Raw genomic sequence first — 56509 nt, forward strand, 5'->3', positions numbered from 1 at the left:
CGGCCAGCTTGAGCAGCTGCTTGAGTTCGACGTAGTCACCGTCGAGGTCGAATTCGAGAATCTGCATGGAGCGGGGTTCCTGGGAAGAGGGCAGGCCAGCGGCCGGACCGGAAAGAGGGCGCGTATTGTGCGCCAGCACGGGGCAGGACGGCACGCGCACGGAAAGCTGTATGCGTTGTTCAGGATCAATGCGGTATCATTCCGCTCTGAGCGAGTGAAATCTCCTCCGACCGAGCAGCGCCAGGGCACGCGATAAGAAGGGCGCCCAAAGCGCGGACCATCCCTTTTTTATCGCACTGCCAGGAAGACGGCAGTGCCTTCGGAGTTCCCCATGTCCCAAGATTCCCAAGCGCCGCTGCAGTTTGCGCAGCTCGGCCTGTCCGAGCCCGTGATGCAGGCGGTCACCGCCATTGGCTACGAAACTCCGTCGCCGATCCAGGCCGCCACCATCCCGGCGATGCTGGAAGGCCGCGACGTGCTGGGCCAGGCGCAGACCGGTACCGGCAAGACCGCTGCGTTTGCGCTGCCGGTACTGTCCAACATCGACCTGCAGCAGATCAAGCCCCAGGCCCTGATCCTGGCGCCGACCCGCGAACTGGCCATCCAGGTCGCCGAGGCGTTCCAGTCCTATTCGTCGAAGATCCCGGGCTTCCGCGTGCTGCCGGTGTACGGTGGCCAGCCCTACGGCCAGCAGCTGTCGGCGCTGCGCCGTGGCGTGCACATCGTGGTCGGTACTCCCGGCCGCGTGATCGATCACCTGGACCGCAGCACCCTGGACCTGTCCGAGCTGAAGACGCTGGTGCTGGACGAAGCCGATGAAATGCTGCGCATGGGCTTCATCGACGACGTCGAAGCCGTGCTGAAGAAGCTGCCGGAGCAGCGCCAGGTAGCCCTGTTCTCGGCCACCATGCCGCCGCAGATCCGCCGCATCGCGCAGACCTACCTGCAGGACCCGGTGGAAGTGACCATCGCGGCCAAGACCACCACCTCGGCCAACATCCGCCAGCGCTATTGGTGGGTGAGCGGCATGCACAAGCTGGACGCGCTGACCCGCATCCTGGAAGTCGAGCCGTTCGACGCGATGATCATCTTCGCGCGCACCAAGGCCGGCACCGAAGAACTGGCCAGCAAGCTGCAGGCCCGTGGCCTGGCCGCTGCCGCCATCAACGGTGACATGCAGCAGGCCCAGCGTGAGCGCACCATCGCCATGCTGAAGGAAGGCAAGCTGGACATCCTGGTTGCCACCGACGTGGCCGCCCGGGGCCTGGACGTGGAGCGCATCAGCCACGTGCTGAACTACGACATCCCGTACGACACCGAAAGCTACGTGCACCGCATCGGCCGTACCGGCCGTGCCGGCCGCAGCGGCGAGGCGATCCTGTTCGCCACCCCGCGCGAGAAGGGCATGCTGCGCCAGATCGAGCGCGCCACCCGCCAGCCGATCGAAGAGATGCAGCTGCCGAGCGTGGAAGCGGTCAACGACACCCGCATCAACAAGTTCACCTCGCGCATCAGCGAAACCCTTGGCGCTGGCGGCCTGGATTTCTACCGCCAGCTGCTGGAGCGTTTCGAGAGCGAGCAGAACGTGCCGGCCATTGAAGTGGCTGCCGCGCTGGCGAAGATGCTGCAGGGTGACACCCCGTTCCTGCTGCAGCCGCCGGTGCGTGCCCCGCGTGAAGAGCGCGCACCGCGCGAACGCTTCGACCGTGGTGACCGCCCGGAACGTGGCGATCGCTTCGACCGCAACGAGCGTGGTCCGCGCTTCGAGCGTGGCCCGCGCCGCGATGACGCCGAAGGTGGTTTCGAGCAGCGTCCGCGCCGCGAGGTTCCGCCGCGTGGTGCTCCGGAGCAGGGCATGGAGACCTACCGCATTTCGGTTGGCCACCAGCACGGCGTGAAGCCGGCCAACATCGTCGGCGCCATCGCCAACGAAGCCGGCCTGGAAAGCCGCTTCATCGGCCGCATCGACATCCACGATGACTTCTCGCTGCTGGACCTGCCGGCACAGATGCCGCCGGACGTGCTGTCGCACCTGCAGAAGGTCTGGGTGTCGGGCCAGCAGCTGCAGATGCGTGCGCTGGCCCCGGGTGAAGACACCAACCCGGCCCCGCGTCCGTTCAAGCCGCGCTTCGACAAGCGTGGTCCGGGCGGCCCGGGTGGCCCGCGTCGTGGTGGTCCGGGCGGTCCGGGTGGCCACGGTGGCGACCGCGGCGGTGACCGCGACAGCCGCCCGCCGCGTCGCGATGGCTTCAAGCCGCGCGGCCCGCGCAGCTACTGATCCGCACCCGCAGCCGTCCAGAAAAAGGGGACGGAGGGGATTAAGTCGTATATGGCAGGCCATGCGCTTATGCCGGAAACGACTTAATCCCCTCCGTCCCCTTTTTCGCATGGCCCACACATTGCCGGTCATAGGCTGGGCCGGTTCCAGGGAGGTTGTCACCGCAGCACATTCGGGGGGATCCGGGATGGGTAGAAGTGGCACGGACCAGCAGAGCCGGCGGGTGCCGATGACCCGTGGGCTGGGATTGCGCTTTGCGTTGTTGACGGGCATGGCGATCGGGTTGGTTGCGCTGTCCGCATTGATCCAGGAACTGCAGGCGGCCTCCACCGCCTGGATTGCCGGCCAGGGCTACTGGTCACGGGGGCAGCAGGATGCGACCGCTGCGCTCAGCCGCTATCTTGCGCGCGGCGATGCGCAGGACCTGGACGATGCACGCAGGGCGCTGCAGGTGCCATTGGGTGATCTGCAGGCGCGGCTGGCGCTGGAACAGGGCGAGCCGGACGAAGCCAAAGCCAGGCAGGGATTCCTGCAGGGCGGCAATGCGCGCGCCGATATCCCGCGGCTGGTGTTCTCGTTCCGCTATGCACGCGACATCGGTGCCTTCCGCGAGGCGACCGCGCTGTGGCGGAAGACCGACGGTGACCTGATGGCCGTGCAGCGCCTGATCGATGAGTTGCAGCTGCGGCATGACGGTGGCCCGGTGCCGATCGCCGTACGTGACCAATACCTGCAACAGCTGCGCGACCTCGACCGGCGGATGCAGGTACAGAGCCAGGCGTTCTCGCAGGCGCTGTTGCGGATGGCGACGCTGGTGAGGCTGGCCACGTTGATGGTTGCGGGCCTGTCGGTGCTGGCGATCAGCCTGATGGCGGTCGCGCTGGCGCGGCGCGTGGGCAAGGATCTGACAGAACACGAGAGCCGTTTCCGCGCTGCGTTCTACCAGGCCAACGTTGGCATGCTCAAGCTCGATGCCGAAGGCAAGGTGGTCGAGGCCAACCAGGCGATGGCCGATATCCTCGATCACCGTCGTGACATGCTGCTGCAGCTGTCGCTGGGGGACCTGCTGATGGATGGCGAGCTGGTCATCGATGGGGTGGGGCGCATCGATTGGGACCGCCAGCTGCGACCGAGCGAACTGCGCTTCCGCCGTCGCGATGGCAGCCTGGTCTGGGGCCGCTGGAGCGGCACCGGCGTGCGCAGTACCGGCGGTGGCCTGTCGGTGTTCGCAATCATCGAGGACGTCAGCCAGAACCATGCATTGGCGCGCGAGATCGAGCACCATGCCAGCCATGATCCGCTGACCGGCCTGATCAACCGCCGGGAGATCGAGCGGCTGCTGGAACGCGCGCTGTTGCAGGTGCGCAGCGAGGGCGGCACGCACGCGCTGTGCTACATCAACCTGGACCATTTCAAGCTGGTCAACGACAGCTTCGGCCACGCCGCCGGCGACCAGATGCTGCGCAGCTTCGCCGACTACCTGGTGGCGGCAGTGCGCGATGGCGACTGGGTGGGCCGGCTGGGTGCGGACGAGTTCGCGGTGTTCCTTGCCCATGCCGGGCAGGACGAGGCCAAGCGCGTGCTGCAGCGGGTGATCCGCCACTTGGGCCAGGCCACGTTCCCGGTCAGCGAGGGCAGCCCGCAGTTGAGCTGCAGCATCGGCGTGGTCGAGGTCAGCGCCGAGGCACCGGATGTGAACTGGCTGATGAGCGCCGCCGACAGCGCCTGCTATGCGGCCAAGCAGGCCGGGCGCAACCGCGTGCACTGCTTCAACGAAAACCGCATGGCGCTGGAGGAACGGCGCCGGGAAGCCGAACGCCTGCAGGGCGTCAGCCTGGCCATGGCCGAGAACCGCATGGTGCTGTATGCGCAGCGCATTGCCCGCGTTGGCGATCCCGCGTACCTGCACTATGAGGTGCTGGTGCGCATGCGCGGCAGCGATGGCAGCCTGCACCTGCCGGGCCAGTTCATGCCGGCGGTGGAGCGTTATGGCATGGCCGTGGCGCTGGACCGGCATGTGCTGGGCCTGCTGTTCCGGCATCTGCAGGTGTGCCCGGCGCACGTCCGGCAGCTGGGCCTGTGCAACGTCAACGTCTCGGCGCAGTCGATCGCCGAGCCAGGCTTCCTCGCCTTCGTCTGCGACCTGCTGGAGCGCAACCGCGCAGTGGCCTCCAAGCTGTGCTTCGAAATCACCGAGACCGCTGCGATCAGCAACCTCAGCCAGGCGCGTGCCTTCATCGATGCGGTGAAGGCGCGTGGCTGCCGGATGGCGTTGGACGATTTCGGCTCCGGACTGTCCTCGTTTGGCTACCTGCGCCAGCTGCCGGCCGACATCCTGAAGATCGACGGTGCCTTCGTGCGCGACATGGATACCGATCCGGTCAGCCACGCCACCGTGCGCGCGATCAGTGAACTGGGGCGCGAACTGCAGATGGAGGTGGTGGCCGAATGGGTGGAGACCGCCGAAGTCGCCGCCGCGCTGACCCGGCTCGGCGTGCAGGGCCTGCAGGGCTATGCGGTCGAGCGGCCGCAGCCGCTGGAACGGATGACCCTGAGTGACCTGAGGCCGGTCCGCCTGGTGGCGGTGAAGGGGCCTCCGGCGGCTGGCTGAACGACTGTCGGCGACTTTGGTCTACACGTGCGCTGCAGCCGCGGCTGCGATAATGCCCGGCAGGGGCGACGCGCAGCGGGCGCGGGCGTAAGCAGGAACAGGACGTGGCGTGGGCGGCAGGCAGTGGCAGTACGGAACAGGAGCGGTGCTGGTCGTGCTGCTGGTGTGGTTGGCAACGCCGTGGCCGCTGTGGGCCGCTGTGGCCGAAGCCGGGCGCGATTACCTGCTGGTCGGTGCAGCCACCGATGAACCCACCCCGCATCGCGGCTGCACGCCGGAGATGCTGCAGGGGCCACGGCAGCAGGTGCAGGTGGCCGCGCCCGCCGGCGGCTGGTCGGGCCAGCCGCAGGCACTGGACGTGTTCAATGTGTTCGCTGGCGAAGTGCGCGTGCAGCATGGGGATCGCGAAATCTGCGGCAACATGCATGATGCCCGTACCCGTGATTCACGGTTCCGCGCAGGCATCGGCCTGGTCGCGGTACCGCCGGCGGGCAGCCATGAACCATTCCTGGTGTCATGGCAGACGCCGCTGAAGGCGCGCTGGGTACCGACCCTGCGGTTGGGGGCGCCCAGCCCCGTACAGCAGAACGATACCGCTCGCCTGCTGGTGCGTGCGGCCTGCATCGCCGTGGCGATCGCATTGGCGTTGTCGGCGCTGATGGCCTTCCTCACTACCCGCGACCGCAGCTTTCTGGTCTACACCGCCGGTACCACCGTGCTGGTGCTGTGGCAGGCCATCCTTGGTGGCCTCAGCGGCTACCCGGAGCCGTGGCTGCCGGTGGGCGAGCGCGGTGCCTGGTGGCTGCTGGCATTGACCGCCGCGTCCCAGGCATTGGTGCTGCCGGCGCTGTGGCGTCTGAACGGCGGCGACCGCCTGCTGCCGCGTTCGCGCCCGGTGCAGCTGCTGGCGCTATGGGGATTGCTGGTGCTGGCCGCATGGCTGCCCTGGCTGCAGTGGGACAGCCTGGGCTGGGTGGCGCAGGGCCTGCAGGTGTCCTACCTGCTGGGCTGTGGCCTGGCATTGATGGTCGGGGTGTGGGCGCGGCTGCGCGGTGACCGCTGGGCGCAGGCCGGGTTGGCGGCGCTGGCGCCGATGCTGGTGTTGATCCTGGCTGACGCCTGCCGCGCTGCGTGGCTGCTGGAGTACCGCGTGGAGGCGCTGCAGCTGTCGGTGACCTGGCTGCTGATGATGGCCGCCTATGCGCTGAACCAGCGGCTGGGCCGCCTGCGCCAGCAGCGCGATGAGCTGCGCCAGCTGGCCGAAACCGATGGCCTGACCGGGCTGCCCAACCGCCGTGCCGGGCTGCAGCAGCTGGCACGGCAGCTGGAACGGGTCGAACGCGAAGGTGGTCCGCTGGTGATCGGCTTCCTCGACATCGACCTGTTCAAGGACATCAATGACCGCCATGGCCACGCCGTGGGCGACCAGGTGCTGGTGGCGGTGGCACGTGCACTGCGTGCGGCGGTGCGCAGCCAGGACCAGGTAGTGCGGATGGGCGGCGAGGAGTTCCTGCTGCTGATGCCGGGCATGCCGCGCGAGACGGCGTCGGCACGCCTGGATCGCCTGCGCCAGCACATCACCGAAGCGGGCCGGGCGCTGCAGGTGCCGGGCCTGGAGGTGACCGCCAGCATCGGCCTGGCGCAGTGGCGGCCGGGCGAGGACGACCTGGCTGCGCTGTTGCGCCGGGCTGACCACGCCATGTACGTGGCCAAGCGTGCGGGCCGCGACCGGGTGTTCGACGGTGAAGAACTCGATCCGCCGGCCCCGGCATGAAGCGCAGCGGGCGGCGATGCCGGATAATGGACCGATGACCACCCGACTCAACAAACATATCGCCGACACCGGCTTCTGCTCCCGCCGCGAGGCCGATCGCCTGATCGCTGCCCGCCGGGTCACCGTCAACGGCCATCCGGCCGGCACCGGCGCGGTGGTGGGCGAGGAAGACCAGGTGCTGGTCGACGGCCAGCCGCTGCGCGCGCGCGTGGCCCGCAAGCCTGGTGCCCGTCGCCACGTCTACATCGCGCTGAACAAGCCGGTCGGCGTCACCTGCACGACCGAGACGTCGGTCAAGGGCAACATCGTCGATTTCGTCGGCCACGAACAGCGCATTTTCCCGATCGGCCGCCTGGACAAGGAATCGGAGGGGCTGATCCTGATGACCAGCAACGGCGACATCGTCAACCAGATCCTGCGTGCCGAGAACGGCCACCAGAAGGAATACCTGGTGGCGGTGAACAAGCCGGTCACCGATGAATTCCTGCGCGGCATGGCCCGTGGCGTTCGCATCCACGACCAGATGACGCTGCCGTGCAAGACCTCGCGCATCGCCAAGTTCGGTTTCCGCATCACGCTGCAGCAGGGCCTGAACCGGCAGATCCGCCTGATGGCGGCTGAGTTCGGCTATCGGGTGACCCAGCTGCGCCGCGTGCGCATCGACAACATCAAGATTGGCGCGCTGAAGCCAGGCCAGTGGCGCAACCTGACCGAGCAGGAACTGCAGGGCCTGCTGCCGAAGCAGCTGGACTGGTAAACCGATAGGTGCAGAGCCGAGCATGGACCCGGTTCTGCATCAGCTAGACTCCGAAGTGACCTGCCGGAACCTGACGCTGCATGATCAAGCCCGACAAGCCTGCCAACGAAGCTCTTCGGCTCGAGGCGCTGTACCGCTACCGGATCCTTGATTCGCAGCGCGAGAAGTCATTCGACGACCTGGTGGCGATCGCCAGGGCGGTCTGCGGTACCTCGATGGCGGCGGTGACCCTGATCGACGTCGAACGGCAGTGGTTCAAATCGATCCAGGGCATCGACGCGGCGGAGAACCTGCGCAGCGAATCGATGTGTGGCCACGCCATCCTGCAGCCGCAGGAAATCATGGTGGTGGAGGATGCATTGCAGGACATCCGCTTCCACGACAACCCGGTGGTGACCGGCGACCCGCACATCCGCTTCTATGCCGGTGCACCCTTGATCAGTTCCGATGGCCTGCCACTGGGCACGCTGTGCGTATTCGATGCGCAACCGCAGCGCCTGCCCAGCGACAAGGCCGAAGCGCTGGCCGCGCTGTCGCGGCAGGTGATGCTGGTGATGGAACTGCGCCGCTTCGCGCTCGACATCCAGAAACACATGCTGGAGCGTGATGACTACGAGCGCCTGCTGTCGGAGTACCAGGACGTGCTGCTGGCGCAGAATGCCGACCTGGCCGAGCAGAGCCGCACCGATGCATTGACCGGCCTGCCGAACCGTCGCGCGATGGCGGCAGCGCTGGAAGAGGCGATGGCGGAGATCGATGGGCAACCTGGACTGGCCTGTGTCGCGCTGCTGGACATCGACCATTTCAAGCACATCAACGACTTCCAGGGCCACGCCACCGGCGACCGGGTGCTGGCCGAGCTGGGCGTGCTGCTGCGCTCGCACTTTGCCGGCCGTGGCATGGCCGCGCGCTATGGCGGCGAAGAGTTCGTGGCGGTGATGCCGGGCACCGACCTGCACACGGCCGAACTGCAGTGCGAGTTCCTGCGCCTGGCTGTGGCAGCCCTTCCGCTGGGATTTCCGGTCACGATCAGTATTGGTGTGGCCCAGCACCAGCCCGGTGAAAGCGTGGATGACACGCTGGCGCGCGCCGACAAGGCGCTGTACCGCGCCAAGGGCAATGGCCGCAACCGGGTGGAACGGGCGGGCTGAGCCCTGCATGCAGTAGATCCACGCCATGCGTGGATGCTTTTGCCGATTGGGTAACGCCGTGTCGCGGCCTGTGCGATTGCGCCCGGCGAATATGCCGTTCCTGTTCCCACGGACACAACCATGCTGCAGACCCTGGCCATCGCCCACTATCGCTCACTGCATGGGCTGGTACTGCCGCTGCAGCAGTTGAACGTAGTCACCGGGGACAACGGCAGTGGCAAGTCCAGCCTGTACCGCGCGCTGCGCCTGCTCGCGGAGACCGCACAGGGCGGCGTCGCGGCGGTGCTGGCCCGCGAAGGCGGCCTCGCTTCGGCGCTGTGGGCGGGCCCCGAAAAAATGGACCGCCGGGTCACTGCCGGCGAAATCCCATTGCAGGGCGGCCCGCGACAGGAATCGGTGGGACTGAAGCTGGGCTTCACCACCGACGAATTCGGCTACGCCATCGATCTGGGCTACCCGCCGCCCAGCCGATCGGCCTTCGCACTGGACCCGCAGATCAAGGCCGAAGCGATCTGGGCGGGCCCGTTCCTGCGCAGCGCCAACCTGCTGGTCGACCGGCGCGGGGCGATGGTGCGGCAACGCCAAGCGCGTGGCTGGGATCTGGTCGACGACCGCTTGTCACTGTTCGACAGCCTGTTTACCCAGGTCGGCGATCCGCAGCGCATGCCGGAAACCATCGCCCTGCGCGAGTACATCCGCCGTTGGCGCTTCTACGATCATTTCCGCAGCGACGCCGATGCACCGGCGCGGCAGCCGGCGATGGCCACGCGTACGCCGGTGCTGCACCACGACGGGCGGGATCTGGCCGCGGCCTGGGTCACCATCCTCGAGATCGGCGACGCGGTCGCGTTGGCACGCAGCGTCGACGATGCCTTCCCGGGCGCCACGGTTGGCTTCGAGGAACTGGATGGCCGGTTGGCGCTGCGTTTCCACCAGCCGGGGCTGCTGCGGCCATTGTCGATGGCCGAACTCTCCGACGGCACGCTGCGCTTCCTGCTGCTGGCCGCTGCGCTGCACACGCCGCGTCCGCCGCCGCTGCTGGTGCTCAACGAGCCGGAGACCAGCCTGCATCCAGACCTGCTGCCGGCACTGGCGCGGCTGATCATCGCGGCCAGTGCACGCAGCCAGGTATGGGTGGTGTCACATGCCAGCCGACTGATCGCGGCGCTGGAACAGGCACCGGGTTGCCATTCGCTGCACCTGCACAAGAAACAGGGCCGCACATTGCTCAGCGGGCAGGGCCTGCTGGATGCCCCGGCATGGCATTGGCCGCAGCGTTGATACGGCGATCCACGCCCGGTAGATCCACGCCATGCGTGGATGCACTCAATCGGCGATGTTGCGCGCCTCGGCCGTACCGAGGATCTCCGGGTGCTGCATCGGCTTGCGACGGTTCAGCAGTGGATGCAGGAATACGGCACCGACGATGATCGCCACGCCCAGGTAGAACCATGGGGTGACTTCGTGCTGCTCGCGCAGCAGCACCACCGCCAGCACCACCGCATAGACCGGCTCCAGGTTGGTCACCAGCTGCACCGTGTAGGCGCTCAGATGGCGCAGTGCGACCAGGGCCAGGGCGAACGGCAGCAGCGTGCAGAACCCGGCCAGCACCAGCAGCAGGATGCCGTCGTGCAGGTCCGGAACCACCCACAGCGGGCTGGCCAGCGCTGGCAGCAGGTACGGCATCAGCGGTGCCAGCAGGGTCAGGGTGAGGGTGCCCGCACCCAGTTCCAGTGCGGTGACCGTGAGCGGATCCGCATGGCTGACCATGCGCTTGTTGAGCGAGCCGAATACCGCCACCAGCAGCGCCGAGATCGCACCGATCAACACACCCAGGCGCATGCCATCGGGCACGCCACCGACCACCAGTGCGACACCCGGCAGCACGGCCAGGCCGAAGGCGAGTTCACGCAGCTGGAACGGCCGCTTGGCCACCCAGGGTTCGATGATCGAGGTGAACACTGGCGCCAGCGCGATGCAGGTGGCGGCTACCGAGGCATTGGCCAGCTTCACCGCACCGTAGAACGTCAGCCAGTGCAGCGCGACCAACGCGCCGATGCCGGCGTAGCCCGCCACCAGCCGCAGGGGCAGCGTGCGCAATCCACGCCAGACCCGCGGCAGCAGGGCCAGCATCGCCGTCACCAGCAGCATGCGCCACCACACCAGCGGCAGCGCCGGCAGGGTGATCAGCTTGCCGAGGATGGCGGTGACGCCCCACAGCAGGACACAGAAATGGATCTGCCACAGCGCTTTGCGGGTGTCGGGTGTGCTCATCGGCCTATTGTGAGGCAAGGCGATGACCGCAGCGCTATCCGCGTGAGGAATTGCTGGCCCCATCTACCCGCCGCTGCAGGGCCATCGCCGCGGCCGGGTTGCGCGCCTTGCCGGCGCCGATGCACAGCAGGTAGACCTCGCGCGGCTCTGACGGTGCCGGCCCGGACAGGCAGGGCAGGTCGTCCACCGGTTCGCCGCGTGACCAGTGGAGCGCGCGTTCGGCCCAGCGCTGCTGCACGGGTGCCGGCAAGCCCTCGTTCAAGCGGGCCTGGCTGCGCTTGATCCTGGCGTAGACGAAGCCGGCACTGACATCACCGTGCAGGGGCGCCTCGTCGCTGTCCTCGATCACCAGCGCCACGTCGTGGCGGCGCGCGGCAGCGACCAGCGCCGGGCCATGTGCCTCGGCGTTGCGCACCTCCAGCGCGTGCTGCAGCGGAACGCCCTCCAGCTGATGCGGCAATTGCCCCATCAGAGCCCCGAGTGCTTCAGCATCGGCGGGGTGGCGCGGATCGAACTGCCACAGCAACGGGCCGAGACGGTCACCGAGCGCGAGTGCCGCCTCAAGGAACGGTGCGGCGGCCTCCACCGTGCTGGACAGGTCGCGGCGCTGCACCAGGTAGCGCGGCGCCTTCATCGAGAAGCGGAAACCGTCGGGTGTCTGTGCGGCCCATTGTGCGCACTGGGCCGCCGTTGGCGTGCGATAGAACGTGCCGTTGATCTCGATGCAGCGCAGGGCGCGGCTGGCGTGGGCCAGTTCCTCGCGCTGCGGCAGGCCCGCTGGATAGAACACACCGCCGCGCCATTCGGGAAACACCCAGCCGCCGATGCCGCAGCGGATCGCCGCCTGGCTGGCAGTTGCGGTCATTGGCCGTGGTCCGCGCGCCACGGATCGTAGCTGCCGAACCACCACAGGTAGCCTTCCGGATCGGCGCAGGCATAGCCACGGCCGCCGTAGTCCTGGTCGGCGATGTCGATGACGATACGCGCATCGGCGGCCTTGGCGCGTGCATAGTGCGCATCGACATCGGTGACGATCACGCAGGCGCTCTGGGTCTGGCGTCCGCCGACCTCGTCCGGCATCACCGCCAGCTTGGACCATTCGCCACTACTGCTGCTCGAACCAAGCATGATCATGCCGTTGCCATATGTCAGCTGCGCATGGAACACGGTATCGCCGTCGGCATACACCGCCTGGACGTGAAAACCGAAGGCGCGCTGCAGCCAGTCGATGGCGGCCTGCGCGTCGCGGTAGCGCAGGCACGGAATGATGGTGGAGCCGCTGCTGGGTTGACCGTTCCCGCCCATGACACCCCTCCTATGGCACAGGGCAGGGTGCGCCGCGGACCGTTACCATCCCGCGAAACCCCGGTGACGGCCTGCACACGGCCGCTACCCCTGTTCGGAGATCGTGCTGGATGAAACCCTGGATCGGAGGTGCCGTGCTGCTGGCGTGCACGACCATGGCGAGCGCGGCGACCCCGCCGCCGCTGCAGGACCTGGATGCGACCGTCGAGCGCGTGCGCGCGCAGTTCGACGTGCCCGGCATCGCCGTGGCCGTGGTCAAGGACGGCCAGGTGGTGCTGGAGCGTGGCTGGGGCGTGCGCGAGCAGGGCAAGCCGGAGCCGGTGCAGGCCGATACGCTGTTCGCGATCGCCTCCAACACCAAGGCGTTCACGGCCACCTCGCTGAACCTGCTGGCCGAGGACGGCAAGCTGAAGATGGACGACAAGGTGATCGACCACCTGCCGTCGTTCCGCATGTCCGATCCGTTCGTGACCGGGCAGATGACGATCCGCGACCTGCTGTCGCATCGCAGCGGCCTGAGCCTGGGCGCCGGTGACCTGCTGTTCTGGCCGACCACTTCCTACAGCAACGCCGAAGTGGTGCAGCGGCTGGGCAAGGTGCCGCTGAAGGGCGGCTTCCGCGAGAGCTACGCCTACGACAACATCCTGTACGCGGTTGCCCAGCAGGTGATCGAACGCGTCTCCGGCATGAGCTACCAGCAGTTCCTGCAGACCCGCATCTTCGACACGGTGGGCATGGCCGGCACGCGCTACAACGCCGACCACCTCAAGCCCGGTGACAAGGCAGCGGTCGGCCACGCCAAGTACGACTTCAAGGACCTGCGTACCGTCGCGCCGCTGACCTGGTCGAACAATGCCGGCGCCGGTGGCATCTATTCCAGCGCCCACGACATGGCACGCTGGATGCAGGTGCAGCTGGCCGAAGGCAAGCTGGCCGACGGCACTTCGCTGTTCACCGAGAAAAGCCAGCAGCAGATGTGGCGGATGATCACCCCGCAGTCGATCCCGGCGCCGAGCGTGCCGGAGCTGGCGCCGGCGCGGGCCAACTTTGCCGGCTACGGCGAAGGCTGGAGCCTGAGCGACTACCGTGGGCGGAAACTGGTCTGGCACACCGGTGGCTGGCCGGGCATGGTTTCGCGGCTGACCCTGGTGCCGGGCGAGAAGCTGGGCGTGGTGGTGCTGACCAACCAGGAAGTGGGCGCGGCGTTCAACGCGATCACCCTGAGCGTGCTGGATGCCTATCTGGGTGGCGAGAAGCACGACTGGGTGGACGCCTATGCCAAGGCCGTGGCCAAGGGCCAGGGCAAGGCCGACGAAGCCTGGGCCAAGCACCAGAGCGCGCGCGACAAGGGCAGCAAGCCATCGCTGGCACTGCCCGGCTACACCGGCACGTTCCGCGACCGCTGGTATGGCGACATGCAGGTCAGTGCCGAGGGCAGGGGCCTGCGCCTGCGCTTCATGAAGACTGCGCAGCTGAGCGGCCGCCTGGAGCACTGGCAGCACGATACCTTCATCGTGCGCTGGGATGACCGCTCGCTCAACGCCGATGCGTTCGTGAACTTCAGCCTGGACCCGGACGGCAAGGTGCGCGAGGTGCGCATGCAGCCGATCTCCGACCTGACCGATTTCAGCTTCGATTTCCAGGACCTGCTGTTCACCCCGGTCAAGGAGTGAGGGTAGTGCCGGCCGGCGGCCGGCACGACCGGAGCCGCGGCGATCATCGGCTGGCGTACACATCCGGCGTGGGATACTTCGCCGCTTGCAAGAGGCGAGGGAGTGCGATGTTCCGTTGGTTTGAATCCCTGATCCCGGTGTTCCCGCCCGTGGATGGGCGCATGCCACCGCGCAAGGTGCTGCCGTTCTACCTGCACTACCTGCGCCCGGTGTGGCCGGTGCTGCTGGCGACCCTGATCGCTGGCCTGCTGCTGGCGCTGGTGGAAGTGGCGATGTTCGATTACCTGGGCCGCATCGTCGACATGGTCGCCGAGCAGCCGGGGGCCGATTTCTTCAAGCGCCACGCCAATGACCTGGGCTGGATGCTGTTCATCACGGTCATCGCGCGGCCGATCCTGGTCGGCCTGCACAACCTGCTGGTCAACCAGGCCATCGTGCCCGGACTGAGCAACCGCTCGCGCTGGCTGATGCACAACTACGTGGTGCGGCAGAGCCTGAGCTTCTTCCAGAACGACTTCGCCGGCAGCGTCGCCAACCGGGTGATGCAGACCGGTACCTCGCTGCGCGAATCGGCCGTACAGATGGTCGATTCGCTCTGGTACATCGTGGTCTATACCGGCACCGCGCTGTACCTGTTCGCGCAGGCCGACTGGCGGCTGATGGTGCCGCTGATCCTGTGGCTGCTGGCCTATGCGGTGATCATGGTCTACTTCGTGCCGCGCGCTAAGGAACGGGCCTGGATCGCTTCCGAGGCACGTTCCAAGGCGATGGGCCGCATCGTCGATGGCTACACCAACATTCCCACGCTGAAGCTGTTCGCCCATGGCGGACGCGAGCAGGCCTACGTTGCCGAATCGATCCAGGAACTGGCGGTCAAGCACCGCGCGCAGACCCGGGTCACCACCGGCATGGACCTGACCATCGCCATCGTCAACGGCTTCCTGATCGCCGGTACCTGCGGGCTGGCGCTGTGGCTGTGGAATGGTGGCCACATCACCGTCGGCGCGATCACCCTGGCCACCGGCCTGGTGATCCGCATCCACAACATGTCCGGCTGGATCATGTGGACCATCAACGGCATCTTCGAGGACATCGGCACGGTGCAGGACGGCATCACCACCATCGCCCAGCCGCTGACCGTGCAGGACCGCGAGGATGCAGTGCCATTGCAGGTGACCCGTGGTGGCGTGCATTTCCAGGACATCCACTTCCACTATGGCAAGAAGGGCGGGGTGATCGCCGGCCTCGACCTGGTGGTGAAGCCCGGCGAGAAGATCGGCCTGGTGGGTCCTTCCGGTGCCGGCAAGTCGACCCTGGTCAACGTGCTGCTGCGCCTGTACGACCTGGAAAGTGGCCGCATCCTGATCGACGACCAGGACATTGCGTACGTCACCCAGGAAAGCCTGCGCCAGCAGATCGGCGTGGTCACCCAGGACACCTCGCTGCTGCATCGCTCGATCCGCGACAACCTGCTGTACGGTCGTCCCGACGCGACCGATGAGCAGTTGCGCGCAGCCGTAGCCAAGGCGCGTGCCGAAGCCTTCATCGATACGCTGGTGGACGGGCAGGGGCGTCGTGGCTACGACGCGCATGTCGGCGAGCGCGGCGTGAAGCTGTCCGGCGGCCAGCGCCAGCGCATCGCCATTGCCCGCGTACTGCTGAAGGACGCACCGATCCTGGTGCTGGACGAGGCGACCTCGGCGCTGGATTCGGAAGTGGAAGCGGCGATCCAGGACAGCCTGGACGAGCTGATGGGCGGCAAGACGGTGATCGCGATCGCGCACCGGTTGTCGACCATCGCGCGCATGGACCGGTTGGTGGTGATGGACCAGGGCCGCATCGTCGAGACCGGCACCCACGCCGAGCTGATTGCGGCCGGTGGCCTGTACGCGCGGTTGTGGGCGCGGCAGACCGGTGGTTTTGTGGCTGCCGATCAGTAGATCCACGCCATGCGTGGATGCATCCCTTGGGGCCGGATCCCTTTCCGCAGGAAAGGGCTCTGACCCCAGTGTGTTTCCGGAGACCCGCATGATCCACCCGCTACGCCCTTTGCTGCTCGCGCTTGCCCTGGTCAGTTCAGCGGCGGCAGCCACGCCAGCTCCCATTCAAGGCGACCAGCTCGAACAGGTGGTCCTGCTCAGCCGCCACAACCTGCGCGCGCCGGTGGTGGCATCGGGTGCGCTGGCCAATGCCACGCCAGAGCGCTGGCCAGGCTGGGACGTCGCCTCAGGCGAGCTGACCGCCAAGGGCGGCGTGCTGGAGGTCTACATGGGCCGCTACATCGGCCAGTGGCTGCGGCAGGCGCAGCTGCTGCCGCCGTCGGATTGCCCGCAGCCGGGTGACTTCCACGCCCACGCCAACAGCCTGCAGCGCACCCAGGCCACCGCGCAGTTCTTCGTTGCCGGTGCCTTCCCGGGCTGCCATGTTGCAATCGAGCAGCGCATGCCGCTGGGCACGATGGACCCGCTGTTCAATCCGGTGATCCACCGCGATGACGCGGCCTTCCGCGCACGTGCGGTGTCGGCGATGCAACAGGCACGGGCCGCATCGGATCTGGCACCGGCGTTGGCGGTGGTGGAGGCGATCACCCGCTATCCGCAGTCGGCGGCATGCATGGGGCGCAGCGACTGCCATCTAATGCTGGCCGACACGACCTTCAGTGCGGAACCGGGCAAGGAGCCACGCGCGTCCGGTTCGCTGGCCCTGGCCAGTGGACTGGTCGATGCCTTGTTGATGGAGCACTACCAGGGCAGTGGCATCCCCCGCGAAGGCTGGGGCCGGTTGACCACCGAGGCGCAATGGCAGGCGCTAGCGCAGATCCGCAACCGCTACCAGGACATCCTGTTCGGAACGCCCGAGGTGGCGCGTGATGTGGCCGCTCCGCTGCTGACAAGAGTGAATGCGTTGTTCGACGACCCGGCGTCGCCGAAGGTGACCCTGCTGGTCGGTCACGATTCCAACATCGGTTCGGTGCTGGCGGCGTTGGGAATCAGCGACTACAGCCTGCCGGGCCAGTACGAGAAGACGCCGATCGGCGGCCTGCTGCAGTTCGAGCGCTGGCGTGATCGCCACAGCGGTGAGGAAAGGATCCGCCTGGCCTACGTCTACCCGACCACCGCGCAGCTGCGCGATGTGCTGCCTCTGACCAACGCGCAGCCGGCGGGCCGCGTCGCGCTTCGTGTGCCGGGGTGCGCGGCACAGGGCTGCACCGTCGCCGAGTTCCAACGTCTGCTGCATCCGGCAGCCCGCTGAGGTACGCCGCTAACGCAGCGGCGCGCGCACGATGCCATGCGTGGCCATCAGCGTAAGGTCGCCGCCCAGCCGTGGCGAGTGGAACGGGCCGCGCGCATGCGCGACATCGAACAGGCCGCCATCCGGTGATCGCAACCGGTAGAACTCGACCCAGCCGCTGGCCTGCAGGGGCAGCTGTGCAACGCCGGTGTGTTCGTTGAACCATGCAGGGTCCTTGCTGCCTTCGATGACGCGGCGGGCAAGGCGGTCGATAGCGTGATCCCTGCTGGCGTACCAGTCCTGGCCGCGCAGCCGCGCCAGCTCAGCCATCATCACCAGCGGCGCCAATGCGTAATCGTGGTAGTGCAGGGCACGTTGCCCGCGCGCCATTTCCAGCGGCAGGCTGCCATCGTCCTGGATGTCATCGATGCCCTTCTGGAAGGCGGCGTGGCCGGCCTGCCACAAGGTCTCGTCACTCGTGGCCAGGCCGGTGGCCAGCACGCCCAGGCCGCCCCAGTAGTAGTGGTTGTTGCGGCGCCGTTTCGGATTGTCCCAATACGCCAGATTGGCCCGTGCCAGCTTCTGCAACCAGAGGTCGATGCGCTCGCGCTGCCGGGTATCAGCCTGGTCATGCACCTTCAGGTAGGCCATCGCTACCGCATCGAGCATCCACTGCCGCATGTAGAACGACTGGTTGTTGTTGACCCGGACCATCTGCCCGAGCATGGCGCCATCGTCGGCCCAAGCACCCAGCCAGCTCAGGGTGCACTGTGCCGCTGCCGGGTCACCGTCGCGCAGGTAGTCGTCGCTCATGCGCGCCACGTCGGCGGCATAGCGGTCAAGAGGCGCGGTGGCGTCCTTGTTCTGCTGGTGCAGTACCGGGTCGATCACCGAACCGGCCTTGTCGGTGTAGTAGCCCACGGCCCGGATGTCGGGTTGCCCGGCCGGCGGCGACGGGCAGGCGGCGAAGGCCGTAGCGGCGGCCATTGCAGAGGAGAGCAAGCCAAGAACTAACTCCAGGTGGCGCATTGGAGTCTGCGGGAACAGGGAGATGATGCGAACAATGCGCCCGCAGATGTTGTCCATGTGTGAGGCGGAGTAGGCCGAGCGGCGGGTATTCGGGACGGGCAGGCAGGAGTCAGCGAGCGGCAGGCGTCACGCCGCATTGAAATGCATGCCCTCACTGGCGCAATCCATGCTCCTGATTCAGCTACCCTCATGCCATCAATCCAGCGCGAGGTGCGGCTTGTGAGAATCACGGATTTTCTCGTAATGAACGGTGATGGTGACCGGATTCAGGCTGATCCGCATGGCAACAACGTGGCCTTCAACTGCTTCGATTGCGAGCACCCGATAGTGGCGGTCGCACTGGAGAACCAGAGAGGCAGTGATGAAGAGCATCCAGCGGTCTGCCGCGGCTGTGGTGCAGAGTACTTTTTGGATCCACGGCAGGGTTCGAGCAAAATGTATATCCACATGCTCTGACTTGGGCAGCGCCGGAGAAAAAATGGCCCGGGTTTCCCCGGGCCATTCTGTTTTCAACTCACACCGGCTCAATCACTCGATCGGCTGGTCCAGCATCAGCTGGCGTGCGAAACGCACCGGCGGGGCGCCGTAGGACAGCACCTGGTCGTGGTACGCCTTCAGGTTGAATTTGTCGCCCAGCTTGTCCTGCACCGCCTTGCGGGTGTCGAAGTGTTCCTGCGCGCCGACGAAGTAGGTCGGCAGCTGCGCCGAGGTCAGTTGCGCGCGCACCCACTTGCCGGCGGCTTCGCTTTCCTGCTGGAACGCGTCGTGGGTCATCAGGTGCATCGCCTTCTCGCGATCCCAGTTGTCCACGTGCACGCCCTGGTCGAGGATCGCGTTGGAGATCGTGCGCAGGTAGAACTTCAGCTGCACCAGGTGGAACAGCGGGTCGTTGTTGAGGTAACCCTGCTCCTGCATCATGCGCTCGGTGTAGACCGCCCAGCCTTCGGCGAACAGGCCCGAACGCAGCACCGCACGCAGGGTGGAGGGGAACTTGGCCGAGTGCCAGCCTTCCAGGTAGTGGCCCGGGGTGCCCTCGTGGATGCTCAGCAGGTGGATCATGCGCGAGTTGTATTCACGCAGGAACGAGTCGACCTGCTTCTCGCTCCAGTTGTCCGGAATCGGCGACACGGCATAGAAGGTCTTCAGGTTCTTGTCCAGCGGGCCCGGCGAATCGCAGTAGGCCACGGCCACGCCACGCTGGAATTCCGGCATCAGGATGATGTCCACCGGCGCGTCGGGCAGCGTCATCAGATCATGCTCGCGCACGAATGCGGTGGACTGCTCCAGCGCGGCCTTGGCATCATCGACCACCTTGTCGCGTGCCGGCTTGTCGGCGTAGGCCAGTTCCAGCGCGGCCTCGATCGCCTTCTGCTGCTGCTCGTCGGTCGGCTGGGCCGGCATTTCCGGTGCACCCGGCTTGTCCTTCAGCACGGTCTGCGCGATGCCGTACATGTCTTCGCGCACGCGCTTGAGTTCGGCGCGGGCACGCTCACCGATCTCCTGGCGCGACAGCGAGGAGCTCAGTGCGAACTTCAGTTTCTGGTCGTATTTTTCCGCACCGATGCGGAAATCACCCTTGGCATTCGGCACCAGGGTCTTGTCCAGCCAGGTCTGCTGCTCGTCCACCGCCTTCTTCAGGCCGTCGATGGCGGTTTGCAGGCGCTGCTGGTCGGCCTGCGGCAGTTCACCGATGTGCGGGGTGATGAAGGTATCGACGATGCTGAGAATGCCCTTGTTCTGCTTGGCCACCGTCTCGGCATGGACCTTCGGCACGCGGGCCGGATCCAGGTTCTCGCGGGCCTGGGCGAAGATCGCCGGCAGCTTTTCCATGCGTGCGGTGGCCGACTTCAGGCGCTCCGGCAGCGGCGCGAACTCGCGCGCCATCAGGCCGTAGATCGCGCTGCCGGCGATGCCGTTGTACAGCTGCGGGTCCCACTTGCCGGACTGCAGCACTTCGGCGTTCCAGATTTCCGACTGCAGCTGGTTGCGCAGGATCGCCGCGTCCACCTGGTTTTCGCGGCCGAGCTTGGCCACGTCGATCTTGTCCAGCTCGCCCAGCAGTGCCTTGTAGGCGGCCACGGTCTTCTGCTGGCCGGCGGCGCTCAGGTCGTCCAGCTCGCTGTCGTAGCGGTGGTCACCGATCTGGGTGGCGCTGACCGGGGACAGCTGCATCCAGGTGTCCAGGGCGCGCTTGGACAGGTCGGCGAAGGCGGCATCGACCGCCGCCTCACCGGCCTGCTGGCTGGCGGCCGGGGTGGAACCGTTGGTCGGGGCGTCGGCCGGCTGGCAACCGGCCAGGGCGGCGACCAGGGCGAGGGCAAGAAGATGCGGGCGCATCGGCGTTCCTGTACAGGGTCAAACCCCGAGCATAGGGCCCCGGGGCTGCTTTGTCCCCGTGCCATAGGATTACCATGGTGGCAGACAAGGACTCTCCAGCGGAGCGCAGGACATGGAATACCAGGGAAGCTGCCATTGCGGCAGGATCGCATTCACCGTACAGGCCGGGGCGCCGATCAGCGACGTCATCGACTGCAACTGCTCGATGTGCCGCCGCCGCGGCAGCCTGCTGTGGTTCGCGCCGCGTGAGGCGTTCCAGCTGACGACCGATCCGGCGGACGTGGCCACCTATCATTTCAACAAGGCCCACATCGATCATCACCATTGCCGTGAGTGCGGCGTTGCGCCGTACAGCGAAGCGGTGGACCCGCGCACAGGTACGCCGATGGTGGCGGTGAACGTGCGCTGCGTGCCGCAGGTGGATCTGGGCACGTTGGCGGTGATGTCCTATGACGGAGCCGCACTGTGAGGCCGGTGCGTGCGTGGACGCGTGTGGTGACGATGCCGGTACTGCTGCTGGCGCTGGCGGCCTGTGCCAAGCACGGCGATGCGGCGGCCGATGCAGGCGCCACTGCCGCCGAGGCTGCCGTCGCATCACCGGAAGGTGCCTTCCTGGCCTATGAACATGACGTGCAGGTACAGCTGGAGGCGGCGCAGATCGCACCGCGCATCCAGCAGGTGGCACAGGCCTGCTAGAGCGCGAAGTTCGGTGACTGCGCGGTGCTGCAGGTCGACCAGCGTAGTGGCGAGCAGCCCAGCGGCGAGGTCAGGGTACGCATCGCGCCGAAGGGCACCGAGCCGCTGATCGCGATGGCCGGTGAAGGTGGAAAACTGCAGTCGCGCAACACGCGTGCCGAAGATCTCGCGCAAGCCGTGGCCGATACGGCACTGACCAAGGCGCGGCTGGAGAAGGAACATGCGCGGCTGCTGTCCTACCAGGACCGCAAGGACCTGAAGATCGAGGACCTGATGGCGATCACCACGCGCCTGTCGGAGATCGAAGCGGGCGTCGAGCAGGCCAACAAGGATGCCGCCCAGCAGCGCCGGCGCATCGATACCCAGCTGGTGACGATCCACTTCGATACCACGTCCGGCCAGCGCAGCCGCAGCGAGATCGGTGAGGCGCTGAGCGAATCGGGCAGCATCCTCAGCACCAGCATTGCGTTCCTGATCCGCGCTGCGGCCGCGCTGCTGCCGGTGGCGGTGCTGGCCCTGATCGTGGCATGGGGTGCGCGGGCGTGGTGGCGTCGCCGCCGCCGCAAGCTGCCGCCCAGCCTCTGAGGCAATGGTTGATGCCGGCAGCCCGCCGGCATCAGCCCTCGTCAGTCTCGTACTCGACGAACACATCCAGCTCCAGCGCCAGCTCCTGCACCGCATCGCGCACCTTCTGCGCGGTGCTTTCATTGCCGACTTCCACTTCCAGTTCGTGGATGCCCGGGCCGATGTCATCGGACAGCCCGGCCGAACTGGAATCGTCGTCGTCCATGTGTGGCATCAGGTCGTCGGTTTCCTCGACATGTTCGATGCCATCCAGGCCGAGCAGCAGATCGCTGATCGCACGGGCGTCGTCTTCGGTTCCGGTGATGCGCAGTCGCAGCATGGCCATGGCATAGGTACGTTGTGGGTTCGCCAGCAGCCTAGCCAGCGTGAAGCAAAGAACGGGTGAGGGCGCAGTCAGCCGTGCGTGGCCGGGCGCCCGAGCAGGCTGTCCGGCAATGCGGGAATCGGCGTGCGTTCGTCCTGCGCCTGCTCCAGCAACCAGTCGATGAACAGGCGCGCGGCGTGGCTCGGCGGTTGCCCTTCGGCATGTACCACGTGATACGCGTAGCGCGCTTTCAGCGCCGGGCCGGGCAGGCGTACCACCTCGTAGCGTTGCAGGTAGGGCTGCGCGATGTGGGTGCGTGCCAGCACAGCGCCCATGCCGTACACCGCCGCGCGCATCGCATCGGTACTGTCGGCGAAGGTGTGCATCGGCGGAAGCGGCGACGGCGGGCGCACGCCGGCATGACGGAACCAGTCACGCCAGCCCTGCGGCGACAGATCGGTCAGCAGCGGGAGGTCGGCGATGCGCGCCGGATCGACCAGCGTTTCCACCCCGGCCAGTGCCGGTGAGGCGACCGGAAACAGGTAGTCATCCATCAGGTGCTGCGCACGCAGGCCCGGCCATTGGCCCAGGCCGTAGCGGATGCCGACCTCCGGCCCATTGTCGTCGTAGCGGTCCAGGCCGCTGCCGGTGTGCAGCTCGATGCGGATGTGCGGATGGGCCTGGGTGAAGCGTGGCAACCGCGGCAGCAGCCAGCAGTACGACAGCGAGCGCAGCGTGGTGATCCGCAACGGCACGCTGTCCGCATCCGGGTGCAGATGGTGGGCGACCGCCGCGACATCGGTGAAGGCTGCACTGGCCGCATCGGCCAGCTGCCGCCCCTCGGCGGTCAGGCGCACGCCGCGCGCATGGCGCAGGAACAGCCGGGTCTCCAGCACCTCCTCCAGGCGGCGCACGTGATGGCTGACCGCGCTGGCGGTCAGGTGCAGTTCCTGTGCGGCCTGGGCGAAGTTCTGGTGGCGCGCGGCGACCGCGAACACGGCCAGCGCGGGGAGCAGGGAAGGGCGTAGCTGCATGTCCAGCCTCAAACCATATTTGTGGCTGGCAGCGATACTACGCGCTTGTGCGGCAGGCGTCTGCGCCTGATCCTGTCTGCCTTGCGAGGATCAGACGATGGACGGAGGCAGGACATGAATGCGGTCCCACAGGCGGCCGAGCGCGACTGGCGCACACCGCTGGAGTTGACCCTGCTGGGCGCCATCTGGGGCTGCTCGTTTCTGTTCATGCGGGTGGCGGTGCCGTCGTTCGGCCCGTTCGCGCTGGTCGAGGTACGGCTGGTGCTGGGCGCGCTGGTGCTGCTGCCATTCCTGTGGCGCGCTCGCGCGCAGTTCCCACCGCGGCGCTGGCTGTGGCTGGCACCGATCGGCCTGATCAACTCGGCGCTGCCGTTCGTGCTGTTCGCTTATGCGGCGGAGCGGGCCCCTGCTGCGATCGGCGCGATCTGCAATGCGATGACCGTGTTGTTCGCTGCGCTGATCGCATTCCTGTTCTTTGGCGAGAAGATCGGCATGCGCCGCGCTGGCGCGTTGCTGGTCGGCTTTGCCGGCGTGGTCGTGCTGGCCACGGCCAAGGTGTCGGGCCTGAGCATCGGCACCGCGGTGCTGGCCGGTGCGGCGGCCTCGCTGCTGTACGGCCTGGGCGTCAACCTGGTGAAGCGGCACATGACCGGCCTGCCGTCGGCGGCGGCGGCTGCGGCAACGCTGTCGTGTGCCTCGCTGTGGATGCTGCCGATGGCGGTCAGCCATTGGCCGCAGGCGGCGATTCCGGCCAAGGCCTGGGGCGCGGCGATTGCCCTGGGCGTGGCCTGCACCGGGCTGGCGTTCCTGATGTTCTATCGCCTGATCGGGCGTATCGGCCCGTCGCGCGCGTCGACGGTGACCTACCTGATTCCGCTGTTCGGTGCGGCGTTTGCGTGGTTGTTCCTGGGTGAGCCGGTGACGCTGCAGATGCTGATTGCCGGTGCGTTGATCCTGGGTAGCGTGGCGGTGAGTCAGAAGGGCTGAGGCGTTTAGCGCGTGGCGCGTGCTGAAGGTGCTTCATTGTTCATGGGCGTTACTTTTCTTTGTACGCAAAGAAAAGTAACCAAAAGAAACGTTCCGCCGGTCACGAGCCGATGCGCGTTGCGCATCGGTGCCCTGCGCTCCTCGGCCCGTCGAGGGACGGCGCGGGAACTCGCTGCGCTCAGACACCCGCGCCTCTTCGCCCTCGCCGGACCTGCGGTGCTCGGCTCGCTCAAGGCGGACCCAGATCAAAGGCCACAGCTGCACTCAGTAGATCCACGTCATGCGTGGATGCTTTTGCGGTTGATCTTGACCTTCCAGTCCGCCTTGAGCGAGCCGAGCATCGCAGGGGAATCAGGGGCGAAGAGGCGCCGATGTTTGAGCGCAGCGAGTTCGGCGCCGTCCCCTGATTCACCGAGAAGCGCAGGGGACCGGCGTGCGAAGCACGGCGGCTCGCGACCTGGCGGCGCGTTTCTTTTGGTTACTTTTCTTTTCGCGCGAAAAGAAAAGTGACGCCCATGAACGATGAAGCACCTTCAGCACGCGCCACGCGCAGAACCCGCAACGGCGTTACTTCACCGGCACCGGAACATTGCAAAGATCGATGTGCCCCGCCGGGCGCTTGTAGAAATCATCCACGCGATTGCGCCGCGCCTCCACCGTATCGGCGAAGGTCTTCGAATCGGTGCGCAGCACCTGGATCGGCGTGCGCTCGGCCGCCGGCACGTCGCTGGCGCGGCGGATCGACACGATCGGCGTACGCAGCTTCGGGTCGGTGTAGAAGCCCATCGGCGCCGGGCCGCGCGGGACCGCGCTGAGCAGCTCCATGCCCTTCAGCACACGGCCGACCAGGGTGATGTTGCGGTCCAGCTGGCGCGGTGACTGCCCCGTCACCACGTACAGTTCGGCGCCGATGCTGCTGTCTTCCTCGTTGCTGCGGCCCGCGCCCAGCATGCCGTAGCAATGCGCCAGCCAGGCCTTGCCGGCCTGCGGATCCTGGCCGACCGGGAAGCCGTCGACGAAACCGGTCTGCGCCGCCCAGCCATCGCGATCCGGCAGCACGCTGACCTTCAGGCCAGCGCTGGCGCGCTCGAACTCGGCCGGCAGCTTGCGCGCGGCACTGCCGAACGGCTTGGCCTTGGCCGCATCATCGGCGTCGGCATCGCCGAACTGCACCACGAAGTTGTCCTGCGAACGGTAGATGCTGGTGCCGTCCCAGAAGTGCTCGTGGGCGAAGGTCTGGATGTTGGCGACATGGCGCGGGGCGAACTGCGGCGCCAGCTCGATGATCACCCGCCCGGCCGGCAGGTCCATGTACAGCAGGTTGGCCGGGTCCGGCGTGCGCCAGTCGCTGGCCGCCGACGCATCGAGGATCTGCTGCGGGCTGCGGTAGGGCGTGGCCGCACTGGCCATGGCGGGAAGCAGGCAGGACAGGGCGAGGGCAGTCAGGGCAAGGCGACGACGGTGCGGCATGGGAACCCCGGAACATGAACGAGGCTTCGATTCTGCGCGAGCCGCCCAGCGACGCCAACTGGCACGATGACTAACGACACATTCGCTATACCGAACTTCGCACTACTGTGGACTTCAACGTAGTGGAGGGCCGGTCATGTCCGAGGACGATGTCCAGCTGAAGAAGTTCCAGAAGGAGCTCAGCGCCGGAACGGTGTCGCTGGCCCTGCTGGCAGTGCTGGCCCGGGCCGGCGAGCCGCTGTACGGGTACCTGATCGCCAAGGAGCTGGAACGGGTGGGCGAGGGCGTGCTGAGCGGCAAGCAGAGCGCGCTGTACCCGGTGCTGCGCAACCTGGAGGGCGCCGGCTTGCTGGAAAGCCACGTAGAGCCGTCCAGCAGCGGGCCGCCGCGACGCTACTACCGCATCAACGAACGTGGCCGCGACGTGCTGGCGCAGTGGCGCCAGGCCTGGCAGGCCACCCGCGATTCCGTCGATTCCGTGTTGGAGGGGGTACCGCAATGAACGTCCCGAACCCGGCAGGCGCAGGCCTGCCCAGCACCATCCCGCAGTACCTGGCGCAGCTGCGTGCGGCGCTGGAAGGTGCCGACCCGGCGATGGTGCAGGACGCGCTGTACGACGCCGAGGAATACCTGCGCTCGGAGCTGGCGGCGCAGCCCGGCCGCAGCGAGGCCGAGGTGATCGCCGACGTTGCCGGCAGCTACGGTGCGCCGGACGAAGTGGCCGAGATCTACCGCGAGACCGAAGTGACGGTGAATCGCGCGCTGCGCACGCCACGTGCGGATACCACGCCGGTGCTGCGTGCTGCGGCGGAAGCCAGTGGCGTCGAGCCGGCCGCGCCGCCGCCGGCGCCGGTGCAGCGCTCCCTGCTGGCGCGCTTCTTTGGCGTGGTGACCGACCCGCACACCTACGGTGCGCTGTTCTACATGCTGCTGTCGCTGGCCACCGGCATCTTCTTCTTCACCTGGGTGGTGACCGGCCTGTCTTTGTCGCTGGGCCTGTTGATCCTGATCATCGGCATTCCGCTGACCGTGCTGTTCTTCGGCTCGGTGCGCGGGCTGGCGCTGCTGGAAGGGCGGCTGGTGGAAGCGCTGCTGGGCGAGCGCATGCCGCGCCGCCCGCGCTACACCGACCGCAGCCGCACGTGGCTGCAGCGCATCGGCGACATGTTCACCGATGGCCGCACCTGGCTGACCCTGCTGTATTTCGTGCTGATGCTGCCGTTGGGCATCATCTACTTCACCATCGCGGTGACGTTGCTGTCGCTGTCGCTGAGCCTGATCTGGGCGCCGGTCGCAGCGATCTTCAGTGGTGACATTCCGGGCGTGTACGTCGACGGCGTGAACGTGCTGCCGATGGCGGCCTCGCCGCTGGTGGCGATCGTGGTTGCCGCCGTGGGCGCGTTGCTGCTGCTGCTGACGATGCACCTGGCACGCGGCATCGGCAAACTGCACGGGCTGATCGCCAAGAACCTGCTGGTGCGGTTGTAAGCGGTCAGGGGTCGGATCCCTGTTCGCAGAACAGGGCTCTGACCCCGGATCCGATCGTGCTGGGGTCAGAGCCCTTTCCGTTGGAAAGGGATCCGACCCCGGGTCGGACGGGGCATTACCCCGCCTTTCGCCGCAACGGGGTGACGTTGCTCTTCTTCTTCGTGGCCTTCGCCGCCGGTGCTTCGGCATGCGCGGCGAAGAAATCGCGCACCTTGGGATACACCACTTCGCGCCAGCGACGGCCGCTGAAGATGCCGTAGTGGCCGGCGCCTTCGACGATGAAATGCTCGCGCTGGTCAGCCGCGATACCGGTGCACAGCGCCTGCGCGGCTTCGGTCTGGCCGAGGCCGGCGATGTCGTCCAGCTCGCCTTCGATGCTCAGCAGCGCGGTATCGCGGATCGCCGACGGATCGACCTTCTCGCCGTTGACCACCCACTCGCCACGCGGCAGCAGGAAGTCCTGGAACACCACGCGGATGGTATCGAGGTAGTACTTGGCCGGCATGTCCAGCACCGCGTTGTACTCGTCGTAGAAGCGACGGTGCGCGTCGGCGTCTTCCAGGTCGCCCTTGACCAGGTCGGTGTAGAAATCCCAGTGCGAGCTGAAGTGGCGGCTCGGGTTCATCGACAGGAACCCGGCGTGCTGCAGGAAGCCCGGGTACACGCGGCGGCCGACGCCGGGATAGCTGGCCGGCACGGTGTGGATGACGTTGTTCTCGAACCACGACAGCGGGTTCTGCGTAGCCAGGTTGTTCACTGCGGTCGGGCTGCAGCGTGCATCGATCGGGCCACCCATCATCACCAGCGTGCGCGGCGTCGGTTCGCCACGGCTGGCCATCAGCGAAACCGCAGCCAGTACCGGCACGGTCGGCTGGCACACGCTCACCACATGCAGGCGCTCCACACCAAGGTGGCGGATGAACTCCTGGATGTAGGCGATGTAATCGTCCAGGCCGAATTCGCCTTCGCTGGACGGCACCATGCGCGCGTCGACCCAGTCGGTGACGTACACGCGGTGGTCGCGCAGCAGGGTGCGCACGGTATCGCGCAGCAGCGTGGCGTGGTGGCCGGACAGCGGTGCCACCACCAGCACGAACGGCTGGTTGAGCATGGTGTGCAGCTGGTCGGCTTCATTGCTGTGGCGCTTGAAGCGCAGCAGTTTGCAGAACGGCTTGCTCACTTCCTCGTGCACGACGATCGGCACGCGTTCGCCATCGACGTCGATTTCGTTGATGCCCCACTCGGGCTTCTCGTAATCCTTGCCGATGCGATGGAACAGCTCGTTGACCGCGGCCAGGCGATCGGCACCCGGCATCTGCGACCACCAGTGGCCCGGGTTGGCGAAGAACTTGGCGTTGGCCTGGGCCTGGTGCACCCAGGGGGCGAGCAGGTTGCGGGTCAGTTCGTGCAGTTGATAGAGCATGACGACCGAATATGTATGGTCATATGTTGCCGCGCAGCATATCCCATCCAGACGTCCCGCAGGTTAAGTCGGCTGAAAATAATGAATCCGGATTCACATCCGTTCCAGCGCTGCGGCCTCGCCGGCCAGGGACGGGCCCAGCCACAGGTGCGAACCGACCGACTGCAGGCCCTGTCGGGTCAATTCACGCCGGTACCAGCGGGCCGGGCGGGCCTGGAAACCCTCGTGGTCGCCCTCGAACGCATCCTCGGCGGCGAAGGTCTCCAGGAAGGCCATGCCGCCGGTCAGCTCCGCCACGCCGGCCAGTCCGGCACGCAGCTCGCGATCGGGCACGTAGTGCATTACGTCCGAACACACCAGCAGGTCGACCGGGGCACAGGGCCGCAGCCAGGCGAAATCGCCAAAGCGGGCCAGGTGCAGGTTGCGGGTCCTGCCGTAGCGGCGCACAGCGTACTCGCTGCTGTCGAAGCCCAGGTATTCGACCTTCGGACGCAGCTTCAGCAGCGGTGCGCGCCAGGCGCCTTCACCGCAGCCGATATCCAGCACGCTGCGGATCGGCCGCTCCAGGTAGTACTCGGCACTGGCCACGGCCAACGCGACCTTGCGCGCCAGGCGGGCGCTGCCGCCGATGTCGGCACGGCGGTACCAACGTTGGAAGTAGGCGGCGTCGTAGTTCTTGTCCATGGGGCGGTTCGCGGTCGGGGAAAACGGCGCCTATCGTAAGGTGTTGCGGCGCGCCATGCGTCGATGTGTCGCGGCGCGCGTGCCTGCGGCCACCTTGCCATGGCGTGCGAGAATGGCCGCCAACCTACGCCAGCCGCCGGAGCAAGCGCATGCAGAGCTACTACTGGGTCAAGACCTTCCACATCGTGTTCGTGGTGGCGTGGATGGCCACGGTGTTCTACCTGCCGCGCATCCTGGTGAACCTGGCCGAGACTGCAGGCCAGCCGGCGGTGACCGAGCGCCTGCAGCTGATGGGCCTGCGCCTGTACCGCTTCGGCCACTCGATGTTCGGCCTGGCATTCCTGCTCGGGCTGGTGTTGTGGCTGGGCTACAAGGTCATCCCGGATTTCCCGACCATGGTCGCCGCGGACGGTGCCGGGTGGTTGCACGCCAAGCTGGGCCTGGTGGTGGTGCTTCTGGCCTACTTCATCTGGATCGGCCGCCTGCTGAAGGGCGTGGCCAAGGGCAGGGCGCTGCCGTCCTCGCGCGCGCTGCGCTGGATCAACGAGATCCCGCTGCTGGCGTTCATTCCGATCGTGTGGCTGGTGCTGGCCAAGCCATTCTGAGAGTCCGCTATCCGTAGAGCGATGCTTGGCTCTACGCGCTCGCGTGGTCCTTCGCCAGAGCAGAGGCATCCACGCATGGCGTGAATCTACTGGGTGCAGCTGTGGCTTTTGATGTTCAGGTCCGCCATGAGCGAGCCGAGCATCGCAGGTGAAACAGGGGCGAAGAGGCGCCGATGTCTGAGCGCAGCGAGTTCGGCGCCGTCCCCTGATTCACCGAGAAGCGCAGGGAACCGGTGCGCAGCACCGGCTCGCGTTCGGCGGCGTGTTCTTTGGTTACTTTCTTGCACGAGCAAGAAAGTAACAAGCCGATGAATCAGGCCGCTTCGTACGTGCCGTAGCTGCGCAGGCGGGCATAGCGCTGTTCCAGCAGCTGTTCGGTGGACAGCTTGTCCAGCGCGTCCAGTTCGTTCAGCAGCACGGCCTTCAGGCGCTTGGCCATCTGCGTCGGGTTGCGGTGGGCGCCACCGGTGGGCTCGCGCACGACCTTGTCGACCAGGCCCAGGCTCTTCAGGCGTGGCGCGGTCAGGCCCAGCTGCTCGGCGGCATCCTTGGCCTTGCCGGCGTCCTTCCACAGGATCGAGGCGCAGCCTTCCGGGGTGATGGTCGAGTACACCGCGTACTCCAGCATCACGGTGCGGTCGCCCACGCCCAGCGCCAGCGCGCCACCGGAGCCGCCTTCACCGATCACGGTGCAGATGATCGGCACCTTCAGTTCGGCCATCTCGATCAGGTTGCGCGCGATCGCTTCGGACTGGCCGCGCGATTCGGCATCGATGCCCGGCCAGGCGCCGGCGGTGTCGATCAGGGTCAGCACCGGCAGGCCGAAGCGTTCGGCCATCTTCATCAGGCGCAGCGCCTTGCGGTAGCCCTCCGGCTTGGGCATGCCGAAATTGCGCTTGATCTTTTCCTTGGTGTCACGGCCCTTCTGGTGGCCGATCACCATCACCGCGCGGCCATTGATGCGGGCCAGGCCGCCCATGATGGCCTTGTCGTCGGCGAAGGCACGGTCACCGGCCAGCTCCTGGAACTCATCGCAGATGATACGGATGTAGTCGGCGGTGTACGGGCGCGACGGGTGACGGGCCAGCTGCAGCACCTGCCACGAAGTCAGGTTGCGGAAGATCTGCGCGGTGCGCATGCGCAGCTTGTCCTGCAGCGCGTGCACTTCCGCCTCGACATTGACCGCCGGCCCGGCACTGGCGTTGCGCAGTTCCTGGATCTTGGCTTCCAGGTCGGCGATGGGTTGCTCGAAGTCGAGGTAGTTCGGATTCATCGGAAGCCGTCGTGTAAAGAAGAGGGGAATTCTAGCCGAATGCGTGCAAACCACCCGTACGCCTTCGTCTGGAAAGCGACGGTAGCGCAGCCGGGCGGGGGGCGCCAGTCAGCTCAGGGCACCACCAGGGCACTGCGGCCCATCAGCTGGCTGCGCTGGGAAACGAAGTCGTTGTAGGCCTCGTTGGCCTCACGGCCCAGCCCGCTGCCCAGCGTGGCGGTGGCCGAGGTGAAGGCCATCTGCGCGGCGAAGTCCTGCTTGCGCAGGGCCTTCTGTTCATCGGCGGTGGTGGCCTTCAGCCAGCGCGCATACACCTCGCGCAGGGGCGCGGCATGCGCCTCGAAGGCCGGCACCAGCGCCGGCAGGCTGGCCGGGGCCGGTTCCAGGCTGAACACCGGGGCCACGTAGCCGGCCGGCTGCTCGCGCTTGAAGGCACCGGGCTCGCCCATGCCTTCTTCCACGTAGGCGATGAAATCCGGCGCGGTGAACACCTTGGCCACGATCTGGCCGCCGCTGGAATCGACATGGGCGACTACCTTTTCCTTCGGGAACGGTTCGCGCACGCCGTAGGTCCAGGTCTTGTCGATGAACAATGCGTGGCTCTTCTCGAACGGGCCTTCGAAGTCGACGCCGCCCAGCTCGATGCCGGCCTTGCCGGTGCCGAAGTTCTTCAGCTTGCTCTCGTCGGTGACATAGATCTCGCGGGCGATCACGTACTCGCTCAGGGTCGGGTTGATCAGGCCACCACGACCGTCGACGTAGACGATGAAGCGCACATCACCGAGCTTGTCGGTGTGCAGGCGATGCTCGCCCACGGCCAGCGAGATCGGGCGCGAGCCCTGTGCGGCGACCGGCAGGTCCTGGCCATCGATGCTCAGTGCCAGCGGCGTGTCGGTCGGATTGTCGATCTGGAACTCGACCTTCGAGGGCGAACAGGCGGCCAGGGCCAGCGCGGCAGCGAACGGGAACAGCAGGGTCTTCATCGGCAATCGTCCTTGATACATGGAACGGGAAAGCAGGGGTTTCGGCAAAACCAGGGAGCAGGCCTCAGCTGGCCCATGGCGGGCTGTAGCGCACCTTCAGCGTGCGCACGGCCGGGTCGGCACGCAGCGCCTCCATCAGCTTGGAATCGATGCGCACCGCGCTCTGCCCGGACACATCAAGCATGCCGGCGACGCCACCATGCGGGCCCTTCAGCAGCAGGTCCAGGCGCAGCGGCGTTCGCCCCGGGCGATGGCGGTCGAGCAGGGCATCGATGCGTTCCCAGACCGGGCGCTGCTGGCGCAGGTCCAGGCGCAGCGACAGCCGCGTGGCGTAGTTGGCGCAGACTTCGTCGAAATCCCAGCACTGGCGGATGCGCAGCGCGAAGCCGCCGTTGAACTCGTCCTCGCGCAGGCCGCCCTTGACCACCAGGATGCGGTCCTTGGTCATCAGGTGGCCGAACTCGGCCATCGCGTCGGAGAACGCGCTGCACTCGACGCGGCCGCGGCCGTCCTCGAGCTGGATGAAGATCTGGCTCTCACCCTTGCGGCGCACGCCGACCACCTGGCCGGCCAGCACGGTCTGCACTTCCGGGCGCCAGCGCTTCTCGCCGCCACCACCGCCACCACTGTTGGCGCTCCAGATCTTCTCCACCGAACCCAGATCGTTGCCGACCAGGTCGCGCACGTCGTCGCGCCAGGGATCGAACGGGTGGCCGCTGAGGTAGAAGCCCAGCGTGTCGCGCTCGCCGTTGAGGCGCTGCAGCAGCGGCCATTCCTCGGCTTCGGGCAGGTCCAGCTGGATCGAGGCCGCGCTCGGGTCAGGGCCGCCGAACAGCGAGTTCTGGCCGGAGGCGCGCTCACGCGCCATCTGGTCGGTGGCCTTGATCACCTCCGGCAGCTGCAGCATCAGCGAGGCGCGGTTGCGCCCGAGTTCGTCCAGTGCGCCGCAGTTGATCATCGCTTCCAGCGTGCGGCGGTTGAGCTTGGCCGAACCGACGCGGGTGCAGAAGTCGAGCAGGTCCTTGTACTCGCCGCCCCTCAGGCGCTCGTCCACCACCGCTTCGCAGGCACCCTGGCCGACGCCCTTGATCGCGCCCAGGCCGTACTGGATGGTGTCAGGCGTCACCGCCTCGAACATGAAGGCCGACTGGTTCACCTTCGGCGGCAGCACGGTCAGGCCCAGATTGCGCACCTCGTCGAGGAAGCCGACCACCTTGTCGGTGTTGTCCAGGTCCGAGGACAGCGTGGCTGCCATGAACTCGGCCGGATAGTGGCGCTTCAGCCAAGCGGTCTGGTAGCTGACCAGTGCGTATGCAGCGGCGTGCGACTTGTTGAAACCGTAGCCGGCGAACTTCTCCATCAGGTCGAAGATGGCATCGGCCTTGGCCTCGTCCACGCCGTCCTTGGCTGCGCCTTCGCGGAAGATCTCGCGGTGCTTGGCCATTTCGGCAGGCACCTTCTTGCCCATCGCGCGGCGCAGCAGGTCGGCGCCGCCCAGCGAGTAGCCGCCGACGATCTGCGCCATCTGCATCACCTGCTCCTGGTACACCATGATGCCGTAGGTGTCCTTCAGGATGGCTTCGGTGCGCGGATCGGGATAGATGATTTCTTCCTGGCCGTGCTTACGCGCGTTGAACGAAGGAATCAGGTCCATCGGGCCGGGGCGGTACAGCGACACCAGCGCGATCAGGTCTTCGAAACGATCGGGGCGCGCGTCCTTCAGCAGGCGGCGCATGCCCGAGGATTCGAACTGGAACACCGCGCCGGTGTTGCCGTTGGCGAAGATGTCCTTGTAGGTGGGCGTGTCGTCCAGCGGGATCGCGGCGATGTCCACCGGCGGGATGCCGGCGCGCTCGTGGCGCTTGTTGATCGCCTTCACCGCCCAGTCGATGATGGTCAGCGTGCGCAGGCCCAGGAAGTCGAACTTCACCAGGCCCACTTCTTCCACGTCGTTCTTGTCGAACTGGGTGACCGGGTTCTTGCCGAGGCCGTTCTCGTCGTGTTCGGCGTACAGCGGGCAGAACTCGCTCAGCGGCTCGGGACCGATCACCACGCCACCGGCATGCTTGCCGGCGTTGCGGGTCAGGTCTTCCAGCTGCAGCGCCAGATCGATCAGGTCGCGGACATCGTCCTCGGTCTCGTAGCGCTGGATCAGTTCGGCCGAGGCCATTTCCGAGCTCGGGCCTTCCTTGCCCTTGCCCAGCGCATCCTTCAGGTGGATGCCGAGGATGTTCGGGATCAGCTTGGAGACGCCGTCGACCAGGCCGTACGGGAAACCGAGCACGCGGCCGGAGTCGCGCACCACCGCCTTGGCCGCCATGGTGCCGTAGGTGATGATCTGGCTGACGCGCTCGCGCCCGTACTTTCGCGCGACGTAGTCGATCACTTCGTCGCGGCGGTCCATGCAGAAGTCGATGTCGAAGTCGGGCATCGACACGCGTTCCGGATTCAGGAAGCGCTCGAACAGCAGGTTGTACGGCAGCGGGTCCAGATCGGTGATCTTCAGCGCCCACGCCACCAGCGAACCGGCACCCGAACCACGGCCGGGGCCGATCGGAATGCCCTGGTTCTTGCCCCACTGGATGAAGTCGGCCACGATCAGGAAGTAGCCTGGGAAGCCCATCTTGATGATGGTGTTGAGCTCGAATTCCAGGCGCTCGAAGTACTCCTCACGGGTCTTGCCCGGCGCCAGCGGATTCTTCTGCAGGCGCTCTTCCAGGCCGTCGCGCGACATCTTCTGGATCCAGGTGTCCAGGGTCTCGTCGTCCGGCACCGGGTAGTTGGGCAGGAAGTAGGTGCCCAGCCGCATCTCGATGTTGCAGCGCTCGGCCAGCGCCAGCGTGTTGTCGATTGCATCGGGAATGTCGGCGAACAGCGCGCACATCTCCTCGGCCGACTTCAGGTACTGCTGGTCGCTGTATTCGCGCGGGCGCTTGGGGTCGTCCAGCACGCGGCCGGTGGAAATGCAGACACGCGCTTCGTGCGCGCTGAAATCCGACGGTGACAGGAAGCGCACGTCATTGCTGGCCACCACCGGCAGGCCACGCTGGCCGGCGGCCATCAGCGCGAACTGGTTGAAGGTTTCCTCGCCCTCGCGGCCGGTGCGGGTCAGCTCCAGGTGCAGGCCATCGCCGAACACGCGCTGCCAGTCGGCCAGCTGCTGCTCGGCCAGCTCATGCTTGCCGTCCAGCGCCAGGCGCCCGGCCAGGCTCTGCCGGCCGGCCAGCGCGAACAGGTTGGCGTTGCCGGCTTTCAGCCAGTCCGGGTGCACTGCCACGCCGCCCTCCGGGCGATGGCCTTCCATCCAGGCGCGGGTCAGCAGCCGCGACAGGCTCAGGTAACCCTCGCGATCGCGGCACAGCAGGGTCATCCGCCACGGATCCTGGCCTTCCTCGGCGATCAGCACGTCAGCGCCGGCGATCGGCTTGATGCCCACGCCTTCGGCGGCCTTGTAGAACTTGACCAGGGCGAACAGGTTGTTGAGGTCGGTCACCGCCAGCGCGGGCAGGCCGAGTTCGACCGAGCGCGACAGCAGGTTGGCCTGCTTGGCCTTCTTCGGGTCCGCCTGGTCGGGCTTGGCCGGCACGCGGATGGTCGAGTCCGCCAGCGAGAACTCGGTGTGGACGTGGAGATGTACGAAGCGGGAGTTGGACATGCCGGACCAGGTTGGAGCGCGCGGGCCCCGGGTGCTGACGGAAGATCGTCGCCGGGGTCGGGATGCGCTGGAGTGCCCGGTCAGGGTAGCGAGGGCAGGGGGAGGCGACAAGCTCTTGACGGCACGCGATATCGCATTCGCGCTATCGCTTCCCACGGTTCGCAGGCGAACCGCGGGCCCTGTCTCAGCACGCTTCCACGCCCCCGCGCCCTTGGCGCGTCCCCTGACTCAGGGGGACTGTTCCCCCGCTGGGTTGCGGCAGCCGTTCAGGCGATTCAGGCCACCGCGATGGCCGGGGCCGCTGCCTGCGCCGCTTCCAGGCATTCACGCACCGGGGCGAAGCTGCGCCGGTGTTCCACGCAGGGGCCATGTTCGCGCAGTGCGGCCAGGTGGGCGGGGGTGCCGTAGCCCTTGTGCTGCTCGAAGCCGTACTGCGGATGGCGGGAGTGGATATCCAGCATGTAGCGGTCGCGCGAGACCTTGGCCAGGATCGAGGCGGCCATGATCGCCCGGTCGATGCCGTCGCCGCCGACCAGGGCCTGTGCCGGCAGCACCAGACCCTTGGGCACCACGTTGCCATCGATGCGGGCGAAACCGGCCACGTGCGCGACCGCTGCAACAACGTCACGCATGCCCTGCAGGGTGGCCTGGTAGATGTTCAGGCGATCGATCGTGTCCACGTCCACCAGCACCACATGCCAGGCCAGGGCGCGCTCGATGATGCGGTCATGCAACTGCTCGCGGCGGGCCGCCGTCAGCTGCTTGGAGTCATCCAGGCCGTTGATGCGTGGCCGGGACGGGTCGAACACCACCGCCGCGACCGCTACCGGCCCGGCCAGTGGGCCACGCCCGGCCTCGTCGACACCGGCAACCAGGCGTTCCGGCTCGACTACTGCCGTGCCGTCGAACAGGGCCAGGCTGGCCGCTGCGGCGTGGCGGCGGTTCATGCCTGCGCCTGGTCGCGCATCAGCAGCTCGCCAACGGCATCGGCGGCACGCGCCGAGGCGTTTCGGCGCAGGCGCTCGTGCAGGCGCACGTACGTGTCCTGCAGGTCGATCACCCGCTGCGGATGGTCGAACCATTGCTGGATGGCCGCGGCCAGCCTGTCCGGCGTGCAGTCGTGCTGCATCAGCTCCGGCGCCAGGTCCTGGCCGGCCAGGATGTTGGGCAGGGCGAAGCGGTCGACCTTGATCAGGCCAAGCGCCTTGACCAGTCGGTAGGTCAGTTCATTGACGCGGTAACCGACCACCATCGGCCGCTTCACCAGCATGGCTTCCAGGGTCGCAGTGCCGGAGGCCAGCACCACCACGTCGGCGGCGATCATCGCGTTGCGTGCCTGGCCATCAAGCACATGCGAGTAGGCCACCGGCAACGCGGAGCGCGACAGCTGTTCTTCGATCAGCTGCCTGCACGCCGGGTTGGCGGCAGGCACCACCACATGCAGGCCCGGAATGCGTTCGGAAACCTGCCAGGCGGCTTCGAAGAAGGGTTCGCCCAGGCGCGAGATCTCGCCCAGGCGGCTGCCCGGCAACACCGCCAGCACCTTGGCCGAGGCCGGCAGCCCGAGCGCGGCGCGTGCGTCCTCACGGTTGCCCTGCAGCGGAATGTCATCGGCCATCGGGTGGCCGACGAAGCGCGCGTCGATGCCGTGCCTGGCATAGATCGGCGGTTCCATCGGGAACAGGCACAGCACCAGGTCGGCGCTGCTGCCGATTTTCTCGGCGCGCTTCTCGCGCCAGGCCCAGACCGAAGGGCTGACGTAATGCACGGTGCGCACGCCACGCTGCTTCAGCCAGCGCTCGATGCCCAGGTTGAAGTCGGGCGCATCGATGCCGATGAACACGTCCGGTTGCCATTCCAGGGCGCGCTGGCGGAACGCCGAGCGCAGCTTGAGCAGCCGCGGCAGGTGGCGCAGCACTTCGGTCAGGCCCATCACCGCCAGCTCGCTGGCATCGTGCCAGGTCTGGCAGCCGGCGCTGCGCATGGCATCGCCACCGATGCCGGCGAATTCGGCATTCGGGAAGCGTGCCTTCAGTTCACGCACCAGGCCCGCACCGAGCAGGTCTCCGGAGGCCTCGCCGGCCACCAGTGCGATCCGCAACGGGCGCTCGCTGAGCACCCGCTGCGCGGGAACGCTGCCGGCCATCGAGGCCAGCGGGATCACCGCGGCGCCGGCCGGCGCCTGGCCGGTCGTGCTGCTCATCGCAGCAAAGGCCTCTCGGCGTGCTCGATGAAGTCCAGCATGGCCTTCACGTCATCGCTGTCACGCGCCTGTTCGGTCAGCTGCACCTTGGCTTCGGCCAGCGGCAGGCCCGCCACGTACAGCGTGCGGTAGGCACGCTTGATGGCGGAAATGCGCTCGGCGTCGAAGCCGCGGCGCTTCAGGCCTTCGCTGTTGATGCCACGCGGGCGGCCCAGCGAGTCGGTGCCGACCATGGTGAACGGAGGCACGTCGCCGTTGGTCAGCGCGCCCATGCCGAGGAAGGCATGCGCGCCGATGCGGCAGAACTGGTGGGCACCGGCGAAGCCGCTGATGATCACGTAGTCGCCCACGGTCACGTGGCCGGCCAGGGTGGTGTTGTTGGAGAACACGCAGAAGTTGCCGACATGGCAGTCATGCGCAACGTGCGTGTAGGCCAGCATCCAGTTGTCGTCGCCGATGGTGGTGATGCCGCCGCCGCCGCCGGTGCCGCGGTTCAGGGTGACGAATTCACGGAACACGTTGCGGTCGCCGATCACCAGTTCGGTGCGCTCCCCTGCATACTTCTTGTCCTGCGGTTCGCCACCGACCGCGGCGTGGCCGATGAAGCGGTTGTCGCGGCCGATCTTCGTCGGGCCGTGGATGCTGCAATGAGGGCCGACCACCGTGCCAGCACCGATTTCCACATCGGCCCCGATCAGGGTGAACGCGCCCACCTGGACGTCATCGGCCAGGCGCGCGGCCGGATCGATGACGGCGGTGGGGTGGATCCGCGGTGCGTTGTCAGTCATTCCTGCCTCCAGTGGATCAGCCCTTGGCGCCGGCACACATGACTTCGGCCGAGGCAACGACTTCGCCGTTGACCTTGGCTTCGCCGTAGTACCAGCCCATGTTGCGGATCAGGCGCTTCATCTGCACATCCAGCATCAACACGTCGCCGGGAACGACCTGCTTGTTGAAGCGGGCATTTTCCACCTTGACCATGTAGAACAGCTTGGACTGCGAGTCGCGGCCGAGCGTGAGCTGGGTCATCACGCCACCGGCCTGCGCCAGCGCTTCGATGATCAGCACGCCAGGCATGATCGGGCGGCCCGGGAAGTGGCCCTGGAAGAAGGGCTCGTTGATGCTGACGTTCTTCTGCGCAAGGATGCGCTTGGCCTCGACGTCGAGTTCAAGCACCCGGTCCACCAGCAGGAACGGGTAGCGGTGCGGGAGCAGTTCCTGGATCTGGCAGACGTCGATCGGAAGCTGCAGCGAATCGTTCATTCTTTCTCCTTGCCAGCAGCCAGGACGCGGCGAGCCAGTGCGTCCAGCTGCTTGAAGCGCGCGGCGTTCTTGCGCCACGTGCGGTTGTCGGTCAACGGGGTACCGGACGAGTACTCGCCCGGCTCATGGATGGAGTTGCGGACCACCGACTTGCCGGTGATCACGACCTTGTCGCAGATTTCAAGGTGGCCGACCACGCCGACGTGGCCGCCGAGCAGGCAGTAGCGGCCGATCCTGGCACTGCCGGCGATGCCGGTACACCCGGCGATGGCCGAGTGCGCGCCGATCTGCACGTTGTGCGCGATCTGCACCAGGTTGTCCAGGCGCACGTCTTCGTCCAGCACGGTGTCTTCCAGCGCACCGCGGTCGACGCAGGTGTTGGCGCCGATCTCGCAGTCATCGCCGATGCGCACGCCGCCGAGCTGCGGCACCTTGATCCACTTGCCAGCGTCCATGGCCAGGCCGAAGCCATCGGCGCCGAGTACGGCACCGGGATGCACGCGGACGCGCTTGCCGAGCTTGACCCGGGTGACCAGGGTGACCCGCGCGATCAGCTCGCAGCCGCTGCCCAGGCTGCAGTCTTCGCCGATCACGCTGCCGGTGCCGATGATGCAGTTCTCGCCGACCACGCTGCGTGCGCCGATGGAGACGAACGGACCGATATGGGCGCTGGCGGCGACCTGTGCGCTGGGATCGATGACGGCGCTGGGGTGGATGCCCGGCGGCCGCGTCGGCGCGATGTCGAACAGCGCGGCGATCTTGGCGAAGGTGGTGTACGGGTCCTTGGCCACGAGCGCGGCGCCGGGGGCGGCCTCGGCGTCGTCGGCACGCAGCACCACCAGCGAGGCCTGGCTGTCGGCCAGCTGGGCGCGGTAGCGCGGGTTGGCGAGGAAGGTCAGCTGGCCTGGGCCGGCATGGGCGAGGGTGGCCACGCCATGGATGGCGGTGGCGGGGTCGCCATGGACCTGCAGGCCGAACTGCTCGGCGAGTTGCTGGGCGGTGTAGGTGGGAGTATTCACGGCGGGAGTTTAACGTGTGACGGCATTGCGGTCATGCGGGGTCAAAAGCGGCGCCTGCCTGATGTCCCGGGGTGATGGCGCAGGGGGCAGCCCAGGACACGCCTTAAACCCATCCCTGGGGGCTCGATGGCGCCATCCATGGCGCCAACGGTCCTGGTCAGCCCCCTGCGCCATCACCAGATGATTTCACGCGAGCGCGGGAAGTAACGGCTGGCGTCGAGCAAGCAAAACGAAAACGCCGGGCAATGCCCGGCGCTTCGCACCCCGTCTGGTGGAGAGCCCCCCTTTGTTAAGGGGGGCGCGCCGCTGGGAATCGCAGGAGCGATTCCCAACGTTGCCATGCAACGGCCCGAAGGGCGCATGCCATGGATGGCATGCGTAACGGCGCGGGGGATAGGTGAAATGCGGGGGCAATTCACCGGAGGTGGATCAGTTCTGAGGAACAGAGTTCCTCAGAACTGGCCACCGAACGTGAATTGCAGGCGTTCGATCTTGTCATCGTCTTCCTTCTTCAGCGGGAAGGCGTAGCTGATCGAGATCGGGCCGACCGGGGCGCGCCACAGCAGGGCCACACCGGTGGACACGCGCAGCTCGTTGGCCTTGAAGTTGTCCACGCCGGTATACACGTTGCCGAAGTCGACGAAGGCCGACACGCGCGCCGACGGGCTGTCGAACAGGCGCGGGAAGTAGGCTTCGACCGAACCGACGGTCTTCAGCGAACCACCCAGCGGCTGGCCTTCCGGATAACCGGTGGTGACTTCGCGCGGGCCGAGGGTGTTGTCCTCGAAGCCGCGCACCGAGTTGGTACCGCCGGCGTAGAAGTTCTCGAAGAACGGCAGGCCGCTGGCGGTGATGGTGCGGGTGGTGCCATCCGGATTGGTCAGCGTGCGGGTGTAGTCGTTGCCGTAGGCATCGCCGTAGCCGATTTCCGCGCGGGTGTTGATCACCAGCGACGGCATGATCGGCCAGTACTTGCTGATCTGGTAGTTCAGCTTGTAGTACTCGATGGTCGAACCTGGCAGCGTGGTCTCCAGGCCGATGCGCTGGTAGGTACCGCGGGTCGGCATGAAGTAGTCGTTGCGCGAGTCGCGCGCCCAGCCCAGCTCGGTGCGCCAGGCGTGGAAGGTGCGCTTACCGACCGCGTTGATGTAGTCGATGATCGACTGCGGGGTCGAGCCCTGGTAGGTGGTGATCTGGTTGCTGTCGATGCCGAACATCAGCGAGACGGTATCGGTCTCGGTCAGCGGCACGCCGAACACCACCTGCGCCGAACCATTGGTGCTGTTGTACTGCGCGGTGTTGAAGTCGGAGTAGTCCAGTTCGCGCCAGGACAGGTTGTAGCCCAGCGAAACGCCGTCATCGGTGAAGTACGGGTTGGTGTAGCTGAAGCCGTAGCGCTGCAGGTAGCTGCTGCGCGAGGCTTCGACCGACACGCGGTTGCCGCCGCCGAGGAAGTTGTTCTGCGACAGCTGCACCGAGGTAGTCATGCCGTAGGACTGCGAATAGCCCAGGCCGAACACGAAGCTGCCCGAGGTGGTTTCCTTGACGTTGTAGACGACGTCGACCTGGTCGTTGCTGCCGCTGACCGCCGGGGTCTCCACTTCCACCGATTCGAAGTAGCCCAGGCGCTGCAGGCGGATCTTGGAGCGGTCGATCGCGGCCTGCGAGTACCAGCTGTTCTCGAACTGGCGCAGCTCGCGGCGCATCACTTCGTCGGAAGTGCGGGTATTGCCGCGGAACAGGATGCGACGCACCGATACGCGCGGGCCGGGCACGACCTGCATGTTGATGGCGACGGTCTGCTCGGCGCGGTTGGTGGTCGGGATCGGGTTCACCTTGGCGAACGCGTAGCCGATGTTGGACAGCGAATTGGTGATGGTGTCCGAACTGAATTCCAGCAGGGCACGCGAGAACGTGTCGCCGGACTTCTGGATCACCATGCGCTCGACGTCCTCCTGCGGGAGGATGGTGTCGCCGCTGACCTTGATCTCGGAAATCTTGTACTGCGCACCCTCGGTCACGCCCGCGGTCAGGAACATGTCGCGCTTGTCGGGGCTGATCGATACCTGGGTGGAATCGATGCTGAAATCGACGTAGCCGCGGTCCAGGTACCAGGAGTTGAGCTTTTCCAGGTCGCCGGACAGCTTTTCCTTGGAGTACTGGTCGTCACGGCGGTACCACGAGGCCCAGTTGTGCTCCTTGGACTCCCAGGTCTCCAGGATGTCCTTGCTCTCGAACTTCTCGGTGCCGACCAGGTTGACGTGGCGGATCTTGGCCGCCTTGCCTTCCTTGATGGCGATGGCGATGTCCACGCGGTTGCGGTCCAGCGGGCTCACCGTCGGAGTGATGTCGACGTTGTACTTGCCGCGGTCGTTGTACTGGCGGCGCAGTTCCTGGGTCACGCGGTCCAGGCTCAGGCGATCGAAGGTGCCGCCCTCGGTCAGGCCGATGTCGGACAGGCCCTTGAGCAGCTGGTCGGACTTGATGTCCTTGTTGCCGGTCACGGTCAGCTTGTTGATCGCCGGGCGTTCCTTGACGGTCACCACCAGGATGGTGCCCTGGCGGTCCAGCTGCACGTCTTCGAAGAAGCCGGTCTTGTACAGGGCGCGGATCGTCTCGCCGACCTTGTTGTCGGTGACCGTCTCGCCACGTTCCACCGGCAGGTAGGTGAACACCGTGCCCGAGCTGATGCGCTGCAGGCCATCGACGCGGATGTCGCTGACAGTGAAGGGCTCGGCTGCCTGGGCCAGGGCGGGAGCGCCGGTGACGGCGGCGAGGGCGAGGGCCAGCAGGCGGCGATTGGGGAGTCGCGTCATGTCACGTCCGGTAGGAAGGTCGATTTCATTGGTGCGGGATGCCGACGCTGTAGACGGCAACAACGTGGAAAAGTTCATCGCGGGACCAGGCCGAGGATGTCGTTGTAGAACGCCAACCCCATCAGCCCGGCCAGCAACGCCAGGCCGATGTATTGGCCGGCGGCGATGGCACGCTCGCTCAGCGGGCTGCCCTTGACCAACTCGATAAGGTAATACAGCAGGTGCCCGCCGTCCAAGATCGGGATCGGCAGCAGGTTGATGATGCACAGGCTGAGCGACAGCAGGGCAAGGAACTGCAGGAACCAGTCCAGGCCACGCTTGGCCGAGACATTGGCCACGCGGGCGATGGTGACCGGCCCGGATACGTTCTGCAGCGAGGCCTTGCCGGTGATGATGCGGCCCATCATGCCCAGCGAGTCGGCCGCCAGGCGCCCGGTCTCGCGCACCGCCACGGTCACTGCATCCAGCGGCCCGTAGCGCAGCAGGGTGTCGTAGGCGGGGCTGTAGGTGGTGGGGAAGCCGACGCCGATCTGCCAGACCGGGTTGCCCTTGCCGTCCTTGCCCTGGCGCGGGGTGACTTCCAGCGCCAGGCGCTCTCCGCCTCGCATGACCTCGATCATGCCCGGGCCACCGGCGCGGCCCAGCGCCTGGATCTCGCCGATCACCTGGTCGACGCTGTCGATGCGCTGGCCATCGATGGCCACGATCAGGTCGCCCGGCTGCAGTTGCCCGGCCACCACGGAGTCTGCGGTGAGCGAGTCGACCCGCGCCGGTTGCAGCCACGACTGCCAGTACAGGCCGGCCAGGATCGGCACCCGCCGTTCATCGAAACCGGCCGGCAGCTGTGACAGCGGCAGGGTGCGCACGCGCACCTGGTCGGCCGGATCCAGTACTTCCAGCTTCACGTCACGGCGGTCCATGGCAGCGGCGGTCAGCGCCATGCTGGCCTCACCGAGGGTGGCCACCGGCCGCTCGTCCACGCGCAGCACGCGGTCGCCGCTGGCCAGGCCGGCGCTGGCGGCGATGCCGCTGGCGCTGCCGATGGTAGGCGAGTAATCCTGCTTGCCGATCACGAACATCGCCCACAGCAGCAGGATGCACAGGAGCAGGTTGGCGATCGGGCCGGCGGCGACGATGGCGATGCGCTGCCAGACGGTCTTGTGGTTGAAGGCCTGGCCGCGCTCGTGCGGGTGGACTTCGACCTCGCGTTCGTCGAGGAACTTCACGTAGCCACCCAGCGGGATGGCGGCAATGGCGAACTCGGTACCGTGCCTGTCGCGGCGCGACCACAGCGGCCGGCCGAAGCCGACCGAGAAACGCAGGATCTTGACCCCGCACAGGCGCCCGACCCAGTAATGCCCGAACTCGTGGAACGTGACCAGCAGCCCGAGGCTGACAATCATCCACCAGACCGATCCGATGAAGTCAGTCATGCAGGCTCACAGTGGCGGGCAGGGGCGGCGTCGTCATGCTGGGCGAGGCGGTCGTTCAGGCGGCGTCGATGGCGTTCAGGGTCAGCTGGCGTGCCCGCTGGTCGGCGGACAACAGGACTTCCAGTGTATCGGCTGCTTGCGTCGGCAGTGTTGAAAGAGCGTTAGCAACCAGCTCCGGGATCGTCAGGAAACCGATCCGGCCCTGAAGAAACGCTGAAACCGCCTCCTCGTTGGCGGCGTTCAGCACTGCCGGCGCGGTGCCGCCGGCCTGCATCGCCTGCCAGGCCAGGGCCAGGCAGGGGAAGGCGTCGGTGTCGGGGGCCTCGAAATCCAGGCGGCCCTGGGCCAGCAGGTCCAGCCCGGCCACGCCCGATTCGATGCGCTGCGGCCAGCCCAGGCCAACGGCCAGGGTGGTGCGCATGTCCGGCAGGCCCATCTGTGCCAGGGTCGAACCATCGACGAACTCGACCAGCGAATGCACCAGGCTCTGCGGGTGCACCAGCACTTCGATGCGGTCACCGGGCACGGCGAACAGGTGGTGGGCCTCGATCACTTCCAGGCCCTTGTTCATCAACGTCGCCGAATCGACCGAGATCTTCGGTCCCATCGACCACTTCGGGTGGGCAACGGCCTGCGCCGGGGTCACCTGGGCCAGCTCAGCGCGGCTGCGGCCACGGAACGGGCCGCCGGAGGCGGTCAGCAGGATCCGGCGCACCCCGGCGCCATCGACGCTGGCGTCGCGCGAGCGCAGGCACTGGAAGATGGCGCTGTGTTCGCTGTCGATCGGGATGATTTCGGCCCCGGCACGTTCGGCGGTGCGGGTCAGCAGTTCGCCGGCCAGCACCAGCGATTCCTTGTTGGCCAGCAGGATGCGCTTGCCGGCGGCAGCCGCGGCCAGGGTCGAGGACAGGCCGGCCGCGCCGACGATGGCCGCGACCACGGTATCGCAGGCGTCGCTGGCGGCCAGCTGGTCCAGCGCGGCCTGGCCGGCATGGGCCTCGGTGGCCAGGCCGGCCTCGCGCAGGCCGTCGCGCAGTTCGGCGAACAGCGATGCGTCGGCGATCACCGCGTGCGCCGGCTTGTGCTGGCGGCACAACGCCAGCAGCGCCTGCACCTGGCGCCCGGCGGCGAGCACGGTGGCCTGGTAGCGCTGCGGGTGGCGGGCGATCACGTCCAGCGTGGAGGCACCGATCGAGCCGGTAGCGCCGAATACGGCGACCCGACGCAGGTCTGCAGCAGCATTCATGGTCAGAACCCGAAGATTTCCTTGCCCAGCGCGAACACCGGTACGGCGGCCAGGACGCCGTCGACCCGGTCGAGCACACCGCCATGGCCCGGGATCAGGTGGCCCGAGTCCTTGGCGCCGGCGTGGCGCTTGATCAGGCTCTCGAACAGGTCGCCCAGCACCGAGGCGAACACGGCCACCACCGCGGTGATCAGCAACCCCGGCAGGTGTGCGGTATCGAGACCGGCCAGCCAGCCCAGGCCGAGGGCCACCGCGACACCGGCCAGCAGGCCGCCGAACAGGCCTTCCCAGGTCTTGTTGGGGCTGATCCGCGGGGCCAGCTTGTGCTTGCCGAAATGGCGGCCGGCGAAATAGGCGCCCGAGTCGGCCGCCCACACCAGTGCCAGCGCAGCCAGCAGCCACAGGTGGCCCTGCCTGCCCGGCGGATCGCCACCGGCATGGATCAGTACCAGTGCGGCCCAGGCCGGGACGATGGCCAGGGTACCGGCCAGCATCTTCAGGATCCGCGAGGGCGCCGACGGTTGTGCGCCGAAGTTGAAGAAACGCAGCCAGACCAGTGCGGCCAGCCACCAGGCAACGCCGGCCAGGGTGGTTATCTGGAACAGCACCAACGTACTGCCATCGGCCCAGACCAGCAGCACCATCAGCAGCAGGTTCAGCACCAGCAGCACGGTGCGCGCCAGGGTGTCTTCGATACCGGCCAGCTTCAGCCATTCCCACAGGCCGATCAGCAGCACCGCGGCGGCGGCGGCAGCCAGCCACTGCGTGGGCAGCAGCAGGATCGCAGCAATGGCAACCGGCGCCATGATCAGCGCGGCAAGGACTCGGGTCTTGGTCATGGGCTGGAAGTCTCGGTGGCCAGTGCGGCGATCTGGGCGCTGGTCAGGCCGAAACGACGTTCGCGGCCAGCATAGGCATCCAGCGCCTGCTGCAGCTGCCCGGCATCGAAGTCCGGCCACAGGGCCTCGGTGAACCACAGCTCGGTATAGGCCAGCTGCCACAGCAGGAAGTTGCTGATGCGGGTGTCGCCGCCGGTGCGGATGAACAGATCCGGCGGCGGCAGGTCGGCCAGGGCCACCTGGCTGCCCAGCAGCGATTCGTCGATCTGCTCGGGCAACAGGCGACCGGCTGCCACCTCGGCGGCCAGGGCGCGCGCGGCGCGGGCAATGTCCTGGCGGCCGCCATAGCTGGCGGCGATCGACAGGGTCAGGGTGGTGTTGTCGGCGGTGCGCTGCTCGGCCAGCTGCATGCGGCTGACCAGCCCGGCGCCGAAGCGCTCGCGTTCGCCGATGAAGCGCACGCGCACGCCGCGCCGGTGCAGCTCGTCCACTTCGCGGTCGAGCGCGCCGAGGAACAGCTTCATCAACGCATCCACTTCCTCCTGCGGCCGGCCCCAGTTCTCGCTGGAGAAGGCGAACAGGGTCAGCGCTGGAATGCCCAGTTCAAGGCAGCGCTCGATGGTGCGGTTGACCGCGCGCGCGCCGGCACGGTGGCCGATCACGCGCGGGCGACGGCGCTGCTGTGCCCAGCGCCCATTGCCGTCCATGATGATGGCAATGTGGCGGGGCAGGGCGGCCGGCAACGGAGGCGGGGCTGAAGGCATCGACTTCAGACCGAAAGCAGTTCTTTTTCCTTGTCGGCAACGACCTTGTCGACGTCCTTGATGTTGGCGTCGGTCAGCTTCTGGATGTCGTCTTCGCCGCGCTTCTTCTCGTCTTCGCTGATCGCCTTGTCCTTGACCAGCTTGGCGATTTCCTTGTTCGCGTCCTGACGGATGTTGCGGATCGCGATCTTGGCGCCTTCACCTTCCTTCTGCACCTGCTTGGCCAGCTCCTTGCGGCGCTCTTCGGTCGGCGGCGGCATGTTGATGCGGATCGCGGTGCCGAGGGTGTTCGGGGTGAACTCGGCATTGTAGAGACCCTTTTCGATCTCCTTGATCATGCTCTTGTCGAACGGGGTGACCAGCAGCGAGTGCGCGTCGGCGTTGGAGATCGACGCAACCTGGTTCAGCGGGGTGCTGGCGTTGCCATAGGCACTGACCGTCACGCGGTCCAGCAGGGCCGGCGTGGCACGCCCGGTCCGGATGGAAGTGAGGGTGTGCTTCAGAGCGTCGATGCTCTTGGCCATGCGCGTCTGCGCGTTGTTCTTGATGTCGTTGAGCATCGCCCGGTCCTGGATGTATCTGGAATCGGGCGATTATAGGCGAATACGGGACGCTGCCGGGCCTGAATCGGCCCGGACGTCGCTTTGCGCTCAGCCTCAGGCCGGGTCGCGGCCCTGGACCAGGGTGCCGATGTTCGCGCCGTTGAGGATCTTCAGCAGTTCGCCGGGCTGGCCCATGTCGAACACGCGCATCGGCAGGTCGCTGTCGCGGGCCAGTGCGAAGGCCGCGGTGTCCATCACTTCCAGGCCGCGGCGGATCACTTCGTCGTAGCTCAGGCTGTCGAAGCGGACCGCATCGCTGTGCTTGTTCGGGTCCTTGTCGTACACGCCATCGACCTTGGTGGCCTTCAGCAGCAGGTCGGCGCCGATCTCGATCGCGCGCAGGGCGGCACCGGAATCGGTGGTGAAGAACGGGCTGCCGACGCCGGCAGCGAAGATCACCAGGCGGCCCTTTTCCAGGTGGCGGATGGCGCGGCGGCGGATGTAGTCCTCGCACACGTCGTTGATCTTGATCGCGCTCATCACGCGCGCCTTGGCGCCCAGCTTCTCCAGGGCGTCCTGCATGGCCAGGGCGTTGATGACCGTGGCCAGCATGCCCATCTGGTCGCCGGTGACCCGGTCCATGCCGCCAGCGGCCAGGCCGGCGCCGCGGAAGATGTTGCCGCCACCGATCACCAGCGCCACTTCGGCACCGGCCTGCTGGGCTTCGATGACTTCACGGGCCAGGCGATTGATGACTTTCGGGTCGATGCCGTAGTCCTCGTCTCCCATCAGCGCCTCCCCGGACAGTTTCAGAAGGATGCGGCGATAGGCGAGCTTGGACATGGGGACCTCGGGTGCGTGGAAATCGCGGGCGATTCTACGCGCATGCGGCGTCGTGCCAAAGTGTTTTGTGCACTGCGGCGCAGAATCCGGCGGTTCGCCCGGGTCAACGGGCGTCCCGATCAGCCCAGCTCGGCGCTGGCGGTGGCCGACAGCTCGTCGTGGCCGAGGGCACCCGGTGAGCGGGCGATCACCCGGTTGCGGCCCAGGTTCTTGGAGCGGTAGAGCACATCGTCGGCCGCACGCAGCAGGTCCTGTACGTCGGCGAAGCGCTCGTAGCCGCCTTGGGTGGCCACGCCTGCGGAGAAGGTGACGAACAGCGGCCCGCCTTCCAGTTCGGCCATCGGCGTGGCGACGATGTTGGCCAGCACCCGGCGGATCACGTCCAGGGCCACCGATTCACTGGTATTGGGCAGTAGCGCGACGAATTCCTCGCCGCCGAAACGGGCGACGGTGTCGCTGTTGCGCAGCTGCCCCTGCAGCTTGCCGGCGAAGGCGCGCAGCACCTCGTCGCCGGTCAGGTGGCCGTGGGCGTCGTTGATCTTCTTGAAGTCATCCAGGTCGATGAAGGCCACCGACAGCGGCCAGCCCTGGCGGCCGGCGCGCAGGAATTCCTGCTCCAGCACCGCTTCCAGCTGGCGTCGGTTGAGCACGCCGGTCAACGCGTCGCGATGGGCCTGGTCGGCGAGGCGCTTGGCGCGCGCTTCGAACTCGTCGGCGCGGCGGCGTGCCTGGTCGGCATCCTGCAGTTCGCGCAGGTTGCGCAGGGTGGCCAGCTCCTGCGCGTGATCGATCAGCTCGCGCACCCGCGATGGTGAATTGAGGCCGGCATCGAACAGGCTGGCGATGTCCGGCAGGGCCTCGCTGATGCGGGCCAGTACCTGGTCGAAGCGCGCGCTGTCCAGTTCCAGGCGGTCGTGCACCTGCTGCAGGGCGCGCTCGCGCGCGGCATCGGCGTCGGCATCCAGCCAGATGTCGGCCACGGCGCCGGACAGCTGCACGCAGGCCTGGAACGGCGATTCGGCGGTGTCCTCGTCCTCGCTGTGGCTGATGCTCTCGACCAGGTAGCGCGGCAGGCCCCATTGCTCGGCCACCCATGCGCCGACCTCGGCGTGGCAGCAGCCCAGTTCTTCGCGCTCGCGGGCGACCAGGTCGATGTTGTCGCGTGCCTCGCGCAACAGCGGCAGGTAGCGTTCCGACTCGGCCTGGGCCAGGCACAGCACGCCCAGGTCCTGCAGCAGGCCGGCCAGCATCAGTTCCTCCAGCCGGCGCAGGCCTCGCGCCTGGCCCAGCTGGCTGGCGGCCAGGGTGCTGAGGATGCTGCGCTTCCACGCGCGCTGGCGCAGGTCCTGGTCGGCGCCGGTGCCGCCGGTCAGGCCCTGGGTGACGGTGAAGCCGAGGGCGAGGCTGATCGTGGCGTTCAGGCCCAGCATGGTCAGCGCCTGGCCGAGGTTCTCGATGCGGCGGCGGCTGGCGTACAGCGGCGAATTGGCGATGCGCAGCATGCGAGCGCTCAGCGCCATGTCGATGGCGATGATGTCGGCGGCGGTGGCGATGTCCGCTTCCGGGTCCTGGGCCAGTTCGATGATGCGCAGGGCAATACCGGGTGGCGAAGGCAGGTTGCGGCAGAGCGCCAGGGCAGCTGTCAGCTCGGGAGGCATGTCGGGTCGTTCAATTCCATTGGGACAAGAATACCTAGGAATGCATCACAGTCCGCGATTTTCGTTCCTGCTAGGTGACTGTGGATTCCCTGCGCCGAGTATCGGCTTGATTCGCGCGCAACGCAAAGCGCCTGGGTGTCGCTGTGCGCACCCACGGACGCTGTGCGCACCCACGGTGCGCACCCACAGGCCCACCGGCATAAAAAAAGAGCCGCGGTTTCCCGCGGCTCCTTCTGGTCGCTTCACAGCCGGAGGGCTGGAATCAGACCTGCATCGCCTTGGCAACTTCGGCGGCGTAGTCTTCCACCACCTTCTCGATGCCTTCGCCGACGACCAGCAGCTTGAAGCCTGCCACGTCGGCGCCAGCGGCCTTGACGACCTGCTCGACGCTGGTGTCGCCCAGCACGTAGGTCTGGCCGTACAGGGTCACGTCGCTGACGATCTTGTTGATCTTGCCAGCCATGATCTTTTCCAGGATTTCAGCCGGCTTGGCCTTGTCCTTGTCGGACATCTTGGCCAGCTCGATTTCCTTTTCCTTGGCGATGTACTCGGCCGGCACGTCGGCCGCCTTGTTGTGCGGCGGCTTCAGCGCAGCCACGTGCATCGCCAGGCCGCGGGCCAGTTCGACGTCGCCGCCGATCAGGTCGACCAGCACGCCAACCTTGCCGTTGGTGTGGACGTAGGCACCGATGTTGCCGGTGGTGTCGACCTTCACCATGCGGCGGATCTGGATGTTCTCACCCAGGGTCTGCACGGCGGTGGCGCGGGCTTCCTCGACGGTACGGCCGTCGGCCAGCTTGGCGGCCTTCACGGCTTCGACGTCGGTGGCGCCCGATGCCAGGGCGGCAGCGGCGACGGCGTCGACGAAGGTCTTGAAGTTGACGTCGTTGGCAACGAAGTCGGTTTCCGAGTTGATCTCGACCAGCACGGCCTTGCCGCCGTCCTGGGCCAGGCCCACGCGGCCTTCAGCGGCCACACGGTCAGCCTTCTTGTCGGCCTTGGCAGCGCCGGACTTGCGCATGGCTTCAGCAGCAGCGTCGATGTCGCCGTTGGCTTCGGTGAGAGCCTTCTTGCACTCCATCATGCCGGCGCCGGTGCGCTCGCGCAGTTCCTTGACCAGGGAAGCAGTGATTTCCACGGGATTACCTCACGAAAGAAAGGGGTTGGGCCGGCATGGTGGCCGGCCCGTGTGACACGGTCCTGTCACGCGCCAAGGGCTGCGCACAGGGAGGGTGGACGCCGGGCGTCCACCCCGGGGCCTGGATCAGGCCTGGGCGTCGTCGCCCTTCTTGGCAGCCTTCTTGGCCGGAGCGCGGCGGGCCGGCTTCTCTTCGCCTTCAGCAGCGGCTTCAGCGAACTCTTCCTCGCGCACCGAAGCGGCGTGCGGAGCAGCAGCCTTGCCTTCCAGCACGGCGTCGGCAGCGGCGCGGGCGTACAGCTGCACAGCGCGGATGGCGTCGTCGTTGCCCGGGATGGCGTAGTCCACCAGTTCCGGGTTGTAGTTGGTGTCGACCACGGCGATGACCGGGATGCCCAGCTTCTTGGCTTCCTTGATCGCGATGTCTTCGTGGCCGATGTCGATCACGAAGATGGCGTCCGGCAGGCGGTTCATGTCCTTGATGCCGCCCAGCGAGGCTTCCAGCTTGTCGCGCTCGCGACGCAGGCCCAGCACTTCGTGCTTGACCAGCTTCTCGAAGGTGCCGTCGGTTTCACCGGCTTCCAGTTCCTTCAGGCGGGCAACCGACTGCTTGACGGTGCGGAAGTTGGTCAGGGTGCCGCCCAGCCAACGCTGGTTCATGAACGGCATGCCGCAACGCTCGGCTTCTTCCTTGATGGTTTCGCGGGCGCTGCGCTTGGTGCCCAGGAACAGGACGGTGCCGCGCTTCTGGGCAACCGACGAGATGAAGTTCATCGCGTCGTTGAACAGCGGGACGGTCTTTTCCAGGTTGATGATGTGGATCTTGCCGCGGGCGCCGAAGATGTACGGAGCCATCTTCGGGTTCCAGTAGCGGGTCTGGTGGCCGAAGTGGACGCCGGCTTCCAGCATCTGACGCATGGTGACCTGGGGCATTGCAATACTCCTGATATGGAACCAGCGATTCCGCCCGCGGGATTAGGTATGCGGGACGCGTGGAAACGCGATCGGTTCCGGGGTTGGGCTTCCCTGTTGCCTCCGTGGCCGAACTCCTTGCGGAGCACCCCGGCACGGATGGGGGCAGCAGGTGTGGATTCACCGGTAACGTCCGGTGTGGACGGGTTCCCGCGCACGCAGGCAGCAGGAATCCGGTCGATTATAGCCCGCTGCGAGCACTCGCTGCAATTGCCGGGTCCGGCGCGGTCAGTTCGACCACGCGGCCGTCCTGCAGGCGGGCCTGGAAATGGCCGTCGGCGTAGCCTCCGGCCCGCGCCGGCAAGGGCCACAGGCGCTGCCGGCCCGGCAGCACGTAACCAGCCAGGCCGGCAATCACCGGGTGGCGCTGCCCCCCGGCATCGATGAACACCAGATCGGCCAGCTGCGCATGGCCATTGCCGGCATTGTAGAGCCACAACCGGGGCGGTTGTCCGGCCTCCGCCTGCAGTTTCACCTGGAGGGCGGCGGCCAGCGGTGCAGGCGGATCAAGGAACACCGGCAGCGAGTAGCGGATGGCGGATGCGGCCTGCGGGCCGGGCGTCGGGCTGATCACCAGCCGGTAGGCCTGCTGCGTGGCGACGGGCGCCGGACGCAACCGGACCACCCGCAGCCGTTGCCGCTGCCCCGCGCCGATCTGCAGCCGGCCCGGGCTGAGCGCGACCCCGTCTGCGGGCAGCAACCGTTCACCCGCGCCCTGCTGCTCCCAACGGTACAGCCGCGCCTCACCGCTCCAGGCCGCCGCCTCCGGATTGCGCAGCCACAGCTCGCCATCGGCCTGGGTGGCCGGCAGCCGCAGCCGGGTGCTGGACAGTTCCAGCGCCGCTAGGGTGTGCGCCGGCACCGCCAGCGCGAGCGCGAGACAGAGCCGGCGCAGCATCAGTAGGTCACCGTCACCGTGCGCTGTGCGGCCTCGTCCGCCGACAGTGCCGGCGACAACGCCTGGACCTGCGGCGGCACCGTTTCGGCGGCATCGCTGCGTTGCTGGGGCGGTGGCGCGGCGCGCGGGTCGGTGATCTGCAGGGTGATGGCCAGGCCAGCCTGCGCGGGCGCATCGGCCGCCTGCGCGGATGCGATGCACGATGACGCGGCGCAGGCCAGCGCGAGGAGGGAACGCAGGTGCATCATGGGCCGGTGGAAGGAGACGCTGGCGGTATCGGCCGCTGCGGTCCGATCTGAAGCACGCCAGGGCGCAGGCCGGCCGCTCAGTAGGTGATGGTGACCGTGACGGTGTCGGTGTAGGCGCCGGGCGGCGTGAGCGTTGCGCTGGTGGGGGCGACCCGTCCGTAGATGGTCAGGGTCTGCGCCGATCCGGTGCCGGTGCCGGGCACGGTGCTGGTGTTGAGCACGTTGCCCCAGCGCACGGTGCGCGCGGCGTCCTGGTACAGCTCGTACGGGACGGTGGCGCCGGTGCTGCCGATGCGCATGCGCCGGTTGCCACTGCCATCGGCATTGCTGCCGTTGTTCAGTCCCACCTGGAAGGGGCTGCGGTTGACGCAGGTCAGGCTGAACACGGCGGTGCGGTCGATGTTGGCCGTCACCGCGCCGGTGCTGATGCCGAAATCCATCGGTGCAGTCACATAGGTGCCACAGGCCGGGTTGACCGTGGCGTTGGCAACCACCGACATCGTCGCCGTGACCAGGCCGGAATTGCCGGTCACGGCGGGCGGGGCGGTCGTGCAGTTGGCCGGGTAGGCCGGGGTGCCCAGCACCGGCTCGTTGTAGGCGTACTGGAAGGTGGCGGCCAGGGTGCTGGTGAACGTGCCGGCCGACAGCACCTGGTTGGCGGGGTAGCGGCCATACAGGGTGACCGTGCCGGTGCCGGAGCCGCCCAGCGCGGGAACCGAGTACTGCATCTGGTACATGGCCCACGCGGGGCTGCTGGCGCTGCTGCTGCCAATCACGGTGGTACGGGTGGAATTGCTGTAGATCTGATAGTTGAGGCGGTCGCCGAAGGTATTGGCGAACGTGCGCGAGGGGGTGATGGTGGTGCCGCCGGTGCCGGCCGGCAGGCCCACGCAGAAGGTCACCCGGACATTGGCCAGCAGCGCGACTGCACCGGTGGTGCAGTTGATGGTGAAGGTGGTGGTGGTATCGACCTGGCCGTTGGACACCGGGCCGAACGACAGCGTGGGGCTGGTCAGCGAGCAGCTGGTGGCAGCCTGGGCCGGCAGTGCGAGGCTGCCCAGCCACAGCGCCAGCAACAGGCCGAGCACGCGGGTCATGGCTGCGGCTCCGGCAGGCAGCGCACCGGTGCAAGCCGACGCACGCCCGCCTCGGGCCGTTGTACCTGCACCCGGCAGCGGCCATGTTCGCTGTCGATGAGCAGCGTGGCCGCATCGGCGCTGAACTCCAGCCATGCCTGGCCATCGTGGCCCACCACGGTCGGCGTCACCCCGTCGCCCTGCACCCGGGCACCCAGCGGCAGCGGCTGGCCCTGGGCGTCGAGCAGGGTGGCCAGCGCGCCGCGCGACTGGCGCAGGGTGAAGTCCACGCGCATGCCTGCGCCCTGGCGCGGCGTGGCCAGGGTCTCCACCTGGTCGGCGCGCAGGTCGGCCGGCAGGCCCAGGGTGTCGATGGTCAGGCGGTTGCGCTGCCACGACAGCAGCGGGGTGACCAGCAGCAGGCCCTTGGCATCGGTCACGCCGATCGGCCGGTTCTCAAGCAGTACCGGCACGCCGGGGCGCCCGGTGGACACCACTGCGAACGCGTCCGGGACCTCGCGGGCGGCGAACACGCTGCCGGCCATCCAGACCAGGCTGCCGCTGGCATTGGCATAGGCGAAGGTCTGGCCACTGTCGCGCGAGACGCCGGCCGAGTAGCGGCCATGGGTGCCCAAGGCGCCGATTTCGGCCAGTCCGCCACCATCATCGCGGGCCTGCAGCCGCCAGCCCGGGCCGCCGCGGCCACCGTCGCCGGGCACCGGCCGCATCACCTCGGCGCTGGCGTAGTGGCGGTCGCCATTGCGCTGGGCCGACAGGCTGGCCTGGCGGTCTTCGCCCAGGCGGGTGCCCAGCGACAGGTAGACACTGCGATTGCGGCGCTGGTCGATGTCCTGGGTGGCAGACAGGTAGGCGTTCCAGCGGCCGAAGGCGCGCGACCAGAACAGGCTGAGGTAGCGGCTGCGGCTGAACGGCAGTGCCTGCGGCGGCGCCGGTTGTGGGGCGTCGAGCAGCGGCTGCGGCTGGTCCAGGCGCAGGTAGCTGATGCTGAACGACCCCAGCTGCTGCAGGTCGACGCCGAACGAGGCCTGCTCGCTGATCCGTGGCGGCACGCTGTCCTGCAGGCTGCCGAGGTCGCGGTAGTCGCCGTGGGTGCGGCGGCTGGCGAGATTGACGTTGAAGCGGCGGTTGTTCCAGTTGTAGCCCAGCCCGTACTGGCGCCCGCTGCGCGGACCGTCGCGGCTTTCGCTCCAGTTGGCACTGAGCACGCCGGCCTGACCGAGCAGCCAGGCGCCACCGAAGCCGGCATTGACGATTCCGCCGCCACCTTCGGCGTGGGCCTCGGCGGTGAAGCGGTTGCTCACGCCGCGGCGCAGGGTGGCGCTGGCCACGGTATCGGTGTCATAGCGGAACGAGCGGATGCCATAGTCACGGCGCAGGCGGCCAACGCCGGCCGACCAGTCCGACAGGCCTGCGGCGAGCAGCTGCTGGGTGCCGTAGAAGGCGAAATCCAGGGTCTGCATGCGGCCGAAGGCATCGGTGACCACGACCTGGGCGCTGCCGGTGCCGCTGATGCCGGGTTGCGCCGCCAGCTGGAACGGCCCCACCGGGACCTGGCCGCTGTACTGGCGCAGGCCGTCGATGTACAGCTCCACGCTGGACGGCACCACCGCTTCGCCAAGGAAGGCCGGCGTCGGTGTCAGGACACGGTAGGGTTGCAGGCCATAGTTGCGGCCGATCTGCACGCCGGCCATGCGCGCCGGGCGCGTCCACTCCAGGAAGCCACTGTAGAAGTCGCCCACGGTCAGGCTCAGGGCCTGATCAGGCAGGTCCAGCCGCCAGCTGGTGTCCAGCCGTACCGACTCCTGCCGCCAGCCTTCGCCGGGCAGCTGGTAGCTGCGCATCATCGCCGTGTTGCGCAGGCCGCCGTTGCCGAAGCCGAACACGCGCAGGTCACTGTTGAGGCTGACATTGCCCAGGCCGTTG

48 protein-coding genes and 1 pseudogene (2 of these 49 only partly in view) are annotated in these 56509 nt (G+C 67.2%); 15 read left to right on the forward strand and 34 right to left on the reverse strand.

Annotation, left to right across the window (positions count from 1 at the left end):
- A protein-coding gene (locus ACYKG1_RS06690) for an RNA-binding S4 domain-containing protein (protein WP_014036469.1) crosses the window boundary here: on the reverse strand, window positions 1–67 show its 5' portion. The gene continues 155 nt to the left of window position 1, outside the view; only the first 67 of its 222 coding nucleotides appear in the window; its start codon is at window positions 65–67; the stop codon falls past the left edge of the window.
- Between the two features lie 264 nt (window positions 68–331).
- Between ACYKG1_RS06690 and ACYKG1_RS06695 the strand changes: the two genes are divergently transcribed.
- The 6 genes from ACYKG1_RS06695 to ACYKG1_RS06720 all read left to right on the forward strand — a co-directional run bounded on the left by ACYKG1_RS06695 (window position 332) and on the right by ACYKG1_RS06720 (window position 9852).
- Entirely contained in the window at window positions 332–2278 is a 1947-nt protein-coding gene (locus ACYKG1_RS06695) for a DEAD/DEAH box helicase (protein WP_100471727.1), read from the forward strand.
- 187 nt (window positions 2279–2465) lie between these two features.
- Entirely contained in the window at window positions 2466–4889 is a 2424-nt protein-coding gene (locus ACYKG1_RS06700; RefSeq protein WP_262084523.1) for a putative bifunctional diguanylate cyclase/phosphodiesterase, read from the forward strand.
- 109 nt (window positions 4890–4998) lie between these two features.
- The gene (locus tag ACYKG1_RS06705; RefSeq protein WP_478472202.1) at window positions 4999–6663 is read left to right on the forward strand and encodes a sensor domain-containing diguanylate cyclase; all 1665 of its coding nucleotides are present in this window, start codon (window positions 4999–5001) and stop codon (window positions 6661–6663) included.
- Between the two features lie 34 nt (window positions 6664–6697).
- Complete coding sequence (locus ACYKG1_RS06710) at window positions 6698–7420, forward strand: pseudouridine synthase (RefSeq protein WP_005408708.1); 723 nt, start codon at window positions 6698–6700, stop codon at window positions 7418–7420.
- Between the two features lie 80 nt (window positions 7421–7500).
- Entirely contained in the window at window positions 7501–8571 is a 1071-nt protein-coding gene (locus tag ACYKG1_RS06715) for a GGDEF domain-containing protein (protein ID WP_262084521.1), read from the forward strand.
- 120 nt (window positions 8572–8691) lie between these two features.
- Entirely contained in the window at window positions 8692–9852 is a 1161-nt protein-coding gene (locus ACYKG1_RS06720) for an AAA family ATPase (protein ID WP_478472204.1), read from the forward strand.
- A gap of 45 nt (window positions 9853–9897) precedes the next feature.
- Here ACYKG1_RS06720 and ACYKG1_RS06725 read toward each other — a convergent pair whose 3' ends face one another.
- The 3 genes from ACYKG1_RS06725 to ACYKG1_RS06735 are packed head-to-tail and all read right to left on the reverse strand — an operon-like array spanning window position 9898 to window position 12150.
- A complete protein-coding gene (locus tag ACYKG1_RS06725) occupies window positions 9898–10845 on the reverse strand; it encodes a DMT family transporter (protein ID WP_100471731.1) in 948 nt (315 codons plus the stop codon).
- Window positions 10846–10879: 34 nt separating this feature from the next.
- Complete coding sequence (locus ACYKG1_RS06730; protein WP_478472206.1) at window positions 10880–11710, reverse strand: DUF72 domain-containing protein; 831 nt, start codon at window positions 11708–11710, stop codon at window positions 10880–10882.
- On the reverse strand, window positions 11707–12150 hold the full coding sequence (locus ACYKG1_RS06735; RefSeq protein WP_262226452.1) for a VOC family protein: 444 nt from the start codon (window positions 12148–12150) through the stop codon (window positions 11707–11709). The genes ACYKG1_RS06730 and ACYKG1_RS06735 overlap by 4 nt, the downstream gene beginning before the upstream one ends.
- Window positions 12151–12260: 110 nt before the next feature.
- Between ACYKG1_RS06735 and ACYKG1_RS06740 the strand changes: the two genes are divergently transcribed.
- From ACYKG1_RS06740 to agp, 3 genes are all read left to right on the forward strand, one after another.
- The gene (locus ACYKG1_RS06740; protein ID WP_478472208.1) at window positions 12261–13823 is read left to right on the forward strand and encodes a serine hydrolase; all 1563 of its coding nucleotides are present in this window, start codon (window positions 12261–12263) and stop codon (window positions 13821–13823) included.
- Window positions 13824–13930: 107 nt separating this feature from the next.
- The gene (smrA, locus tag ACYKG1_RS06745; RefSeq protein WP_060380982.1) at window positions 13931–15763 is read left to right on the forward strand and encodes a multidrug efflux ABC transporter SmrA; all 1833 of its coding nucleotides are present in this window, start codon (window positions 13931–13933) and stop codon (window positions 15761–15763) included.
- Between the two features lie 88 nt (window positions 15764–15851).
- The gene (gene agp, locus ACYKG1_RS06750; protein ID WP_478472210.1) at window positions 15852–17075 is read left to right on the forward strand and encodes a bifunctional glucose-1-phosphatase/inositol phosphatase; all 1224 of its coding nucleotides are present in this window, start codon (window positions 15852–15854) and stop codon (window positions 17073–17075) included.
- Window positions 17076–17084: 9 nt separating this feature from the next.
- Here the strand turns inward: agp and ACYKG1_RS06755 are convergent, their stop codons facing one another.
- The 3 genes from ACYKG1_RS06755 to ACYKG1_RS06765 all read right to left on the reverse strand — a co-directional run bounded on the left by ACYKG1_RS06755 (window position 17085) and on the right by ACYKG1_RS06765 (window position 20420).
- The gene (locus ACYKG1_RS06755) at window positions 17085–18083 is read right to left on the reverse strand and encodes a polysaccharide lyase (RefSeq protein WP_478472713.1); all 999 of its coding nucleotides are present in this window, start codon (window positions 18081–18083) and stop codon (window positions 17085–17087) included.
- A gap of 195 nt (window positions 18084–18278) precedes the next feature.
- Window positions 18279–18596 carry a hypothetical protein gene (locus tag ACYKG1_RS06760; protein ID WP_157804593.1) on the reverse strand — a complete coding sequence of 106 codons (318 nt, stop codon included), beginning with the start codon at window positions 18594–18596 and terminating at the stop codon, window positions 18279–18281.
- Between the two features lie 15 nt (window positions 18597–18611).
- The gene (locus tag ACYKG1_RS06765; protein ID WP_478472211.1) at window positions 18612–20420 is read right to left on the reverse strand and encodes a DUF885 domain-containing protein; all 1809 of its coding nucleotides are present in this window, start codon (window positions 20418–20420) and stop codon (window positions 18612–18614) included.
- Between the two features lie 112 nt (window positions 20421–20532).
- Here ACYKG1_RS06765 and ACYKG1_RS06770 point away from each other — a divergent pair, with 112 nt between their 5' ends.
- Window positions 20533–20889, forward strand: coding sequence for a GFA family protein (locus tag ACYKG1_RS06770; RefSeq protein WP_262226456.1), 357 nt, complete (start codon window positions 20533–20535; stop codon window positions 20887–20889).
- 32 nt (window positions 20890–20921) lie between these two features.
- Window positions 20922–21701, forward strand: a pseudogene (locus ACYKG1_RS06775) (DUF4349 domain-containing protein).
- Between the two features lie 31 nt (window positions 21702–21732).
- Here ACYKG1_RS06775 and ACYKG1_RS06780 read toward each other — a convergent pair.
- Window positions 21733–22026, reverse strand: a complete 294-nt coding sequence (locus ACYKG1_RS06780) for a hypothetical protein (RefSeq protein WP_005415831.1) — start codon at window positions 22024–22026, stop codon at window positions 21733–21735.
- A gap of 68 nt (window positions 22027–22094) precedes the next feature.
- Window positions 22095–23039: a LysR substrate-binding domain-containing protein gene (locus ACYKG1_RS06785; protein ID WP_478472212.1), complete on the reverse strand. Its 945-nt coding sequence runs from the start codon at window positions 23037–23039 to the stop codon at window positions 22095–22097.
- A gap of 114 nt (window positions 23040–23153) precedes the next feature.
- On the opposite strand from ACYKG1_RS06785, the gene ACYKG1_RS06790 reads away from it, so the two are divergent.
- Window positions 23154–24026, forward strand: a complete 873-nt coding sequence (locus tag ACYKG1_RS06790; RefSeq protein WP_049446277.1) for a DMT family transporter — start codon at window positions 23154–23156, stop codon at window positions 24024–24026.
- Between the two features lie 567 nt (window positions 24027–24593).
- Here the strand turns inward: ACYKG1_RS06790 and ACYKG1_RS06795 are convergent.
- Window positions 24594–25496 carry a peptidylprolyl isomerase gene (locus tag ACYKG1_RS06795; RefSeq protein WP_100471741.1) on the reverse strand — a complete coding sequence of 301 codons (903 nt, stop codon included), beginning with the start codon at window positions 25494–25496 and terminating at the stop codon, window positions 24594–24596.
- A gap of 136 nt (window positions 25497–25632) precedes the next feature.
- On the opposite strand from ACYKG1_RS06795, the gene ACYKG1_RS06800 reads away from it, so the two are divergent.
- Window positions 25633–25998: a PadR family transcriptional regulator gene (locus tag ACYKG1_RS06800; RefSeq protein WP_014036489.1), complete on the forward strand. Its 366-nt coding sequence runs from the start codon at window positions 25633–25635 to the stop codon at window positions 25996–25998.
- On the forward strand, window positions 25995–26984 hold the full coding sequence (locus tag ACYKG1_RS06805; protein ID WP_100471742.1) for a sensor domain-containing protein: 990 nt from the start codon (window positions 25995–25997) through the stop codon (window positions 26982–26984). Before ACYKG1_RS06800 ends, ACYKG1_RS06805 begins: the two co-directional genes overlap by 4 nt.
- Window positions 26985–27099: 115 nt before the next feature.
- Here ACYKG1_RS06805 and ACYKG1_RS06810 read toward each other — a convergent pair whose 3' ends face one another.
- Together ACYKG1_RS06810 and ACYKG1_RS06815 are read right to left on the reverse strand one after the other, a co-directional pair.
- Window positions 27100–28407 carry a polyhydroxyalkanoate depolymerase gene (locus ACYKG1_RS06810; RefSeq protein WP_262084509.1) on the reverse strand — a complete coding sequence of 436 codons (1308 nt, stop codon included), beginning with the start codon at window positions 28405–28407 and terminating at the stop codon, window positions 27100–27102.
- Window positions 28408–28500: 93 nt separating this feature from the next.
- Entirely contained in the window at window positions 28501–29091 is a 591-nt protein-coding gene (locus ACYKG1_RS06815; protein ID WP_478472214.1) for a class I SAM-dependent DNA methyltransferase, read from the reverse strand.
- Between the two features lie 149 nt (window positions 29092–29240).
- On the opposite strand from ACYKG1_RS06815, the gene ACYKG1_RS06820 reads away from it, so the two are divergent.
- Window positions 29241–29696, forward strand: a complete 456-nt coding sequence (locus ACYKG1_RS06820) for a CopD family protein (protein ID WP_100471745.1) — start codon at window positions 29241–29243, stop codon at window positions 29694–29696.
- A gap of 313 nt (window positions 29697–30009) precedes the next feature.
- On the opposite strand, the gene ACYKG1_RS06825 is transcribed toward ACYKG1_RS06820, so the two are convergent.
- From ACYKG1_RS06825 to ACYKG1_RS06930, 22 genes are all read right to left on the reverse strand, one after another.
- Complete coding sequence (locus ACYKG1_RS06825; protein ID WP_043034849.1) at window positions 30010–30969, reverse strand: acetyl-CoA carboxylase carboxyltransferase subunit alpha; 960 nt, start codon at window positions 30967–30969, stop codon at window positions 30010–30012.
- A gap of 113 nt (window positions 30970–31082) precedes the next feature.
- Window positions 31083–31952: a hypothetical protein gene (locus tag ACYKG1_RS06830; RefSeq protein WP_100471746.1), complete on the reverse strand. Its 870-nt coding sequence runs from the start codon at window positions 31950–31952 to the stop codon at window positions 31083–31085.
- Window positions 31953–32016: 64 nt separating this feature from the next.
- Entirely contained in the window at window positions 32017–35607 is a 3591-nt protein-coding gene (gene dnaE / locus ACYKG1_RS06835; protein WP_100471747.1) for a DNA polymerase III subunit alpha, read from the reverse strand.
- Between the two features lie 275 nt (window positions 35608–35882).
- Window positions 35883–36554, reverse strand: a complete 672-nt coding sequence (locus tag ACYKG1_RS06840) for a ribonuclease HII (protein WP_100471748.1) — start codon at window positions 36552–36554, stop codon at window positions 35883–35885.
- Window positions 36551–37753: a lipid-A-disaccharide synthase gene (lpxB, locus tag ACYKG1_RS06845; protein ID WP_262084677.1), complete on the reverse strand. Its 1203-nt coding sequence runs from the start codon at window positions 37751–37753 to the stop codon at window positions 36551–36553. Before lpxB ends, ACYKG1_RS06840 begins: the two co-directional genes overlap by 4 nt.
- A 53-nt stretch (window positions 37754–37806) precedes the next feature.
- Entirely contained in the window at window positions 37807–38598 is a 792-nt protein-coding gene (lpxA, locus tag ACYKG1_RS06850; RefSeq protein ID WP_197614917.1) for an acyl-ACP--UDP-N-acetylglucosamine O-acyltransferase, read from the reverse strand.
- A gap of 16 nt (window positions 38599–38614) precedes the next feature.
- The gene (fabZ, locus tag ACYKG1_RS06855; RefSeq protein WP_100471751.1) at window positions 38615–39073 is read right to left on the reverse strand and encodes a 3-hydroxyacyl-ACP dehydratase FabZ; all 459 of its coding nucleotides are present in this window, start codon (window positions 39071–39073) and stop codon (window positions 38615–38617) included.
- The gene (gene lpxD / locus ACYKG1_RS06860) at window positions 39070–40092 is read right to left on the reverse strand and encodes a UDP-3-O-(3-hydroxymyristoyl)glucosamine N-acyltransferase (RefSeq protein ID WP_100471752.1); all 1023 of its coding nucleotides are present in this window, start codon (window positions 40090–40092) and stop codon (window positions 39070–39072) included. The genes fabZ and lpxD overlap by 4 nt, the downstream gene beginning before the upstream one ends.
- 452 nt (window positions 40093–40544) lie before the next feature.
- A complete protein-coding gene (gene bamA, locus ACYKG1_RS06865) occupies window positions 40545–42908 on the reverse strand; it encodes an outer membrane protein assembly factor BamA (RefSeq protein ID WP_262084506.1) in 2364 nt (787 codons plus the stop codon).
- A gap of 74 nt (window positions 42909–42982) precedes the next feature.
- A complete protein-coding gene (rseP, locus tag ACYKG1_RS06870; protein ID WP_262226465.1) occupies window positions 42983–44341 on the reverse strand; it encodes an RIP metalloprotease RseP in 1359 nt (452 codons plus the stop codon).
- Between the two features lie 55 nt (window positions 44342–44396).
- Window positions 44397–45587 carry a 1-deoxy-D-xylulose-5-phosphate reductoisomerase gene (locus ACYKG1_RS06875; RefSeq protein ID WP_100471755.1) on the reverse strand — a complete coding sequence of 397 codons (1191 nt, stop codon included), beginning with the start codon at window positions 45585–45587 and terminating at the stop codon, window positions 44397–44399.
- A gap of 2 nt (window positions 45588–45589) precedes the next feature.
- Window positions 45590–46426: a phosphatidate cytidylyltransferase gene (locus tag ACYKG1_RS06880; protein ID WP_100471756.1), complete on the reverse strand. Its 837-nt coding sequence runs from the start codon at window positions 46424–46426 to the stop codon at window positions 45590–45592.
- On the reverse strand, window positions 46423–47190 hold the full coding sequence (gene uppS / locus ACYKG1_RS06885; RefSeq protein ID WP_100471757.1) for a polyprenyl diphosphate synthase: 768 nt from the start codon (window positions 47188–47190) through the stop codon (window positions 46423–46425). Before uppS ends, ACYKG1_RS06880 begins: the two co-directional genes overlap by 4 nt.
- 5 nt (window positions 47191–47195) lie before the next feature.
- Window positions 47196–47750, reverse strand: coding sequence for a ribosome recycling factor (frr, locus tag ACYKG1_RS06890; protein WP_014036506.1), 555 nt, complete (start codon window positions 47748–47750; stop codon window positions 47196–47198).
- A 96-nt stretch (window positions 47751–47846) separates the two neighbouring features.
- A complete protein-coding gene (pyrH, locus tag ACYKG1_RS06895) occupies window positions 47847–48575 on the reverse strand; it encodes a UMP kinase (RefSeq protein ID WP_014646500.1) in 729 nt (242 codons plus the stop codon).
- A 119-nt stretch (window positions 48576–48694) separates the two neighbouring features.
- Window positions 48695–50233: an HDOD domain-containing protein gene (locus ACYKG1_RS06900; RefSeq protein ID WP_478472216.1), complete on the reverse strand. Its 1539-nt coding sequence runs from the start codon at window positions 50231–50233 to the stop codon at window positions 48695–48697.
- 262 nt (window positions 50234–50495) lie between these two features.
- Window positions 50496–51371, reverse strand: a complete 876-nt coding sequence (tsf, locus tag ACYKG1_RS06905; RefSeq protein WP_262226467.1) for a translation elongation factor Ts — start codon at window positions 51369–51371, stop codon at window positions 50496–50498.
- A gap of 126 nt (window positions 51372–51497) precedes the next feature.
- The gene (gene rpsB / locus ACYKG1_RS06910; protein WP_005408748.1) at window positions 51498–52304 is read right to left on the reverse strand and encodes a 30S ribosomal protein S2; all 807 of its coding nucleotides are present in this window, start codon (window positions 52302–52304) and stop codon (window positions 51498–51500) included.
- 220 nt (window positions 52305–52524) lie between these two features.
- On the reverse strand, window positions 52525–53241 hold the full coding sequence (locus tag ACYKG1_RS06915; protein WP_262084504.1) for a fimbrial biogenesis chaperone: 717 nt from the start codon (window positions 53239–53241) through the stop codon (window positions 52525–52527).
- The gene (locus ACYKG1_RS06920; protein ID WP_262226468.1) at window positions 53241–53486 is read right to left on the reverse strand and encodes a hypothetical protein; all 246 of its coding nucleotides are present in this window, start codon (window positions 53484–53486) and stop codon (window positions 53241–53243) included. Before ACYKG1_RS06920 ends, ACYKG1_RS06915 begins: the two co-directional genes overlap by 1 nt.
- Before the next feature lie 80 nt (window positions 53487–53566).
- Window positions 53567–54586 carry a Csu type fimbrial protein gene (locus tag ACYKG1_RS06925; RefSeq protein WP_262084503.1) on the reverse strand — a complete coding sequence of 340 codons (1020 nt, stop codon included), beginning with the start codon at window positions 54584–54586 and terminating at the stop codon, window positions 53567–53569.
- Window positions 54583–56509: the 3' portion of a fimbria/pilus outer membrane usher protein gene (locus ACYKG1_RS06930; RefSeq protein ID WP_478472219.1), read on the reverse strand. It continues 506 nt past the right edge of the window; the window shows 1927 of its 2433 coding nt (coding positions 507–2433); its start codon lies off the right edge, out of view — the gene reads right to left on this strand; the stop codon is at window positions 54583–54585. The genes ACYKG1_RS06925 and ACYKG1_RS06930 overlap by 4 nt, the downstream gene beginning before the upstream one ends.

Source organism: Stenotrophomonas sp. 85239_Sma (assembly GCF_056481725.1).

Excerpts from the sequence above, each read along its gene's own strand:
- ACYKG1_RS06880 (WP_100471756.1), bottom strand. The coding sequence starts at position 46,426 with ATGACCAAGACCCGAGTCCTTGCCGCGCTGATCATGGCGCCGGTTGCC.
- ACYKG1_RS06735 (WP_262226452.1), bottom strand. The coding sequence starts at position 12,150 with ATGGGCGGGAACGGTCAACCCAGCAGCGGCTCCACCATCATTCCGTGC.
- ACYKG1_RS06795 (WP_100471741.1), bottom strand. The coding sequence starts at position 25,496 with ATGCCGCACCGTCGTCGCCTTGCCCTGACTGCCCTCGCCCTGTCCTGC.
- ACYKG1_RS06840 (WP_100471748.1), bottom strand. The coding sequence starts at position 36,554 with ATGAACCGCCGCCACGCCGCAGCGGCCAGCCTGGCCCTGTTCGACGGC.
- ACYKG1_RS06825 (WP_043034849.1), bottom strand. The coding sequence starts at position 30,969 with ATGAATCCGAACTACCTCGACTTCGAGCAACCCATCGCCGACCTGGAA.
- ACYKG1_RS06720 (WP_478472204.1), top strand. The coding sequence starts at position 8,692 with ATGCTGCAGACCCTGGCCATCGCCCACTATCGCTCACTGCATGGGCTG.
- ACYKG1_RS06725 (WP_100471731.1), bottom strand. The coding sequence starts at position 10,845 with ATGAGCACACCCGACACCCGCAAAGCGCTGTGGCAGATCCATTTCTGT.
- ACYKG1_RS06715 (WP_262084521.1), top strand. The coding sequence starts at position 7,501 with ATGATCAAGCCCGACAAGCCTGCCAACGAAGCTCTTCGGCTCGAGGCG.
- ACYKG1_RS06920 (WP_262226468.1), bottom strand. The coding sequence starts at position 53,486 with ATGCACCTGCGTTCCCTCCTCGCGCTGGCCTGCGCCGCGTCATCGTGC.
- smrA (WP_060380982.1), top strand. The coding sequence starts at position 13,931 with ATGTTCCGTTGGTTTGAATCCCTGATCCCGGTGTTCCCGCCCGTGGAT.
- ACYKG1_RS06800 (WP_014036489.1), top strand. The coding sequence starts at position 25,633 with ATGTCCGAGGACGATGTCCAGCTGAAGAAGTTCCAGAAGGAGCTCAGC.
- ACYKG1_RS06820 (WP_100471745.1), top strand. The coding sequence starts at position 29,241 with ATGCAGAGCTACTACTGGGTCAAGACCTTCCACATCGTGTTCGTGGTG.
- agp (WP_478472210.1), top strand. The coding sequence starts at position 15,852 with ATGATCCACCCGCTACGCCCTTTGCTGCTCGCGCTTGCCCTGGTCAGT.
- ACYKG1_RS06830 (WP_100471746.1), bottom strand. The coding sequence starts at position 31,952 with ATGAAGACCCTGCTGTTCCCGTTCGCTGCCGCGCTGGCCCTGGCCGCC.
- fabZ (WP_100471751.1), bottom strand. The coding sequence starts at position 39,073 with ATGAACGATTCGCTGCAGCTTCCGATCGACGTCTGCCAGATCCAGGAA.
- ACYKG1_RS06755 (WP_478472713.1), bottom strand. The coding sequence starts at position 18,083 with ATGCGCCACCTGGAGTTAGTTCTTGGCTTGCTCTCCTCTGCAATGGCC.
- dnaE (WP_100471747.1), bottom strand. The coding sequence starts at position 35,607 with ATGTCCAACTCCCGCTTCGTACATCTCCACGTCCACACCGAGTTCTCG.
- rpsB (WP_005408748.1), bottom strand. The coding sequence starts at position 52,304 with ATGCCCCAGGTCACCATGCGTCAGATGCTGGAAGCCGGCGTCCACTTC.
- ACYKG1_RS06915 (WP_262084504.1), bottom strand. The coding sequence starts at position 53,241 with ATGCTGCGCCGGCTCTGTCTCGCGCTCGCGCTGGCGGTGCCGGCGCAC.
- ACYKG1_RS06785 (WP_478472212.1), bottom strand. The coding sequence starts at position 23,039 with ATGCAGCTACGCCCTTCCCTGCTCCCCGCGCTGGCCGTGTTCGCGGTC.
- uppS (WP_100471757.1), bottom strand. The coding sequence starts at position 47,190 with ATGCCTTCAGCCCCGCCTCCGTTGCCGGCCGCCCTGCCCCGCCACATT.
- bamA (WP_262084506.1), bottom strand. The coding sequence starts at position 42,908 with ATGACGCGACTCCCCAATCGCCGCCTGCTGGCCCTCGCCCTCGCCGCC.
- ACYKG1_RS06925 (WP_262084503.1), bottom strand. The coding sequence starts at position 54,586 with ATGACCCGCGTGCTCGGCCTGTTGCTGGCGCTGTGGCTGGGCAGCCTC.
- ACYKG1_RS06810 (WP_262084509.1), bottom strand. The coding sequence starts at position 28,407 with ATGCTCTATCAACTGCACGAACTGACCCGCAACCTGCTCGCCCCCTGG.
- ACYKG1_RS06740 (WP_478472208.1), top strand. The coding sequence starts at position 12,261 with ATGAAACCCTGGATCGGAGGTGCCGTGCTGCTGGCGTGCACGACCATG.
- lpxA (WP_197614917.1), bottom strand. The coding sequence starts at position 38,598 with ATGACTGACAACGCACCGCGGATCCACCCCACCGCCGTCATCGATCCG.
- ACYKG1_RS06710 (WP_005408708.1), top strand. The coding sequence starts at position 6,698 with ATGACCACCCGACTCAACAAACATATCGCCGACACCGGCTTCTGCTCC.
- ACYKG1_RS06765 (WP_478472211.1), bottom strand. The coding sequence starts at position 20,420 with ATGCGCCCGCATCTTCTTGCCCTCGCCCTGGTCGCCGCCCTGGCCGGT.
- ACYKG1_RS06790 (WP_049446277.1), top strand. The coding sequence starts at position 23,154 with ATGAATGCGGTCCCACAGGCGGCCGAGCGCGACTGGCGCACACCGCTG.
- ACYKG1_RS06770 (WP_262226456.1), top strand. The coding sequence starts at position 20,533 with ATGGAATACCAGGGAAGCTGCCATTGCGGCAGGATCGCATTCACCGTA.
- ACYKG1_RS06695 (WP_100471727.1), top strand. The coding sequence starts at position 332 with ATGTCCCAAGATTCCCAAGCGCCGCTGCAGTTTGCGCAGCTCGGCCTG.
- ACYKG1_RS06805 (WP_100471742.1), top strand. The coding sequence starts at position 25,995 with ATGAACGTCCCGAACCCGGCAGGCGCAGGCCTGCCCAGCACCATCCCG.
- ACYKG1_RS06730 (WP_478472206.1), bottom strand. The coding sequence starts at position 11,710 with ATGACCGCAACTGCCAGCCAGGCGGCGATCCGCTGCGGCATCGGCGGC.
- ACYKG1_RS06875 (WP_100471755.1), bottom strand. The coding sequence starts at position 45,587 with ATGAATGCTGCTGCAGACCTGCGTCGGGTCGCCGTATTCGGCGCTACC.
- ACYKG1_RS06815 (WP_478472214.1), bottom strand. The coding sequence starts at position 29,091 with ATGGACAAGAACTACGACGCCGCCTACTTCCAACGTTGGTACCGCCGT.
- ACYKG1_RS06900 (WP_478472216.1), bottom strand. The coding sequence starts at position 50,233 with ATGCCTCCCGAGCTGACAGCTGCCCTGGCGCTCTGCCGCAACCTGCCT.
- ACYKG1_RS06780 (WP_005415831.1), bottom strand. The coding sequence starts at position 22,026 with ATGGCCATGCTGCGACTGCGCATCACCGGAACCGAAGACGACGCCCGT.
- ACYKG1_RS06700 (WP_262084523.1), top strand. The coding sequence starts at position 2,466 with ATGGGTAGAAGTGGCACGGACCAGCAGAGCCGGCGGGTGCCGATGACC.
- rseP (WP_262226465.1), bottom strand. The coding sequence starts at position 44,341 with ATGACTGACTTCATCGGATCGGTCTGGTGGATGATTGTCAGCCTCGGG.
- frr (WP_014036506.1), bottom strand. The coding sequence starts at position 47,750 with ATGCTCAACGACATCAAGAACAACGCGCAGACGCGCATGGCCAAGAGC.
- pyrH (WP_014646500.1), bottom strand. The coding sequence starts at position 48,575 with ATGTCCAAGCTCGCCTATCGCCGCATCCTTCTGAAACTGTCCGGGGAG.
- lpxB (WP_262084677.1), bottom strand. The coding sequence starts at position 37,753 with ATGGCCGGCAGCGTTCCCGCGCAGCGGGTGCTCAGCGAGCGCCCGTTG.